Genomic DNA, 56815 nt, shown 5'->3' on the forward strand with positions numbered 1-56815 from the left:
GATGGCCGGCTGCGATCTCGTTCTGCGCGGCATGGGTCTTTTCGGCCAGCCTGTCGTCATACGGCACCCGGAAGGCGCGGGGGATGCCGCTCGGGCGGTTGTCGTCGTCCAGCGCCTCGACCCACAAATAGATCGAACCGGGATCACCTTCCAGCGAATGCGGCTCGACGATGCGGGCCTGCAGCAGCTTGAAGGCGGTGGGCATCCGGTCGGAGCTGGCCCAGCCGAGCAGCCCACGCATTTCAGTGAAGCTGACGACATAGAAGGCACTGGTCACGACAACCGCGACCGCCTTCAGCGACCAGTGCAACCGCGCATAGACCAGCACGACAAGCAGCAGCGCTCCGATCACGGCGTAGGCGACCGAGAGGCTGAGAACGACCGTTTGCAGATTACTCACGGCGCATCCTCACGCCGGTTTTGGGATCGATATCGGCGCCGTTGGCGCGCACGTTGCGGAACGTCTCCAGCAGGGATTTCGGCCGCTGGTCGACATTGATGACCTTGCCCTCGGCATCGAGCCGGAACCGCACCGCTGTCTTCTCGTCGCCGGTGTGGCTGAGAGCGAGCTTGTTGTCGAAGATCACTTGCGCAGTCGGGTTGAGTTTCTGCACCTTCACGCTCGCTGTAACGGGCTCGCCGGTCGTTGCCTGGAAATGCGAGATGTTGACGGTGTATTCGCCGGCGACGATGCCGCGCACGGTGACGATCTCCTCCCGGATGGGCGAGGCGATCTTCTTGCCGTTGACGATGATGAAATCATTGGCCCCGCCGCGGTCGTCGCGATCGAGCGTGAGGAAGCCGGCCTCGCGGTGGCGATACCAGGCGATGTTGCCCGCGGGATCCTGCACGAACAGGTCGAGATCGTCAGGATGATTGTCCGGCCAGTCCATCGTGATGATGAACTCCGCCTTGGAGTCGATCTTGCCTTCCTTCGCATCCGGCGAGACCGCGAGCAGCGCGAGGAAAAACAGGAACGCGATCACCTGGAGCGCCTTGAACAGCATCACGCCAAGGGGGTCGAACGGCTCCTCGCGCGGATAGAGACCGAAATCATCCATCATGACGGCGCACCGGAACCTTTGCGCTCCAGCACCGGCGTCACATAGGTCTCGGTCAGCACCACCGCGTCCGAGAATACCCGCTGCGTCGCGGCGTCCAGCATGTAGTACTGGATGCGGATCAGGATCGAGCCGACGAGGCCGGCCAGCGTCGTGTACATGGCGACCGCCATGCCGTCGCTCATCACCCCCATCGAGGAGCGCATCGCGACCTTGTCTGCGGCATCCAGCCCCGCGATCGGCGCCAGCATGATGATGAATCCGATGATGGTGCCGAGCAGACCGAGCTTCATCAACGTATCGGAGACGAAGGCGCCGAAGCCGTTGGAGCCGCGCAAGCGATCGGCGAGATTTCGCAACAGCAGCGTCTGGTCGACCGGCCGGTAGTCCTGCGCCGCGGCTTTCGTCACCAGGCTCTGGATATGGTCGCGCACCAGTCCGCGCGGCAGCACCGCCGCGCTGGCATCAAGCGCCTTGCTGCCGTCCGGTGCCGCCAGCACTGCGCGGCAGCGCCGCGCCGCCGCTCCCTCCCGCGCGATCGCCCGCGTCCGCAGGAAGCAGTGGCCACACGTGATGACGTAGAGCGCCGCGATCACGGCGGAAATGTAGGTGCGATCCGAGGTCAACATCAGGTGGATCAGCCCGAACCGCCACAGCAGCACGACCGCGAAGATCGAGAGCCCGGTGAAGATCATCCAGAACAGGAGCGCGCTACGCTCGGACGGGTCGGTTGTGGTCCCCGCGATCGATCCAATCGTCATCGAACTCATGCTGCACCGCTCCTGGCTTCCAAGCACTGGCCTGCGACGTGTCCTCGCCGATTAGATCAAAGCCGACGCTCCCGGTCCAAAGACCCATGCCCAATCCGGCTTGGGAAATTTGCCCGAGCTGCACTTCCCGGCATTCCTGCAATTGGCAAGGCGCGGCGGCGTTGTTAGGCTGACCTTACCAAAGGTCGGGGGTGATCGCATGCGCCTCGTGCTTCAGCTTGTCGCCCGTCTGCTGCTTATCGTCGTGCTCTGCCTCGGAGCCGCGACCGTGTGGGCGACGTTCGACGCCTATCGCAGCGTCGATCGGGCGACTGCGGCCTCGGCGCAGCGGGTCGCGCAGGCGCTGCAGGCGCTGTATTGGCGAGAGCTCTTGTTGCGCAGCAGCAGGGCGCGCGAGCATCTTCTGCCTGTTCCAGACTGGCGCACCCTCGAGACGATGAAACTGATCTCGCCCGGCGTCTGTGTCGAGTTCCAGCCAGCCGCGGCATTCGAGAAGCCGCTCTGCGGTCAGAGCGAGGGGCTTGGGAAGGCGCCACCGCACTGGTTCGTCGCCGTTGTTCCCACCTATCTTGGCAGCCACGCCGAGGTGATACGGCCCATCAGTCCCCGCGCGGCGGCTGCGGGCACGGTGGTCGCGACGCCGGATGCCACGGCCGCCGTCTCGCTCGCCTGGGAGTACATCCACAACGTGATCGACGTCGCGCTCCTGATGGCGGCGGCGATCGCGCTGCTGGCTTCGATCGCGATCGCGCACGCGCTGGCTCCAGCGCGCGCCATCGTCACCGCGCTCCAACGTATGGCGCGGGGTCAGTACCGGACGAAATTGCCGCGCTTCCGCTCCATGGAGCTTGCGATGATCGGCAGCGCCGTCGGCGAGCTCGGCGGCCGGCTGGAGGAGGCCACCGAACAGCGCGCCGCGCTGACGCGGCGCCTGATCGAAATCCGCGACGACGAGCGTCGCGCGCTCGCTCGCGAGCTGCACGACGAATTCGGGCAGAACCTTTCCGCCATTCTTGCCTTCGCCAACACGATCGAAACCGCAAGCACGAAAGACAAGAACGGCACCGCGATTGCGCAGGACGCGCGCATGATCTCGCAAGCCACCCATCACCTGATGGCCTCGCTGCGCGATGCGCTCGGGCGGCTGCGCAATCCCCTGCCCGAGGAACTCGGGCTCGAGGCAAGCCTCGTCAACCTCGTCGACAGCTGGCGCTCGCACAGCGCGGCGCGGCCGACGATCCAGCTCGACCTTCGCGGTGACCTCACCGACATCAGTGGGCCGGCCGCCACCACGGCCTATCGCGTGGCACAGGAGTGTCTGACCAACGCGCTGCGTCACGGTGCGGCGCGCGAGATCAGCTTGCGCATCGAGCGCCGCGCCGGCCAGCATGATGCGCTGCTGATCCGGGTCGAGGACGACGGCGGCGGCGACGCGACCCGTGTGGCGCAGTCGGCCGGTTTCGGCCTGACCGGCATCCGCGAGCGCGTCACGGCCGCGGGCGGATCGCTGTCGATCCTGCCGGCGCGCCGCGGCCTCAGCGTCGCCGCCACCATCCCGCTCGCCGCGTGAGGCCGGGAATGAGCGAGGTTGCTGCAACAGGCATCTCCGTGCTGCTGGTCGACGACCATCCGATCGTCCGGCAAGGCTATCGGCGCGTGCTGGAAAGCCAGGGCGATCTGCATGTCGTCGCGGAAGCCGACAACGCCGCGGACGCCTACGGCGCGTTCAAGGCGCATGATCCCGACGTCGTCGTGCTCGATATTTCGATGCCCGGCGCGAGCGGGCTGGAGGCGATCCGCAACATTCGCGCGCGCAGCCCCCGGGCGCGGATCCTCGTTTTTACCATGCACAACGAGGCCGTGCTGGTAAAGGCCGCCTTCAACGCCGGCGCCAGCGGCTTCGTCACCAAGAGCAGCGAGCCCTCCGCCGTCGTGACCGCAATCCGCAACGTCGCCCGCGGCGAGCGCGCCATGAGCGACGACATCGCGCATATCCTGGCCGAGGACAGCTTGTCGGCTGGCTCAGCGCTGGATCAACTGGGCGAACGCGAGATCGAGATCCTGCGCCAGTTCGCCGGCGGCGCCACCACCGAGCAGATCGCGGCGCATCTCAATCTCAGCATCAAGACGGTGCAGAACTATCACTACCTCATCAAGACCAAGACCGGCGCGCGCACGGACGCGCAACTGGTGCGGCTCGCGGCGGCGTGCGGGTTGACGAGAATCTGGCGGTAGAGCTGCCGCTGACCCCGGCCCTTGAATCTTCTCAATCTGCTGAATGAAGTTGGAACGGTTCCGATCCGGCTCCGGTTAATACGGCAGTGAAGGAGGCAAGGGTCATGAGTAAGGGTCACCGTAAAGCAGTCGACCATCCCCCGGTCATTACAGTAGGCGAGCTCATCGACGAGCTCTGCCGCCTGCCGGACACCGCCGTTGTCCACTTCCGCTGCCCCATGCTCGATCAGGAGCTGACATTCCATCGCCTGCGAAAGCGGTCAAAGGACGCGGTCGAAATCGCGGTCAATGCATATCCGGAAAGTCCGCCGGTCGTGCCATCCGCCGAGCCAGCTTTCCGGACACGTAGAGGCTCGACCATCTCGCCGCCGGCTCACAACGGCGGCGTTCTTCACAAGGCAAGGGGTTGATCGACACCCGTTGTGCAGGCGGGCCTACCCAGCCTTCAAACCGCGCAGCAACAACGTCAGCGTCGCATCGACGCGCGCCGAGAGATCGGCATCCTTCCACTCGTCGGCATGAGCCGGATGGTGGAAACGCACGGTCGCATCGAAGATCGCACGCGCCGTCTCCTTCACGTCGCCCACAGCGAATTCGCCCTGCTTCTCGCCGTCGATCAGGATCGCCGCGATCTGGTCGATCATGGTGTCCTTGTGGCATTTGACGGCAGCGCAAGCCTCGCGCGCCAGTGTCAGATAGGTGTCGAACATCTCGGGGTCATCGAGGACGCGCGAACGCTTGGCGGCGAACAGCGTACGCAGCCAGCGCTCGAGCCGGGCCGGGGCCGGACCCTGCTCCCCGGCGATCTCGCGCAGCGGAGCATCGATGCGATCCAGCCAGCGCTTGGCAACAGCCTCGCGCAGCGAGGCCTTGCTCGGGAAATGGCGATAGACGCTGCCGTGGCTCACATCGAGCGCACGGGCAACGTCGACCACCGTGGCCTTGGCAAGTCCGTACCGCCTGAGCACATCCTCGGTGACCTCGAGGATCCGCTCCGGCGTCAAAACAACGGCTTCATTCATGCCAGCACCATGTTCCCGTTTGGGGCTCAGAAACTCCGGCCGTCGGGCTGCTTCCGAAGCGCCCTCGCCGGTCGTTCGGAAAGCCTATGCCCTAATGAGGCAGTTTTGCAGCCTGCGCCGCGATCTGGCGCGCCACCAGCAGATTGAGCCACTGCCCAATCACGCCGGTGAGATTGAGGATTTCGGTCGTCATTGTCTTAAGTCTCCATTCGTCCACGGTCCCCGTTCTTCAATCCGCCCTCCGATCCGAATTGGCTTCGGATGTCGGGCTCCCCGGGGCTTGTCGCGGGACGCCGGTCGGAGCGTCCGGGAACGGATATACATGTCTCGCTGACAGATTTCAATATCTGTTAGTCAATGATTCGTGATTGACCGCTGATTCTGCTGCGGCCAGCCAGCCCGGCTGGCGGGCGACCCACCAGCCAGCCGCGGCCGAGGCCCTCAGCCCCTTGCTCGGGCTGATCATCCCCCGCGACGTTGCTCCCGCCGTTTGTTTCGCCCTCCCCGCTCTGTTAAGTCACGGCGTAAAAACATTCTGGCCGGCACAGCCCCCCTCGGGTCGCCCGCCTACCTTGCTGGAGCCCTCAGATGATCCCCCGCTATACCCGCCCGGAAATGGCCTCGATCTGGGAGCCGCAGACCCGGTTCAAGATCTGGTTCGAGATCGAGGCGCATGCGGCGGATGCCCTGGCCGAGCTCGGGACCATCCCGAAGGAGGCCGCCAGGACGGTCTGGGCCAAGGCCAAGGACGCCGTGTTCGACGTCGCCCGCATCGACGAGATCGAGCGCGAAACCAAGCACGATGTCATCGCCTTCCTCACCCACCTCGCCGAGATCGTCGGCCCCGAGGCGCGGTTCGTGCACCAGGGCATGACCTCCTCCGACGTGCTCGACACCTGCCTCAACGTCCAGCTCACCCGCGCCGCCGACCTGTTGCTCGCCGACCTCGACAAGGTGCTGGCCGCGCTGAAGAAGCGCGCATTCGAGCACAAGATGACGCCGACCATCGGCCGCAGCCACGGCATCCATGCCGAGCCCGTGACCTTCGGCCTCAAGCTCGCTTATGCCTATGCCGAGTTCACGCGCGCCAAGGAACGTCTGATCGCCGCGCGCAAGGAAGTTGCAACCTGCGCCATCTCGGGTGCCGTCGGCACCTTTGCGCAGATCGATCCGCGCGTCGAAGAGCATGTCGCGAAAGCGATGGGCCTCGTCCCCGAACCGATCTCGACCCAGGTCATCCCGCGCGACCGCCACGCCATGTATTTCTCGACCCTCGGCGTGATCGCCTCCTCGATCGAACGTATCGCGGTGGAGATCCGCCACATGCAGCGCACCGAAGTGCTGGAGGCCGAGGAATTCTTCTCGGAGGGGCAGAAGGGCTCGTCCGCCATGCCGCACAAGCGCAATCCGGTGCTGTCGGAGAACCTCACCGGCCTCTCCCGCATGGTGCGCGCCTATGTGACGCCGGCGCTGGAGAACGTCGTGCTCTGGCACGAGCGCGACATCTCGCACTCCTCGGCCGAGCGCATGATGGGTCCCGACGCCACAGTGACGCTCGACTTCGCGCTGGTGCGCCTGGCCGGCCTGATCGACAAGCTTCTCGTCTATCCCGCCAACATGCAGAAGAATCTCGACCGGCTCGGCGGCCTCGTGCATTCGCAGCGCGTTCTGCTGGCCCTGACGCAGAAGGGCGCGAGCCGCGAGGACGCCTACAAGCTCGTGCAGCGCAACGCCATGCCGGTCTGGCGCGGCGAAGGCGATTTCCTTCAGCTGCTGAAGAAGGACACTGAAGTAAGGAAATATCTCTCGGATGCCGAAATCGAGGAGCAGTTCGACCTCGGCTATCACCTCAAGCACGTCGATACGATCTTCAGGCGCGTGTTCGGCGAGAGCTGATGTTTTCGCAGTTCCGGGGCACGCGAAGCGTGAACCAGGGTGCGCAATTGCGCACCTGAGAATCTCGCGCCACAATCTCCAGATTTCGGGTCCGATGCTGCGCATCGCCCCGGAATGACAAGATCACCTCCAGAAGCGGATCCCTCATGCCCATCGTCAATCGCGTTGCCGCCCTCTCGGACGAAATGGCTGCCTGGCGCCATGACTTCCACGAGAACCCCGAGTTGCTCTACGAAGTCCACCGCACCGCGGGGATCGTCGCGGACAAGCTGCGCGAGTTCGGCTGCGATGAGGTGGTGACGGGGGTCGGCCGCACCGGCGTGGTCGGCGTGATCCGCGGCCGCAAGTCCGCCTCTGGCAAGACCATCGGCCTGCGCGCCGATATGGACGCGCTGCCGATCATGGAGACTTCGGGCGTGCCTTACGCGTCCAAGGTCCCCGGAAAAATGCATGCCTGCGGCCATGATGGCCACACCGCCATGCTGCTCGGCGCTGCAAAATACCTGACCGAGACGCGCAATTTCGACGGCACGGCGATCATGATTTTCCAGCCGGCCGAGGAGGGCGGCGGTGGCGGCAAGGCCATGGTCGAGGACGGGCTGATGACGCGCTGGAATATCCAGGAGGTCTACGGCATGCACAACATGCCGGGCCTGCCGGAAGGCCATTTCGCCACCACGCCCGGCGCGATGCTGGCCTCCTCCGACAACATCCAGATCACGGTCCACGGCAAGGGCGGCCATGCCGGCGCGGGTCCGCACAAATCCGTCGACAGCGTGCTGATCGGCTCGCAGATCGTGAACGCGCTGCAATCGATCGTGGCCCGCAACGTCGATCCGCTGAAGTCCGCCGTCATATCGATCACGCAATTCCACTCAGGCACGGCCTTCAACATCATTCCGGAGATCGCCGAGCTCGGCGGCACCGTGCGCACGCTCGATCCCGAGGTACGCGATCTCGTCGAGCGTCGCATAGGCGAGGTCGCCGACAGCGTCGCGCGGGCCTATGGCGGCTCGGCCGAGACGAAATACACGCGGATGTATCCGGTGACCATGAACCATGCGCGCGAGGCCGGCCTTGCCGCCGATGTCGCCCGCGACATCGTCGGCGCCGATCGCGTCAACGACAAGTTCATCCCGATGATGGGCGCCGAGGACTTCTCCTTCATGCTGGAAGCACGCCCCGGCGCCATGGTGCTGGTCGGCATGGGCGACGGCAACGAGTGCCACCACCCGGGCTACGTGTTCAACGACAACATTTTGGGCCACGGCGCCTCGTTCTGGGCGCGTCTTGTCGAAACGCGGATGCCAGCCGGCTAGTCAGGCCGCACGAATTGCCGCAAAGAACCCTTCGACCTCGGAGCGGAGCACATCCGTCTGGCCCGATAGCTCCTTGGAAGCCGCCAGGAGTTCGGAGGCCGTGATGCCGGTCTCCCTGGCAGCTTGGCTTACCCCCCCGATGTTGCTCGATACGTCATGTGTGCCCTGCGCGGCCTCCTGTACGTTGCCCGCGATCTCGGCGGTGGCTACGCCCTGTTGCTCGACCGCAGCCGCAATCGCCGTCGCAACCTCGTCGACGGCGGCGATTGTTTCGCCGATCTGGCGAATGATGCCGACAGACTCTGTCGTTGCCTCCTGAATCGAGAGGACCTGCTGGCCGATCTCGCCGGTTGCCCTCGCCGTCTGCTCGGCCAGCGCCTTGACTTCGGACGCGACCACTGCAAAGCCACGGCCGGCCTCACCCGCGCGCGCAGCCTCGATCGTCGCATTCAGTGCGAGCAGATTGGTCTGAGCCGCGATCGTGTTGATCAGCTCGACGACGTCGCCGATTCTCTGCGCTGCCCTGGCCAGGCTCTCGATCGCGGCACCGGAGCGCGCTGCCTGATCGACAGCCTCGCCGGTCATCCTGGTCGACTCCGAAACCTGGCGGCCGATCTCCTTGATCGACGACGCGAGTTCCTCGGTCGAGGCCGCCACGGCCTGCACATTGGTGGACGCCTCTTCCGAGCCGGCAGCCACCACGCTCGATTGCCGGGTCGAGCGCTCCGCGCTTGCGCTGAGCACATCGGCAACGCCCTGTAGACCGGTCGCCGAGCTTCCCAGTCTTTCCAGTACGACCTTCATCCGGCCGTCGAAATCCAGAATGGCCGCAGCAATCGCCTCCTGCTGCTTCTGCTTCTCCGCGAACATCGCCTCCTGATATGCGGAGATGGCAATGTCTATGTCCAACATCACCGCGGTGTTGAGGGCGGTGAGCACGCTGGCCAGCCGCGTCGGCATCCATCGATATTTTCTAACGGCCAGGGCCAGCAGCCGGCAGAGCACGAAATTATACCCGCCGATATACCAGCGCGGCTCCAACCCGATCTTGTTGTGCATCAGCCCGATCATGCGCACGCCACGCATGTAGTCGTGATCGAAGCGGCCGTTGAACAGCCGCGCCCAATGCGAACTCTGCGCCGTTTTCAGCCTCCGCATGTCGTCGCCGATCAAGGCGGCAAGCTGCGGCTCGCTCAATACATGCCGGTAGAATTCGTCGAGGATAGCCGGCAGCGCGGGCTCGGCCACCGACCAGAATTCGCACAGGAGTTCGCCTGTCTCGGTGCCGACGCGCATAAAGCGCATGCGGCCGTCACGATCCTGGTTCTCGTCATTTGGGGTCTGCGCGAGTGTCATGATAGCGCCCTTTGCAATTCATCGGAGGCGAAACGCTGAAAGCGAACAATCACGCGGCAACTACAATGAACTCTATTATTATCTCATTCGGTTAAGCTCGGCTGAGCGCAAAGCAACGCAGGTGAACCGAAATTGATACAGGTTAATAATGCGCGTTAACAAGAATGCCGCATCGCGCTCCGACGTCTGATCGTTGCAGGGCAAATCCGATGCGACGCACTTCATGCCGCTTCCAGATTTCTGCCATCCGAAATTTGCAACAAAAAGAGCTGTTGACTATACAAAAATGTTACGGATCATAGTGGCACCATGACCTCCGGAGAATCCGCAAAGATGCGGCAGCACAGCGGCGACTTCAGCAGAATATGAAGGACCTTTCGCCTTGTGCAACCTGCCCGAAGAGCGGCTCCTTCGGATTCTGTGCTGCGATTTCCGAAAGTGCGGCACCGTCTGAATCGATCGGCGCATCCGATTGGCAGCACCATCTCGTGGTCCCGGCCGGAAGACAGTTGCTGACGGCGAACCAGGCCTCTCCCGACATCTATGTTTTTTGCGCCGGGTGGGGATTTCGTTTTCTCCAGATGCCGAACGGACGGCGGCAAATACTCGGCTTCCTGCTGCCGGGAGATGTCCTCGCCGGCTCGCTCCTTCACGAGCGCCTGCACTTTTCGGTCAAGGCTCTGACAGCGATCCAGGTCAGCACAATGAAGCGGACGGAGGTCCATGCACGCATTGCGACGAACGTGCGCATCCTCTGGGCCGCTGCCGAATGTTGCGCAAACGAGGCCAAGGCGGCCGACGATACCATTGCCGCGCTGGGCCAGTTCTCCGCAGAGGAACGCATCGCTCATCTGTTCCTGCAGTTGATGAAGCGGATTGCGAGCCGCAACGTGATCCGCGACGAGCGCTATCGCATACCGCTCCGCCAGCAGCATGTCGCCGATGCCGTGGGACTAACGCCGGTCCATGTCAGCCGCGTGCTCACCGCCTTCAGGGAACGCCGCGTCGCAGATTTGTCGAATGGCGTGCTCGAAGTATTCAATCTGCGCGAGCTTCAGCGACTGGGGGCGCTGAACTGAGCCTGAGCCTCAATTTGCGCCAGCCGTCGCCGTTTGCAGAACACGGCCCGGACCGTCCGGGAACACGGTCGCGCACTTGAGCTGGCGATAGGGTACCGGCCGACCGAACAAATATCCCTGCGCGAAATCAATTCCCATGGAACGAACGTGATCGAGCTGCGGCTCGGTTTCTATTCCCTCGGCGGTAACGCTGATGCCCAGCCCCTTCGCCAGCACGACGGCCGACGCGATCACCGCGGCACAGTCCCGTCTGGGCAGGCCCTGTATGAAGGACTTGTCTATCTTGATCTTGTCGAACGGAAAATTCGTCAGATAGCTCGCCGACGAAAACCCTGTGCCGAAATCATCGAGCACGAGCGTTGCACCGATGGACTTCAGGCGTCGGAACGTCTGCAGTTGCTCGGACTGCTGCTCAAGCAGGACGGTTTCCGTGACCTCGATCTGCAGCCGTCGCGGGTTCAATCCCGAACGAAGCAGTGCCTGCAGCACGACATCGAACAGATTGCCGCGCTTGAACTGGGTAGCGGATACGTTGACCGCGAGCTGAACATGGGGCGGCCAGGACGCCGCATCCAGGCACGCCCGTTGAATGATCCATTCGCTGAGCGGCTGAATGAGACCGGTGCGTTCGGCGAGCGCAATGAACCGATCGGGTGCAACGAGGCCATCAACGGGATGGCGCCACCGCACCAGCGCTTCGGCCGTATGGACCGTGCGGCTTTCGACGTCCAGAATGGGCTGGTAGTGCAGCTCGAACTCCTGCGCGGAGATCGCGCGACGCAGCTCCGCCTCCAGGACTTTTTCTCCCTTGATCGCCTCGAGCATCGCCGGCTGATAGAGACGATGGCCGCGACGACCCGCGGCCTTGACGTCATAAAGCGCGAGATCCGCCTTCTTCAGGAGATCGGCGCTGTTCGAGCCATGCTCCGGACAGAGCACGATCCCGACGCTTGCACTGATGTCGATCTGATGGCCCTCGATGTCGAACGGCGCCGCCATGGCGTCAACGATGCGGCGACCGAGATCCACTGCGGCCCCAGCTGCGCCGTCGCCCACACGCCGGATCATGGCGAACTCGTCACCGCCCAGTCGCGCGACGAGATCCCGGTCGGTGGCAAGCGACCGCAGGCGCGAGGCGACCGCCTCGAGCAGACGGTCACCGACGTCGTGCCCGAACGTATCGTTGATACGTTTGAACCCATCGAGATCGATCAGATGAACGCTCAAGCGGTCCGGCTGCACGTCAGGCTCCGAGCCAATTCCTGCCTGATCGAACAGCGCACACCGGTTCAACAGGCCGGTCAGGGAATCGTGCGCGGCCGCAAACGAGAGCTTGGCTTCGGCTTCTTTCCGCGCCGTGATATCGACCCGAATGGCCATATAGGCGACTGGCTTGCCGTCGGGACCGAGTTGCGGCGTGATCACGGTATCCACCCAGTACAGCTTGCCGGATTTGGCCCGATTGCAAAGCTCGCCGCGCCAGACATGGCCACCCGCCAGAGAGCGATACATGTCGCGAAAGAGCTGCTTGGAATGGACGCCCGATTTGAGAATCCGATGATTTTGCCCAATCAGCTCCTCGCGCGAATAGCCGCTGATCGTGCAGAAATTGTCGTTAACGTAGTTGATGATGCCCTTCACGTCCGTGATCGCGACGATCACAGCCTGATCGATGGCATACTGCTTCTCGATCAGTTCCTGCATCGTTTCATTGGCCCGCATCTCGGCAAGCCGCTCGCTGGTGACATCCCGATGCACCTCGATCAGGCCGCCGCCGGTCATCGGATGCCGTGAGACCGAGATGAACCGGCCGTCGCGGAGCTCGTGAACCGACGTCGCCATCCCGTCGAACCCATCGAAAGCATCGATGACGCGCTCCGAAATGCCGCGCTTGGCCTTCCTTGCTTCGATGATCTGGCGCAGTCGCGTTCCAGGTTTGATGTCAGCGCGCGTCAAGCCATATATGCTCGCGTATCGCTGGTTACTGGCGATGACCCGCAGGTCCGGCGCGAACACACAAAGGCCGGCGGGCACGCTCTCGATGGCGCGATTCAGGACCGTTGTCGACGTGGGCCGGTCCGCCGATGCCACGAGCCAGACCAGGCCAGCGCACAGCAGCGCGACATAGGCGGCCAGGCCCCCCGTACCGATCTGCAGGACGATCGCCGCAGCAAGCAGCAACACGAGGCCCGCCAACCCGCCGATTCTCTCCGAACGACCTAATGACTGCATCAGAGCTCCCTCCGCCTCTGATGCGAACACTCACGCATCTAAGATGAACTTAAAATCGATCCGCTGCTCCCGAGTTGCGGCCGCAAGCTTTGGTTGCGGTAAATGTCTGAATCGGCCGCTTGATCGGTGTTCTTAACCTGGATCAAGATCCGCTCCGGCCCAGATCTCGTCGCCACGATCGCCAGAACCAGAAGAAAGAGCCTGCCCCGGGCCAGCGCAGGATGCGTGAACCGGGTCCAAGTCGTCGCTGCAGTCACCGGCGGCAGGATCTCTTCCCCAGGTCACGACGCGACGACATCGCTGCATCGTGCATGGCTGGAGATCGTACTCACCTATGCCTGCACTACCTCGTGCCGCATCACGAACGGCGCGAGCAGTGCGTGTACTTCGCCCGCAACTGCCTCCTGCTGGTCGGGCGGCAGGCCCGTTAGCGTCACCGTCGCGATTGATCCGTGGCTGCCGTGGGCGCCGACCTTGACCTTGCAGTCGATGCCGCGCTCGACCAGCGGCGCGAGCACCTTGGTGAACACGCGCTCCGCCGCGTCCCAGCGCAGCTGCGGCTTGAACACCTTGCCGACACCGGTCACCGGCATCGGATCGATCGGAATGACCTGCACCGGAACCGCAGCACGCTCCGGCGTGCGCTCGCGCACCCACGATTCCAGCTCGCCCGGTTCGACCTTGGCGCCCGGCTTCAATTGTACATAGCCCACCGGCAACTCGCCGGCATAGGCATCGGGCTGGCCGACCACCGCGGCGAAGCCGACGGCAGGATGGCGGAACATGATCTCCTCGATCGGCGCCGGATCGATGTTGTGCCCGCCGCGGATCACCAGATCCTTGGCGCGACCGGTGATCCAGAGGTAGCCGTCGGCATCCAAGCGGCCGAGATCGCCGGAGTTGACCCACACGCCGTCGACGAACGCGCCCTTGTTGTGCTCGTCGTTGAGATAGCCGCTGAACACACCGGGGCCGGCCATGATCACGACGCCGATCTCGTCCGGTTTGCAGTCGCGGATCAGGCGTCCCTCGGCATCGAGCTGCACGATGCGCACGCGCGCGTAAGGCATGGGAAGGCCGACCGAGCCGAGCCGGATCGGCCGCGACGGATAGGCCAGCGTGTGCACGCTCGATGTCTCGGTCATGCCGTAGACCTCGATCACGGGTAGCTTCAGTTTCTCCTGGATCGCCGAACCGACCGCGACCGGAATCGCCGAGCCACCACCTGCCGCATACTTCAGGCTGGAGATAACAGCGTCACCAGGCGGCACTGCGAGGGTCGCGGCGAGCACCGTCGGCACGCTAGACAGCGCTTCGGGCCTGTAGCGCGCGACGAGCTGCCAGATGTTCTTCACCGCATTCGGATTGCGCCAGCCGCTCGGCGACAGCACGACGAGCGAGCCGCCGCTCGACAGCGTCAGCAGTACCTGCGTCAGCGAGCCCCCGACATGGAACAGCGGCATGCCGAACAGCAGGTTTGCGCCCGGCCTCGCCTTCAGCAGCAGATTGAGCGCCCAGGCCTGATAGACTTGGTTGGCATGCGTGTGCCGCACCAGCTTTGGCGTGCCGGTGGTGCCGCCGGTATGAAAATAAGCGGCGATGTCGCTGCCGCGAATCTGGCGCCCGCTGACGAGGCGGTCCGCCGGCTGCTGCTTGATCAGGTCGCCAAAGGCAAAGATACCCTTCGCCGGATCTCCGCCGCCGAACACCTGCACGATGGCCTTGAGATGCTTCAGTTGAGGGCGGATCTGCTCGACCTTCTGCCAGATGTCGGTGCCGGGCATCGGCCCGAGCGCGACCAGGATCTTGGTATTGGCGGCCTCCAGGATCTCCGCGATCTGGTGCGGCTCGAGCAGCGGATTCACGGGGTTGGCAATGCCGGCGGCCTCCGCGCCGAACAGAGTGACGAAGGCATCCGGCACCAGCGGCAGCATGAAGCTGATGACGTCGTCTTTCTCGGCGCCGAGCGCGTGGAACATGTTGGCGGCTTGCGTGACGCGCGCGATGAAATCGCCATACGTCACGACCAGCGGCGTGTCTGCGGGATCGGCATTTTGCAGGAACTGGATCGCCGCGCCGTCCGGGTTGCGCGCAGCACCGAGCCTGATCGCATCGTAGGTGCTCTCGGCCGCGACGCGGTCGGCATAGGGGACCTGCTCGAACGCCCGGACCTCCGCGTCCGTCGAAAGGTCCGGATAGTCGTTGCCGATGAGCCGATCGAGCGCGTGGATACCCATGAAATTCCGTCCTCCCTCAGATGCATGCCCCCGCCCCTGTCTTTTGACATTTTGGTTCGGCGAGGCTCGACCGATGGTCGGCCGAGCGCAGGCAGAATGATGGATGATTGAGCGTTCGTCCATTGCCAACCGACTGTGGCGCTTGAACCTCCGCGGCTGATCCGTGGACCAAGAACTGGCACTGAATTCGCCCGCCAGCGTCCTGCCGCAAGACTTGAGGTCATCATGACGACGCCCCCGCGGAATCGCATCACACGGCTGATCGCCGCGTTCGCGGCGGTATTCGCAATCGCACTGCCCTCTGCCACTCTCGGCGCGGACGCCCAGTTCGACAAGATGCGTGCCAAGATCGCGGCCTTCGTCGCCGAGAAGATGGAGAAGCTGGGCGGGTCCCGCATCATCTACAAGGTGGACACCGACGGCTTGCGGGAGGCGATCGTTACGGATCTGCGCGACGACGTCTACAGGACCCTCCGCGAGGGCCGGATCGCCTTCCCGGGCCTTGCGATCCGCAACGGCGGCGTCGAGGTGAAGATCGCAGATCCCAGAGGTCGCGAACAGCTCACGCGCAAGCTCGCCTCGGCGGCGGAGGGACTGCCCGCCTATGCGCTCACCGTCACCGATGGCGGAGACGGCCTGGTCAGGCTCGCACCGACCCCTGCCGCATCCGCCGCGCGGCTGCGCGAGTTCGTCGAGGATTCCGTCGCCATGATCGAGCAGCGCCTCAAGGACGCCGGCGTCAAGCTGGCCAATGTCGAGCCCGACGGAACGGACCGCATCCGCATCTTCTTGCCGGGGGTGATGGAGCCCGATCGCGTCACCGCGATCTTCGCCAAGAAGGTCAAGGTCGGCTTCCGTCTGATCGACCTCTCGATGTCTGCCGAGCAGGCACAGTCGGGAACGCCGCCGGCGGGCACGGAAGTCCTGCTCGGCTTCAAGGACAAGCTTCCCTATCTCGTCGCCAAGGACAGCACGCTCGAAGGCGAGGACATCAGCTATGCCGGCCCGGGATTCACCAGCGACACGAAGGAGCCGATCGCCTCGTTCCGCTTCAACGGCCGCGGCACGCGGCGCTTCGCCCACATGACTGCAGAGAACCTCGGCAAACCCTTCGCCATCGTGCTCGACGACAAGGTGATCTCCGCTCCCGTGATCCGCGAGCCCATCACCGGCGGCTCCGGCCAGATCGCCGGCAACTTCACCCTCGACGAGGCCAACAGCATCGCCATGCTGCTGCGCGCCGGCTCGCTGCCAGGACGCCTTGGCCTTGTCGAGCAGCAGGTCGTGCAACCCGCCGCCAAGCCGTAGGTGAACGGGACCCGTCGCCCGCCGCTTCGATCGTCCGGTCCGTCCGAGACGCCCCTGGGGCTGCCCCGAATCACGGCCAGACGCGCAAACCACGGCAATTGCCGAAACGCCCGGACAGGCTAGAATTTGCCTCTTGCGGCATCATGGCCGGAAGCGTCATTCAAGCGGTCGTCATTTGATTTCGGCTATACGGATGCCGACCAGGACTGAAGGCCTTACGCGGGGACCAGATCATGCCGTCCGGCAGCGCAGACGTTTCATCGATCCTCGATCGCATCCTCGATGCGGCAACCGACAATCTCAGGATTGCCAAGATCCTGGTCCAGATGGGCCTCGACCCCAACGACGTCACTTACGACGCGATCTTCAATCGCCTGCTGGAGATCTTTGTCCAGAACATCACGCTGGCCAATCTGTTCGCCGCGGTCGGCGCCGGCTTCTTCGTCGCCACCCTCTTGATGCGGACCATGGTGCCGCTGCGCGTCGCCAACATGATCGGCTGCGCGTTCTTCACCGTGTTCGGCGCGCTCTCCGCCAACGTCGCCACGTTCCTGCTGTATCTGCTGTTGCTTCCGATCAACGCCTTGCGCCTGCGGCAGATGCTGAAGCTGGTCAAGAAGGCGCGCCATGCGACCGAGGGCGACATGTCGATCGAGTGGCTCAAGCCGTTCATGACCGAGCGCAAATATCGCCGCGGCGACATCCTCTTCAAGCTGCGCGATCCGGCGAAGGAGATGTTCCTCACCGTCACCGGCAAGTTCCTGGTCAAGGAGATCAACGTCGAGATCCTGCCGGGATCGCTGATGGGCGAGCTCGGCTTCCTCACGCCGGACAACCGGCGCACCGGAACGGTCGAATGCATCGAGGACGGCCAGGTGCTGACGATCACCTACGACCGGCTGCTCGAGATCTATTTCCAGGATCCGCAGTTCGGCTACTACTTCCTGGTGCTGACCAGCCAGCGCCTCCTGCAAAACATCGATCGCCTGCAGAAGCAGCTGGCGGCGGAGCGGGCGGCGAGCACGAACAGGATCGCGTAAAGGTTGCACGGCCACGTGGCGCCCGCCGTCCGGATCCTTGCAGGGCGCCGCAAAACCGCCCCAAAAACCGAATGGTAACCATGCCGGGCTAGGGTAACGACGTGACCAATTCTCCGACCATCCTGGTGTTCGATTCCGGCCTTGGCGGGCTCACGGTGCTCCGTGAGGTCGTAACCGCGCGCCCTGATGCGCGTTTCGTCTACGTCGCCGACGACGCTTTTTTTCCCTATGGCCACCACAGCGAGGACGAGATCATCGGCCGCGTCGTGCCGCTGATGGGGGAGTTGATCGGCACCCATGATCCCGACCTCGTCGTCATCGCCTGCAACACGGCGTCCACCTTGGTCCTCTCTCATTTGCGCGCGGCCTATTCCGTGCCTTTCGTCGGCACCGTGCCGGCGATCAAGCCGGCCTGCGCTCAGTCCAGGACGCGTCGCGTCTCGGTGCTCGGCACCAAGGGCACCGTGAAACGCGAATACACCAAGGCGCTGATCCGCGATTTCGCGCAAGGTTGCGAGGTGACGCTGGTCGGCTCGCCCGAGCTCGCCTCGCTCGCCGAGGCCGCGCTTGGCGGCAAGCCGGTCAGCGACGGCGACATCCTCGCCGAGCTCGCGCCCTGCTTCGTCGGCGACGCTGCGGACGCGAGCGCGCGCACCGACACGGTGGTGCTCGCCTGCACCCATTATCCGCTGCTGCTCGATCGGCTGAAGCGGCTGGCACCCTGGCCAGTCGACTGGATCGATCCGGCGCCGGCGATCGCCCGACGCGTCTCGGATCTGCTCGGCCCGCCCAGCGGCGGCGCAGCACAGTCGGGGGCCGAGATGATCTTCACCTCGAACCGCGTCCATGGCCTTTCGGCCACGCTGACGCCGTTCTTCGGCGGGCGCGCGGTGGCCTGACCTTGCGCCCCGGTCGCGCGCTGCTAGGCTTCGCCGCCATCATCTCTGCGCAGGTCCTCCCATGTCCGTCCCCGCAAAGCCACTCAATCGTCTCCGCCAGTTGTGGAGCGAGGGCCGCCCCGCCTTCGGCGCGATCGCGACCATCCCGAGCGTGCAGCTGGTGCAGATCATGGCGCGTTCGCTCGACTGGATCATCGTCGATCTCGAGCACGGCCCGATCGGATTGACCGAAGCCCATGCGATGATCGCCGCGACGACCGGGACGCCATGTACGCCGCTGGTGCGGATCGCCGCGAACGAGCCGTGGCTCGCGAAAGCCCCGATGGACATCGGCGCCTTCGGCATCAACTTCCCGATGATCACCACGCCCGCGGAAGCCGAGAAGGCGGTGCGTAGCGTTCGTTACCCGCCCGGCGGCGACCGGCTCTGGGGCCCCTTCCACGCCCCGTTCCGCTGGGGCCAATCCATGCCCGATTACATGGCCAGCGCCGATGACGAGATGATCTGCATGATCACCATCGAGCATGTCGATGCCGTCAACCGCATCGACGAGATCATGGCGACGCCGGGCATCGACGTCGCCGTGATCGGCCCCGGCGATCTCGCCACCTCCATCAACAAACGCGGCCGGATGGACGATCCGGAGCTGCTGGAGCTGGTCGCGCGTGCAGAGGCCGGCATCCTCAGAAGCGGAGTGCCGATCGGCGGCGTGGCGCGCAGCGCCGACCAGGCCAACGCCCTGATCGACCGCGGCTACCGCGCCATCGCGCTTGGCTTCGACTGGTCGCTGTTCCAGCGCGGCATCATGGCGGCATTCGACGGGATCAAGCGCTGAATCGCGCAACGAGGTGATCGGCCTCGCAGTTCAGGGAGGAATATGCTCAAGGCGACTTTGCGCGACGGTCGCCAAGAATCACGCAACAAGACATTGAAATCATTATAGATTTAGCTCATTAACAAGCCGGCAGCCTCGGCGGCGCCGTGATGCGGCGAACCGACCGCCCCCAGGCGGGTTGGTTCATGCTAGAGCGAGCGGGCGGGCCCCGCTCGCTGCCCATATTTTGATCTTTGATTTGGAACTGAAGACCGATGCGCGGGACGCCCAAATCCATATCGCTGCGGCGTCGCCTGATCTGCGACCTCATGCATGCCTCGATGGGCGTGCCCTTCGTTTCACTCTCTCGCTCGCTCAATATCCGCCCCCTGCTGGAGGCTCGCGCATGCGCAACGGCGCCCGCGGGCTGGGCCGCGATGTTCGTCAAGGCTTTCGCCCTGGTTGCGAGGGACGAGCCGATCCTGCGCACCGTCTACGTCAAATGGCCTTGGCCGGCCCTGTACGAGCTGCCGAAGAGCGTGGCGACGGTCGCGATCGCGCGGGTGGACGAGGGCGAGGAATGCGTGCTGCCTCAGCGAATCGCCGCTCCTGAGGCCCTTTCGCTGGCAGCAATCGACGCCGAAATCCGGCTTGGCAAGACGGCTCCGGTCGGGGACGTCCCAATGTTCCGCAAGATCATGCGGGCGACCCGCCTGCCGCTGCCGTTGCGGCGCTTGTCCTGGGCCATTGGTCTGAATTTCGGCCGCCAGCGCGGCAATTGGTTCGGCAGCTTCGGGGTCAGCTCGGTTGCCGCCTATGGCGGCGGTGAGCTTCATCCGATCACGCCCGGCCCCTTCGTCGTGAGTTATGGTCTCGTCGAACCCGACCAGACCATCCGCGTCGTGATCCGATGGGACCACAGGGTCACGGACGCCGCCCCGATTGCAAGGGTCCTGACCCGGCTGGAACAGGTCCTGAACACTGAAATCGCTGCGGAATTGGGCGCGGCCGTCCCCAAGCCCGTCCGGGCGGTGAGAGGCTGAAAGCGCCGAATTTATCCAGAGGCGGTGCGCGCCACCGAGCCCGGGATCTCGAGATTCCGGGTTCGCGCTTCTGACAGGCGTAGAGAATTGACAGCCGGGCCCAAACTCCCCTAAAAGCCGCTTGCTCGCGGGCCGATTTCGGCCCGCGAAGCGTTTCGCGACCCGTGGTCAAGTCCCTTAAGCTTTGGGGATCGGACCTGTCGGTGCCGGGCCAAGCCCGTCACACAGGAGGGCGCGTTTCCTCAAACCCTGTACCTGAAGAGGACGCGATGACTAAGCGCAGTGAGGCGAAGTACAAGATCGATCGCCGTATGGGCCAGAACATCTGGGGCCGCCCCAAGAGCCCCGTGAACCGCCGCGAATACGGCCCCGGCCAGCACGGCCAGCGCCGCAAGGGCAAGCTCTCCGACTTCGGCGTGCAGCTCCGCGCCAAGCAGAAGCTGAAGGGCTACTACGCCAACATCAGCGAGCGCCAGTTCCACGGCATCTACGTCGAGGCAAGCCGCCTCAAGGGCGACACCGGCGAGAACCTGATCGGCCTGCTGGAGCGTCGTCTCGACGCGGTCGTGTACCGCGCCAAGTTCGTCTCCACCATCTTCGCTGCGCGCCAGTTCATCAATCACGGCCACATCAAGGTGAACGGCCGCAAGGTCAACATCTCGAGCTACCAGCTCAAGGTCGGTGACGTGGTCGAGGTCAAGGAAAGCTCCAAGCAGCTCGCCCACGTGCTCGAAGCCAGCCAGCTTCCCGAGCGTGACGTGCCCGACTATCTCGAAGTCGACCACGGCAAGATGACCGCGAAGTACACGCGCGTGCCCAACCTCTCCGACGTGCCGTTCCCGGTCCAGATGGAGCCGCATCTGGTCGTCGAATTCTATTCGCGCTGATCATTCGGCGGACCGACGTTCAAAGGCCCCGGTTTCCGGGGCCTTTTCGTTGTTGGCGGCCACTCCATCCGCCAACTCGTCCGTGCTATGCACCAGCAAACGGAGTTGACCATGAAGCGCCTTCTGGAAGAGGGCTTCAGCAAGATTTCGGGCCTGCCGGAATCAGAACAAGACGACCTCGCACGAACACTGCTTGAGCTTGCCGGGATCGATCAGCCACCAATTCAACTGACGGCGGCGGAAGAAGCAGATCTTTGTGAGGCCGAAGCCGAGATCGCCCGCGGCGAACTGGCCAGCGCCGACGAAGTCCGCGCGATCTGGGCCAATCACGGGCTGTGAAGGATCGCTATACGAAGCGGGCGCTGGCCCAAATCGACCAAACTCTCACCTACATCGAGGCACGCTCGCCCCCTTGGGCGCACTACGATCGCATCATCGCTCTCATTGCATTGCTAGAGACCCACCCCTGCGCAGCTCGAACCACGACGCGTGCATACGTCCGCCGCTTGGCGGTCAACCCTCATCCTCATCTGATCGATTGTCGCGTGACCGAGGCAGAAATTGCTATTATGCGGTTTCGCCACGCCGCTCGGCGTCCACCCAGAGCTCGTTGACCACAACGAGCGCCATTCCCGTTCAGGAGCAAGTTGATGCTCTACACCCCTCCCCCCATCGACCCAAAGGCCCCGCCGGTGCGGATCAATCTGCTGTCGGATACGCAAACCAAACCGACGGCTGGGATGCGCGAGGCGATGGCGCGGGCGGAAGTCGGGGACGAACAGGTTGGCGATGATCCGACCGTGAACGCGCTATGCGAGCGCGTTGCGGATCTGCTCGGCAAGGAAGCTGCGGTCTACATGCCCTCCGGCACGATGTGCAACGTCACCGCGACGCTGGTGCATTGCCGACCCGGCGACGAGATCCTCGCGCATGAGACCGCGCACATCATTGCGCGCGAAGGCGGGGCGCATGCGGCGATCGGCGGCTTCCAGGTCACGCAGCTGAAGGGCCCTGATGGTCAATTCACCCCGGAGACTCTTCGCAAAGCTCTGCACCCGCGCACGCGTTACCAGCCGCCGCAGACCGTCGTCAGCGTCGAGCAGACCGCCAATATCGGCGGCGGCACGATCTGGAAGAAGGCGGCGCTCGATGAAATCGTCGCGATCGCAAAGCAGCACGGCCTCGTCACCCACATGGACGGCGCGCGCCTGCTCAACGCCACCGTGGCAAGCGGCATCTCTCCGCGCGATATGACCGCGGGCTGGGATTCGGCCTGGATCGACTTCTCCAAGGGCCTCGGTGCGCCGATCGGCGGCGTGCTGGCGGGCTCGCGCGCCTTCATCGATGCGGTCTGGCAGTGGAAGCAGCGCCTCGGCGGCTCGATGCGGCAGGCCGGGATCTGCGCGGCGGCCTGCATCTACGCGCTCGATCATCACGTCGAGCGCCTGGCCGACGACCATGCCAATGCGCGCGCACTCGCGCGCGGCCTGTCGCAGATCTCAGGGATCGAGGTGCAGGAGCCCGAAACCAATCTCGTGTTCTTCAAGCCCGACGGCGCCGGCATTCCCGGCGACAAGATGGTCGCCGCACTGCGCCAGCGCGGCGTCACGCTCGCGATGATGGACGGCCGCATCCGCGCCTGCACGCATCTGGATGTCAACGCGAGCCAGATCGAAGAAACGATCGGGTATGTCCGCGAGATCGTGCGCGGGGCTTGAGACCCCCGCGTCCTCATCAAGGGCGGCTGTGTCGCGCAACCGCCTCGGCATGGAGTTTCGCGCCGGGCTCGGCGAAGCAGCAGAACACCACGCGAGCGACGGATGGCGCAGCAGCCAGCGCTTCGACCGTCGTGCGCACCGCGATTTCGGCCGCCCGGTCGGCAGGGAAGCGGAAGATGCCGGTCGAGATCGCAGGGAATGCCACCGAGGTCAGCTGGTGCTTCCCGCACAGCTCCATCGATCGGCGATAGCAGGAGGCGAGCAGATCATCCTCGCCGAGCGTGCCGCCATTCCACACCGGGCCGACGGTGTGGATCACATGCGCGGCCTTGAGCCGATAACCCCTCGTGATCTTGGCGTCGCCCGTCCTGCAGCCGTGGAGCATGCGGCATTCGGCGACGAGCTCGGGCCCGGCTGCCCGATGGATCGCGCCATCGACGCCGCCCCCGCCAAGGAGCGACGTGTTGGCGGCGTTGACGATCGCGTCAATGCTGAGTGTCGTGATGTCGGAAACGATGACCTCGAGCTCGGCGCCGGCAATCCGGCGCGCCAGCCGGGTCATGCATCAAGCCGCGACGACCACGCCTTTTTCGGTGAGGAGCTGCTGCAACTCGCCAGCCTGAAACATCTCACGGACGATGTCGCAGCCGCCGATGAACTCGCCCTTGACGTAGAGCTGCGGGATCGTCGGCCAGTTCGAGTATTCCTTGATGCCGTTGCGCAGCTCGGCGGATTCGAGGACGTTGAGGCCCTTATAGCCGACGCCGATATGGTCCAGGATCTGGACGACCTGGCCGGAGAAACCGCACTGCGGAAATTGCGGCGTCCCCTTCATAAACAGAACCACGTCGTTCGACTTCACTTCGTTGGCGATGAATTCCGCGATGCTCATGTCCATGTCCTTCCGGGGCCGAGCCCCCATCGATCACGTCGGGCCGGCTCGACCGATTTAACCCGATACCTGCCTATATATGTAGCCCAAACCGTTATGCATCCGAAGTCAAATGCCGGCGACAGGCCCGCCGGGCCAATCGGCGCCCAGGAGGTCCATAGGCTGACGACATCAATATCATCGCCGGAGAGGACTTTCATACCGTAACGGAGCCCCTATCTAGGACGGACCCCGGTCGCGGAACCGGGTTGCGCGAACGACGTTCTCTTGTGCTGTCTGGAGAAAAACGTGACGAAACAAGCCTCAGCTACGGCCGCTACCCAGCTTTCGTCACCGTCCTCGCGCCCGGACGACCTCGCGAAGCGGCTGGAAGAGGCCTTTCTCGCGGTCCGCAACGAGACCGAACGCCGGGCCGGGCCGCTGTCGCCAGAGGACCAGCAGATCCAGTCCATGCCGGACGCCAGCCCGACGAAATGGCACCGCGCGCATACCACCTGGTTCTGGGAGCAATTCCTGCTCGGGAAGCACGCTGCGGGGTACCGGCCCTTCCATCCGGATTTCGCCTTCCTGTTCAACTCCTACTACGTCAGCGCCGGTCCGCGGCACGCCCGCAACCGTCGCGGCGACATCACCCGGCCGAGCGCCGAGGAGATCGGCGCCTATCGCAAATACGTCGATGCGGCCGTCGTCGAATTCTTCCGCGAGGCCGGTGAGGACAAGCTCGGCATGATCGCCCCACTCGTCGAGGTCGGGCTCAACCACGAGCAGCAGCATCAAGAGTTGATGCTTACCGACATCCTGCACGCCTTCGCGCAGAACCCGGTCTACCCGGCCTATGAGCCGGACTGGTGCTTCCCGGGCGCCCCCCGCGGCGGCGATGACTGGCTGCAGCTCAATGAAGGCATCCACACCGTTGGCCATGTCGACGACAGCTTCCATTTCGATAATGAGAAGCCCGCACATCGCGCCCTCGTCGGTCCCGTCAAGATCGCCCGCCATCTCGTGTCCAACGCCGAATGGCTCAACTTCATGCAGGACGGCGGCTACCGAACCGCAACGCTGTGGCTGATGGACGGTTTCGCCGCGGCCAGCAAGGAAGACTGGCAAGCCCCGGGCTATTGGCGCGAGGTCGACGGCCAATGGCAGGTGATGACGCTGGCCGGCCTCAAGCCGGTCGACCCAAACGCGCCTGTCTGTCACATCAGCTATTACGAGGCGGATGCCTTCGCGCGCTGGTCCGGAAAACACCTGCCGACCGAGATGGAGTGGGAAGTCGCGGCCCGCACCAAGCAACTCGACGACGCCTTCGGCCTCGTCTGGCAATGGACCCGCAGCTCTTACTCACCCTACCCCGGTTACCGCGCCGTCGAAGGCGCGCTCGGCGAGTACAATGGCAAGTTCATGGTCAACCAGCTTGTGCTGCGCGGATCCTCGCTTGCAACTCCGCAAGGCCACAGCCGTGTCAGCTATCGCAACTTCTTCTATCCGCACCATCGCTGGCAGTTCACCGGGCTGCGGCTCGCCGATTACGAATAGAGCATGATGCCGGAGAAGCGGGTTCCGAAAAGATCATGCTCAAACAACAAATCTGAATCGCTGCGTCTTCGCGGCTCAGATTCATCCGACGACAAATGCGCGCCGGACAGCGCGTTCAGGAGAGTATCATGAATGTGCACGCCAGCGCTTTGGCCGAAGCCCATCTTCCCGACGAGCAGACCACCGCATTTGCCCGCGAAGCCATCGCGGACCTCTCGCAGCAGCCGAAGAGGCTCTCTCCGAAATTCTTCTATGATGCGACCGGGTCGGAGTTGTTCGAGGCGATCACGCGCCTGCCTGAATATTATCCGACGCGCACAGAGCTTGCGATCCTGAGAGAGCGCGGAGGCGATATCGCAAAGATCATTCCGGAGCACGCGGCGCTCGTCGAGTTCGGCGCAGGTGCCACGACGAAGGTCCGCCTGCTGCTGGATCACTGCAAGTTCGCGGCCTATGTCCCGGTCGACATTTCAGGTGACTTCCTGAAGGCGCAGGCGAGCGGGCTGAAGCGGGATTTTCCGGCGCTCGGCATCTATCCGGTCGCAGCCGACTTCACGACGCCCTTCGAGCTGCCAACGCAGGTCGCATCCATGCCGAAGGTCGGCTTTTTTCCCGGCTCGACCATCGGCAATTTTGAGCCGGATGAAGCGCAGAGCTTCTTGAAGAGTGCGCGCAAGATCCTCGGCAAGGGCGCGCAGATGATCATCGGCGCCGATCTGGAAAAGGACGAACGGATCCTCTTTGACGCCTATAACGATGCCGCCGGCGTGACCGCACGCTTCAACCTCAATGTGCTGGTGCGCATCAATCGCGAGCTCGGCGGCAATTTCGATCTGTCGGCCTTCACCCATCGCGCGATCTACAATCGCGAGCGGCACCGCATCGAGATGCACCTGATCAGCAAGAAGAGCCAGACCGTACGGCTGCTCGGCACCAGCTTCTCGTTCCGACCGGGCGAGAGCATTCACACCGAGAATAGCTACAAATACAGTATCGACCGCTTCGCCGCGCTGGCGCAAGGGGCCGGCTGGCGCGTTCGCGAAAGCTGGACGGATGCGGCCAAGATGTTTTCGGTGCATGCGCTGGAGGCGGCGGACTAAAGCTTTGCGTCCTTGCGTGCCGACACGTCCTTCGAGACGCGCCCGGGCGGGCTCCTCGGTATGAGGACGGAATGCCGGCAGCAGGTTCACCGGGCGCAGTCGCTGATCAGCCTCGTCCTGAGCAGACCGCGCAGCGGTCGTCTCCGAGGACGAGGCGCCTGCCCGGGCTGCTCCGAGCGCAATTCAACTCCCTTCCGCTTCCTCCATCGCCGACCCCAGCGAGATCGATTCCCACACTGCGACCGCGATCAGGATCATGGTCGTCGCGACCGACAGCCAGAGCGGCGAGAGGTCGGCGGCGAACCAGCTCAGAGCCAGCAGCAGGATGATGCCGACGCCGTGTGAGAGCTGGAGGAAGCCGCGGATGGCCAGCTTGAACAGGATGGTGCCGACCAGAAACACCAAAGGCCCGCCGATCGTGCTCGCGATCGTGCGAATGTCGGAGTGCCCGGTCGGGTGCTTCAGCACCAGTTCGTCCGAGACCGCGGTCAGGATGATGCCGGCGACGATCGGCGTGTGCAGATAGGTGTAGGCGAGCCGCGCCAGCCGCCCGGATTCGGCGGACTTCGATATCCGCTCGGAACCGGCCTCGGCGCCCTTGTGGAAATAGATCCACCACATCGCGATGGCACCGACGAGCGCGGAGACGAAGGCGAGGATGTTGTCCGCATTCCACGTCAGCTCGGAAAAAGTGGCGCCGTTGACGACGATGGCCTCGCCGAGCGCGATGATGACGAAGAGACCGCAGCGCTCGGCCATGTGGCCGCCTTCGACAGCCCACGCCTCGACCGAGGAAAACCCGAGCTTCGGTACCCAGAAGCGGGCAGCCGGCGCGATGTATTCCCAGCTCACCGCCGCGATCCACAGCCATAGCCGCGTCTCTCCCTCCGACAGACCGCCTGCGATCCACAGGACCGCGGAGATGGAGAGCCAGGTCAGGATGCGGATCGCGTTGTGCCGTACGGCTGTTCGATGCCGCGGTGTTGCGAACAGCCAGAAAGCGGTGCGGCCGACTTGCATTGCCGCATAAGCGATCGCAAACCACAGGCCTCGCCCCTCGAAGGCGGTCGGGATCGTCGTCGACAGCACGAGGCCGCCAAGCATCATCAGGAAGAGCAGGAGGCGGACCGGCGTCAGCTCGGGATTGAGCCAGTTCGTGACCCAGGCGGTGAAGACCCACACCCACCAGACCGCAAGGAACAGCACCACCACATGCGCCGCACCGAGCGGTGTGAAATGGTGCAGCAGAGTGTGCGAGATCTGCGTGACGGCAAAGACGAAGACGAGATCGAAGAACAGCTCGACAAAGGCCACGCGGCTGTGCTGGCTCGGCACGATAACGCGGAACATTGCGCCGCGTGGATTGTCCGCAGCCATCGTCTTATCCCGGTGTGCGATCAGCTCAGGCGTCTCTTCGGATCACGTGCCCGACACTCCAGGCCCGCCAGGCACCCCGGTTTGCAGTGCCAGGGCATGCAACACCCCGCCCATCTGGCCACGCAGGGATTGGTAGACGATCTGGTGCTGTTGGACGCGCGACTTGCCGCGGAAGGATTCCGAGATCACGGTCGCGGCATAGTGGTCGCCGTCGCCGGCGAGGTCACGGATGGTCACCTCGGCATCGGGGATCGCTGCCTTGATCATCGCCTCGATATCGTGGGCGTCCATGGGCATTCGGGTCTTGCTCCTTCTGGTCTCAGCCTTCGAATCGCTGCCGGGGTCCCCTCGCCGGCAGGCTCAAACTTAGCGTGAACGGCCTTCTAGGTCACGCCTTCCGGCACTATATCCGTGATCCCATCAGGATAAAGGCACGACAAAGTGCCGCGCGCGGCAGATTGATCGAAAAGGCGTGAAATCATGAAGCTTCCAGGGCCCGACCACCCCATCACCATCACTCCAAATCCCCGGCGCGTGCGCGTGACCGCAGGCGACATCGTGATCGCGGAGACCAGCAAGGCCCTGACCTTGAGGGAGGCCAAGTACCCGGCGGTGCAATATGTGCCACGGGAGGACACCAACATGGCCCTGCTGGAGCGCACCGACCGTATCACCCACTGCCCGTACAAGGGGGACGCGAGCTATTACAGCGTCACGGCCGGCGACAAGACGCTGGACAACGCCATCTGGACCTATGAGACGCCCTTCCCCGCCATGGCCGAGATTACCGGCCATCTGGCCTTCTATCCGGACAAGGTGAAGATCGAAGAAGTGGGCTAGCGCGCTCCGTGCGCCGTCGTCATGGCCGGGCCTCGTCCCGGCCATCCACGTTCTTGGCGGCAATCGATGGATTGCCCCGGGTCAAGCCGGGGCGTGATTTGAGATCTTGGAGGCCAGCCCGCTAAGCCCTGAAAATCGTGAGTCCCAGTACCAGCAGCACCAGAAAGATCGCGACAAAGACGTAGAACAGGAAGCGGGCGATGTCGGCAGAGGCGGCTGAAATGCCGGTGAAACCGAGCACGCCGGCCACGATCGAGACGAGTAGGAAGATCAACGCCCATTTCAGGATCGTCATGGCCAGCTCCGAAATTGCTGCCGCTCTTGCGGCCCCTCAGGTTTTTCGCGGAAGCTAACTGCGCTATGAGGAACCGGTTCCTACCGCATCAGAGCCTGGGACGGCTCGAACTCTTGCTGAATCGGGTTCCCGGCGGCAAAGTCCGGCAGGGATTGAAGCACCATCGGGGCGGCCATGATCACGGTGTCACATTCTGCGACGATGACCGCGGAGGCTCACGCCGCGCCGAGCATCAAGGCGCGCAACTTGTCGCTCGACCGCGCCCGCACCTTCCTGACGCTGGTTGTGCTGCTGCATCACGCCGTCATTCCCTACACCTATTTCGGCCACACCGATCCGAAGTTCTTCTTCGGCTTCGACATGATTGTGCTCGCCACCGACAGCTTCTTCATGGCGATGTTCTTTTTCCTCTCGGGCTTGTTTGCGTGGTCAAGCATCGCCCGTAAGGGAGCGCGGAGCTATTTGGCAGATCGCCTGCTGCGGCTTGGGCTGCCGTTTGTGATCTGCGCGCTCACGATCATTCCGCTCGCCTACTACGCCATTTCGCTCCGGCACAATCCCGAGATCGGCTTCTCGCAGTACTGGTGGGATATGGTCACGAAGGGCCCGTGGCCGAGCGGGCCGATCTGGTTCCTCTGGGTCCTGCTCGGCTTCGATGCGGTTGCCTGCATCCTGCATCGCCTCTCGCCCAACCTGCTAGATCCGATCAACCGCCTTTCGCTGCACGGCCGCCGACGACCCGCCGCGTTCTTTGCGGTCATGCTCGCCGTCACCGCAGCGTTCTACGTACCCGGGCTGATGTATTTTGGGCCAAGCAACTGGTTCGAGTTGGGGCCGTTCTCGGTGCAGCACGGGCGCGTGATGCTTTACGCGAGCTACTTCTTCTTCGGTGCCGGCATCGGCGTCGCGAATATGGATCGCGGGCTGCTCGCGGCAGACGGCCGGATGGCGAAGGTGAGCTGGGACTGGATGGTCTTGGCGATAGTCCCGTATTGCCTGCTCTGGGTGCTGATCTTCATCAAGCGCGAAATACTGGGAAACCCGTGGCCGCTGCCGAACTGGTATGAGGGACTCTATGCCGTCTGCTTCGCTATCTTCAGCGTGGCCATCATGTTTCTGATCCTGGCCTTCTTCCAGAGGTTCAGGCAATCGGGCTCGGCCAAGCTACTCGATCCGATGCAGGCGGACGCTTATGGCATGTTTCTGGTACACTACCCGATCGCGCTTTGGCTGCAATACTGGCTATTCGACTATGACCTGCCGGCGATCGTGAAGGCGACGATCGGATTCGTGCTGACCGTCGCGTTCAGTTGGGGGCTCACGCGCGCCTTGCGCCAGATCCCCGGGGCAACGAAGGTGCTGTAGCTTGTGAAGGCGGCCTTACGCTGCCTTCCCGCCCATATACTCCGGCAGCCAGCGCTCGTGGGATGTCCGCAGGCTCTCGATCGACACAGGCGCTTCTCCTGCGATTGCGATCGCATCGCCTCCGGTGGTGCCGATCCGCACGCAAGGCACCTCGCAGCCGCGCATCTTGGCGAGCACGCGGCCGGCTTCGGTTTCCGGCACGGTAACGAGATAGCGCGCCTGGTCCTCTCCGAACCAATAGGCCTGCGGCACCAGTGCGCTCGGCGCGGCGAGCAGTTTCGCACCGATGCCGCTCGCCATCGCCATCTCGGCGAGCGCGATCAGGAGGCCGCCGTCCGAGAGGTCATGCACCGCGGTCGCGGTGCCCGCATGGATCATGCCGCGCACGCAATCGCCGTTGCGCTTCTCGGCGGCGAGATCCACCGGCGGGGGCGCGCCCTCCTCGCGGCCGCAGATGTCACGCAGGTAGACGGACTGGCCGAGCCAGCCATGGGTTTCACCGATCAAGAGGATCGCCTCGCCTTCGGCCTTGAAGGCGAGCGAGGCGGATTTGGTGAAATCATCGAGCAGGCCGACCCCGCCGATCGATGGCGTCGGCAGGATCGCACGGCCGTTGGTCTCGTTGTAGAGCGAGACGTTGCCCGAGACGACCGGGAAATCCAGCGTGCGGCAGGCTTCCGAGATACCCTTCAGGCAGCCGACAAACTGGCCCATGATCTCAGGTCTTTCGGGGTTGCCGAAATTTAGATTGTCGGTGATCGCAAGCGGCCTGCCGCCGACCGCGGTGATGTTGCGCCAGGCTTCCGCCACCGCCTGCTTGCCGCCTTCGAACGGATCGGCCTCGCAATAGCGTGGTGTTACGTCGACGGTCAGCGCCAGACCCTTCGGCCCGTCCTGCACGCGCACCACGGCAGCATCGCCGCCTGGGCGCTGCATCGTGTTGCCGAGAATGACGTGATCGTACTGCTCCCACACCCAGCGCTTGCTGCACATGTCCGGCGTGCCGATCAGCTTCTCCAGCGCAGGCCCGAGGCCCATCGGCGCCGGCACCTCGCGGGCATGCACCACCGGCAGCGCCGCGGAGGGGACTTGCGGGCGGTCATAGACCGGCGCCTCGTCGCCGAGCTCCTTGATCGGAAGATCGGCCATGACGTCGCCGCCATGCTTGACCACGAAGCGCTTGCTCGGCGTGGTGTAGCCGACGACGGCGAAGTCGAGGCCCCACTTCTTGAAGATCGCCTCGGCTTCCTTTTCCTTCTCGGGCTTGAGCACCATGAGCATGCGCTCCTGGCTTTCCGAGAGCATCATCTCATAGGCACTCATGCCGGTCTCGCGGGTCGGCACCGCGTCGAGATCGAGATCGACGCCGAGGTCGCCCTTGGCGCCCATCTCGACCGCCGAGCAGGTCAGGCCCGCGGCGCCCATGTCCTGGATCGCGATGACGCAGCCCTTCTCCATGATCTCGAGGCAGGCCTCAAGCAGCAGCTTCTCCGCAAAGGGATCGCCGACCTGCACGGTGGGGCGCTTCTCCTCCGAATTGTCATCGAACTCGGCCGAGGCCATCGAGGCGCCATGGATGCCGTCGCGGCCGGTCTTGGAGCCCAGATAGACGATCGGCATGTTCACGCCGGAGGCAGCCGCATAGAAGATCTTGTCGGTATCGGCGAGACCGACCGCCATCGCATTGACGAGGATGTTGCCGTCGTAGCGGGTGTGGAAGCGCACCTGCCCGCCCACGGTCGGCACGCCGAAGGAATTGCCGTAGCCGCCGACGCCCGCCACGACGCCGGAGACGAGATGCCGCGTCTTCGGGTGCTCGGGCGCGCCGAAGCTGAGCGCATTGAGGCAGGCGATGGGGCGCGCGCCCATGGTGAACACGTCGCGCAAGATACCGCCGACGCCGGTCGTCGCGCCCTGATAGGGCTCGATATAGCTCGGGTGGTTGTGGCTCTCCATCTTGAACACCACGGCCTGGCCATCGCCGATGTCGATCACGCCGGCATTCTCGCCGGGGCCCTGGATCACCCAGGACGCCTTGGTCGGCAGGCCGCGAAGATGGATGCGCGACGACTTGTACGAGCAATGCTCGTTCCACATCGCCGAGAAGATGCCGAGCTCGGTGAAGGTCGGCTCCCGCCCGATCAGCTTCAGGATGCGCTCATATTCGTCGGGCTTGAGCCCGTGGGCGGCAACCAGTTCGGGGGTGATCTTGGGTTCGTTCTTCATGGATTCGGGGCTTTCGGCGGCGGTTGGCCGTTCTTAGGAACATCGGGGGCTCGCGAAAAGCCCTTTATGGCGCATTTTCCCGCTGTCCCACGTTTTGCGCCGGGGGCTCCGCGGGAACAGGAATTGCACGGCGCGGTCGGATCGGATTTAAGGGCTGAAGACCCGCAATTGAAGGCCTGTTTCCTTGCACGAATTGACCAAATCATCTCCGCTCCGCCGCCCCGACCTCCACGTCGCCACCGAGGGCGAATTTGAGGGTTGGCGGACCTGGATTCGCGACAGTTTTGAATCCCATGTCGGCCCCTTCTGGCACCGAATCGAGGCGGACGGCAGCGTCCGCTGCGCCTTCCGGGTCGAGAAAAAGCACCTCAACGGCTCCGGCAACGTCCATGGCGGCTGCTTCATGGCTTTCGCCGATTATTGTCTTTTTGCAATTGCCACCCACGAGCTGGATGGGCCGGCCGTGACGACCAATTTCGCCTGCGATTTCCTCGACGCGGCCCGCGAGGGCGAACTGGTCGAGTGCGTCGGCGAAGTGTCCCGCGCCGGCGGCTCGCTGATCTTCCTGCGCGGCAGGCTGACCTCCGGCGGACGGCCCCTGTTCACCTTCTCCGGCACGATCAAGCGGGTGAAGCGGAAACCGGCACCGCAGCCAAACGCATAGCTCGACGGCTTCCCTTTTCGCGTCCCCTCGCCCAGACTTGATCAAGCGCTGTTGCGCCGGGGAGCAGAACAAGGTGCCGCAGAGCACATCGGAGGCGGGTCGCGCGACGGGGTCCGCATCAACGCCGTTGCCGTCCGTGCCTGGCGTGCGCAGCTGGCGCGACTACGCGCTGCTGCTGGCTCTGGCTTGCTGCTGGAGTTCCACCTATCCGCTGACCAAGCTGGCGCTGGACACGATCCCGCCCATCACATTCATCTCGGCGCGCTCGCTGATCGCGGCCGCGTTCCTGTTCGCGATCCTGTGGATGCGCGGGGTCAGGATACCGATCGACGCGAAGGCCTGGAAGCTGTTCGCGACCCAGCAATTGATCAACTCGACCTTCCCGTTCCTGATCATCACCTGGTCGCAGCAATATGTGCCGGCCTCGAACACGGTGGTGCTGGCCTCGACGACGCCGATCTTCGCCTTCCTGATCACCTCGCTGATCACGCGGCACGAGCCGGCGACGCTGCTCAAGCTCGCCGGCGCGGTCCTCGGCCTTGCCGGCACGACCCTCATCGTCGGCCTCGATGCGCTGCACGGGCTCGGCAGCGAGATCATCGCGGAGATCGCAATCCTGCTCGCCACGATCTCCTTTGCCTGCGCAACCATCTTCGGCCTCAGGTTGTCCGACTACGACCCGATGGTGGTGGCGGCAGGCTCGCTATTGTTCGGCGGCATGATCCTGCTGCCGCCCTCGCTCCTCATCGACCAGCCCTGGACGCTGCAGCCGACTCCGACGGCAATTGTTGCCACCATCGTCATGGGCATCGTCTCAAGCGCGCTGGGACTGCTGCTGTTCTACATCTGCCTCGGCCGGCTCGGCACGCTGACGACGAACGCGCAAGGCTATCTGCGCATCCCGATAGGCGTCGGCCTCTCCGTGCTGCTGCTCGGCGAGAGCGTGCCGTCGAACCTGGCGCTGGGATTGCTGCTGGTGATGGCAGGCGTTGCCGCGATGACGGTGCCGGCGGAAAGGTGGAAGCGTCGCTGAAGCGCCCTGAGCGTCGCCGGCCGACGCGACCGCAACGACGGCCGCCCCGGCACCCACGCGATCACGCAGCCTTTTCCAGATGCTGGACGAGGCCGGCGAACAGGCCGCGGCCGTCGGTGCAGCCCATGATGTCTTCGACGTGGTTTTCTGGATGCGGCATCATGCCTAGCACGTTGCCCCTGTCGTTGACGATTCCGGCGATGGAGTGCGCGGCGCCGTTGATGTTGTTGAAATCGTCGACCTCGCCGGCGGCCGAGCAATAGCGATAGAGCACCCGTCCCTCGCCCTCGAGCCGGTTGATCGTCTCCTCGTCCGCCTCGTAATTGCCCTCGCCGTGGGCGACCGGCACGCGGATCACCTGCCCGGCGTTGTAGCCGCGGGTGAACGGCGAGTCGGAACGCTCGACGCGCAGATGCACATCGCGGCAGATGAACTTCAGCCCCGCATTGCGCATGAGGACGCCCGGCAGCAGGCCGGACTCGCACAGGATCTGGAAACCGTTGCAGACGCCGAGCACGAGGCCGCCCTTGGCAGCGTAGTCGCGCACCGCGTCCATCACCGGCGCCCGCGCCGCGATGGCGCCACAGCGCAAATAATCGCCGTAGGAGAAGCCGCCCGGCACCACCACGAGATCCGTGCCCGCAGGCAGCGCCGTCTCGGCGTGCCAGACCATCGCCGGCTCGCGGCCCGAGATGAGCTTCAGTGCGCGCGCCATATCGCGCTCGCGATTGATTCCGGGGAAGACGAGGATGGCGGCTTTCATTAGAGCAGTTCGACCCGATAGTTCTCGATCACGGTGTTCGCCAGCAGCTTGTCGGCGGCTTGCTTGAGCGCAGCTTCCGCCTTGGCCTTGTCGGCGCCGGCGAGCTCGATGTCGAACACCTTGCCCTGCCGGACGCTGGCGACGCCGTCGACGCCCAGCGACTTCAGCGCACCCTCGATCGCCTTGCCTTGCGGATCGAGGATGCCCGTCTTCAAGGTAACGGTGACACGTGCCTTCACGTCGAAATCCCCTTCAGCTCTTCACCAGCACGGGGCCTGAGCCCTGCGGACGCTCGTTCTCCATCAGGATGCCGAGACGCTTTGCGACCTCGGTATAGGCCTCGAGCAGGCCGCCGAGATCCCTGCGGAAACGGTCCTTGTCGAGCTTCTCGTTCGACTTGATGTCCCACAGCCGGCAGCTGTCCGGCGAGATCTCGTCGGCGACGATGATCCGCATCATCTCGTTCTCGAACAGGCGGCCGCACTCCATCTTGAAGTCGACGAGGCGGATGCCGATGCCGAGGAAGAGGCCGGTGAGGAAATCGTTGACGCGGATGGCGAGTGCCATGATGTCGTCGATCTCCTGCGGCGTGGCCCAGCCGAAGGCGGTGATGTGCTCTTCCGACACCATGGGGTCGTTGAGCTGGTCGTTCTTGTAGTAGAATTCGATGATCGAACGGGGCAGCTGGGTGCCCTCCTCGATGCCGAGACGCTGCGAGAGCGACCCGGCGGCGACGTTCCGCACCACCACCTCGAGCGGCACGATCTCGACCTCGCGAATCAGCTGCTCGCGCATGTTGAGACGGCGGATGAAGTGGGTCGGCACCCCGATGTCGTTGAGGTGCTGAAACAGGTACTCCGAAATCCGGTTGTTGAGGACACCCTTGCCCTCGATCACCTGATGCTTCTTCGCGTTGAACGCGGTGGCGTCGTCCTTGAAGTGCTGGATCAGGGTACCAGGTTCCGGGCCCTCGTAGAGAACCTTTGCCTTGCCTTCATAAATGCGACGCCGACGGCTCATGGGGATGTACCGTGTTTTGTTGAAATCCATGAATTTGGTGTGCTCCGGTTGACTAGGATGGGACCCACAGCGGAGCTGCCGTGAACGGCGAGGAACCCATCCATAACCCAGAAAACAGAACGGGAACCAAGCCTTTAGGCAACCTATCCGATTGGCTGTCCGAGCACAATCGATCCGGCCGTCCGGCGCCAACTTATACCGTCTTGCCTGCGGCTTAACGGCCCGTTGTTTTGCCGATTCGTGCTATCTATGTAGGCATGCAGCCGGGGCGCCGCAACGGAAGGGCCCCGCGCCATTCAGCAAGGATTTGGAACAAGGCATGAGCGAGTTCGACAAGCGCCAGGAAGGTTTCGAGAAGAAGTTCGCCCTCGACGAGGAGCAGAAATTCAAGGCGGAGGCGCGCCGAAACCGGCTTCTCGGCCTGTGGGCAGCCGAAAAGCTCGGCATCACCGGTGACGCCGCCACGGCCTATGCCAAGGAGGTGGTCGCGGCCGATTTCGAGGAGGCCGGCGATGCCGACGTCCTGCGCAAGATCACGGCCGATTTCGCCGCCAAGAACGTTGCCGTCACCGAGCAGGCCATTCGCGCCAAGATGAGCGAGCTGCTTGCGGTGGCCGCGGCCGAGGTGAAGGCGGGGAAATGAATCCCGCCCTCTATTTGAGCGTGATCTGAAAAGCCATCGAGCCGTTGATATTGAAGCCCTCCGCTTGCTGCGGTCCGAGTTGCCGGTTGATGCTGGTGTTAACCGACTCCAGCCGGCAATCGCGGGCGATCACCTCGCGCAACAGATCGCATTCGCGCGCCGCCATCTCATAGACCGCGCGGCGCGCGCGCTCGCGCAGCTTTTGGGCCTACTCGCTGTCCCCGCTGGGGCCAGCGACAAAGAAGTTGATCGACGTTTGCACGCGGACCGATCCTTCCTGCCGCAATGCACCGCCGCCCTGCTCGACCATGGCACGCTGGCCAAGTGACTGTGCCATGGCGGAAGCAGTCATGACCAACATGCCAAGGGCTGCCGAAACAAGGAGCGAACGAGCTTTCATGACGTTTACCTGTGGTTGAAGCAACGCCTCTCTGCTAGCTTCCAGAGATTGCGATCAGGCAAACCCTGGAGGGCAAACATCGGGACGCCGCTTCACCACTGGTTAACCGCTCCTCACCCCTCCTTGAAGCCGTATTCCGGCACATTGCCGCTGGCGCCGTAGTACTTGTACGGCAGGAACTTGCCGCTCATCGTGATCTTGACGCGATCACCCTTCGGGTTGGCGACGCGCTCCAGTGCCATGTCGAAGTCGATCGCCGACATGATGCCGTCGCCGAACTCCTCCTCGATCAGCGCTTTCCAGGCCGGGCCGTTCACCATTACCATCTCGTAGAAGCGGTAGATCAACGGATCGGTGGGCGGCATCGGCGTCCCGGTGCCGCGCATCGGCACCTCGTTGAGCATCGCAACTTCCGCCTTCGACAGGCCGAACAGCTCGCCGGCGTTCGCGGCCTGCGGCTTGGTCAGCTTCATCTGGCCGAGGATCGCGCCGACGATCAGCACCTCCGAATAGCCGCCGATCTTCTCGCAGATGTGCTTCCAGCTCCAGCCCTTCTCGCGTTTGATGTCGAGCAGCTTCTCGGTGAGGTCTTCGCGCTTCATGTCAGGTCTCCTTGGGTTAGGCACTCAATCCGGGGCTGGTCCCGGACATCCAGGTCTGCCGCGGTTCGTCGCTGCCGGCCGCGATCGACAGTCCGGGCTTGCCGATCTGCACCACCGGTACGTTGCGCGGATCGTGGCCGGGCGTCTCGGCGACGAAGGTCTTGCTGCGCGTCACCAGGAAATCGATGATGTGGTTGCGCAGGGCGTAGTAGAGCGGATGGCGGTGCAGATCGGTGCGGCCGCGGTCCCTCGGCAGCGGGTTCTCGACCACCTCGGCCAGCACGGCGCCGGGGCCGTTGGTCATCAGGAAGATCTTGTCGGCGAGGTAGATCGCCTCGTCAACGTCATGCGTAATCATAAACGCGGTCTGTCCGGTCTCCAGGCAAATGCGGCGGACCTCGTCCTGCAGCGTGCCGCGCGTCAGCGCGTCGAGCGCCGAGAACGGCTCGTCCATCAGCATCATCTTCGGCGTGATCGACAGCGCCCGCGCGATGCCGACGCGCTGCTTCATGCCGCCCGACAGTTCGGACGGACGCTTGTGCTCGGAGCCGGAGAGACCGACGAGATCGATGAAGGTCTGCGCATGCGCCCTCACTTTGGCGCGGTCCCAGTTCCGCCATTTCGAGCTGACGGCATAGGCGACGTTGCCGAGCACGGTGCGCCAGGGCAGCAGCGCATGGCTTTGGAAGATCACGGCGCGATCGAGGCTGGTGCCCGAGATCGCCTGACCGTCGACGATGACGGCGCCCTCGCTCGGCGCATCGAGGCCGGCGAGGATGTTGAGCACCGTGGTCTTGCCGCAGCCGGAATGGCCGATCACGCAGGCAAACTCGCCGCGCGTCATCGACAGCCACAGGTTCTCGAAGATGGTGGTCGTGGCGCCGCCCGCACCAGGATAGCGCTTCGCGATGCCTTCGATGGAGATGAATTTGTCGGACACCGCTGCTACTCCGGAAACGTGACCATGCGCGTGAAGCGCGCCAGGATCTGGTCGAGCAGCATGCCGATGACCCCGATCAGCAGGATCGCGATGATGACGTTGGTGATCGACAGATTATTCCACTCGTTCCAGACGAAGTAGCCGATGCCGGTGCCACCGACGAGCATCTCGGCGGCGACGATGACGAGCCAGGCGATGCCGATCGAGATGCGCATGCCGGTCAGGATCGTCGGCGCCGCGGCGGGCAGGATCACGGTGAAGGCGCGCCTGATCGTGCCTACCTCGAGCGTGCGCGCGACATTGATCCATTCCTTGCGCACGCTGGCAACGCCGAACACGGTGTTGAGCAGCATCGGCCAGATCGAGCAGATGAAGATGACGAAGATCGCGGAGACCGAGGAATCCTTGATGGTGTAGAGCGCGAGCGGCATCCAGGCCAAAGGCGAGATCGGCTTCAGCACCTGGATGAAGGGATCGAGCGCCTTGCTCAACAGCGGCGACATGCCGATCAGGAAGCCGAGCGGGATGGCGACGAGCACTGCCAGCAGATAGCCGGTGCCGACCCGCGCGATGGAATAGGCGAGCTGGATGCCGAGCCCCTTGTCGTTTGGCCCGTTATCGTAGAACGGCCGCTTGAGGTGCTCCCAGAGCTTTGCCCCGACGTCGAGCGGCCCGGGCATCGCCGATTTGCCTTGTGTGGCCGTCAGCCCCATCAGCTTGGCGTATTCCGGGCTCATCGTCGTCGTCGCCCCCGTCGAGCGCGTTGCGATATGCCAGATGCCGAGGAACGCGGCGAGCAGCACGATGGAGACGAGACCCGCGCGGAGACGGAGGGAGGATGTCATCGCGCAAGGCCTCTCCAGATGTCGTCCCGGCGAACGCCGGGACCCATACCGCGGAATTCATCGAGCGCGGCCGATAGGCGCCCCGAACAACAAATCTTCCCCAAGCGCCTCACCGTGGTGGTGGCTGCCGGCGTTCGCCGGGACGACGCTGGGGAGAGAGCGAAGACCATCACGCCCCCTTCCTGATCTTGAAGCTCGCCACATACTCCTCCGGCTTGGCCGGATCGAACGTCTTGCCCATCACCGCAAAGGATTTGTAGGCGCTTGCAGGCGGCGACAGCCCCATCTCGGTCATCAGCTTCTTGGTATCGGTGGCGAGATACACCTGCTCGGCGATGGTCTTGTAGTCGACCTCCCCCTTGATCTGGCCCCAGCGCTTCATCTGCGTCAGCATCCAGACCGCGAAGGACTGCCAGGGGAACGGATCGAAATCGACCCGCTTGGCGTCGGTCTTCACTCCGCCGAGGCCGTCGGCATAGGTGCCGGTCAGGACCTGCTCCAGCACCGTCACCGGCGCATTGATGTAGTTGGCCGGCGCGATCGCTTCCGCGATCTGCTTGCGGTTCTCCGCCTTCGACGCGTAGGCGGTCGCATCGACGATGGCGCGCGTCAGCGCCGCAAAGCTGTTCGGCGCGGTGGTGATGAATTCGCGGCTGGCGGCGAAGCTGCAACAGGGATGGCCGTCCCAGATCTCCTTCGACAGGATGTGCATGAAGCCGACGCCGTCATAGATCGCGCGCTGGCAGATGTTGTCCGGCGCGAGGAAGCCGTCGATGTTGTCGGCGCGCAAGTTCGCGACCATCTCCGGCGGCGGCACCGAGCGCAGCTGCACGTCGGTATCAGGATCGATCCCGTGCTCGGCGAGATAATAGCGCAGCAGGTAATTGTGCATGGAATAGTCGAAGGGGATCGCGAACTTCATTCCCTTCCAGTCTTTCGGGTCGCGCTTGTCCTTGTGCTTCATGGCAAGCGTGACGCCCTGCCCGTTGATGTTTTCGATCGCGGGGACGGCAAAGGGAATGGCGTTCGAGCCGAGGCCGAGCGATATCGCGATCGGCATCGGCGCCAGCATGTGCGCAGCGTCGTATTCCTTGTTGATGGTCTTGTCGCGGACTACGGCCCAGCCGGCGGTCTTGACCACTTCGACGTTGAGGCCGTGCTTCGCATAGAAGCCGAGCGGCGCCGCCATGATGATCGGCGTGGCGCATGTGATCGGAATGAAGCCGACCTTGAGGTCCTTCTTCTCCGGCGTGCCGGTCGCGGCGAAGACCTCCGTCGCCGTCTTGAGCGGGAAGAATTGCGACAGCGCCGCAAGCGCGGTCGACGCACCGGCCGATTTCAGGAAGGCGCGGCGTGCCACGTCCTGCGGAAACATCGCGCGCATCACCGCGGACGCGACGACACCCTCGTAGCGCTTGTCCTCGCTTTCGATGGGCTCGCAGCGCAGGGCCGACGCGGCCTGCTCGTGCTCGAGGGCCGAGCGGTGCTGGCCGCAAACGCAGCCCGCCTGGAGATTGCGGTCGGAATCAAACGGATCGTCGAACGTGGACATGCTGTTGCGCCCCTTTGTCACATCGCGCGGCGAACGCCGTTGTCCGCCACCTCGGCTCAAGATTCCATCGTGGCCCGGCTAAGCCTTGCGCAGCCGGACCACGATAAACATGCAGGTTCTATGCCGCCTTGCCTGTTACCTGGGCAGCCACCGGCAATCCCTGCTCGATCGGCAGCGACGGGTCGCGCGACCATTCGTTCCAGGAGCCGAAGTACATCCGCACGTCCTTCACGCCGGCGTTCTTGAGCGCCAGGAACGTGTTCGAGGCGCGCGCGCCCTTGAAGCAATACAGGTACACCGGCGTGCTCGGCGTGATGCCGACGGTGGCGCATTCCGCCAGGATCTCGTCCTTGGATTTGAAGCGCGGGCCTTCGGCGGTCGGCTTCATCATGCGGTACCATTCCAGCCACACGGCGCCGGGAATGCGGCCCTTGCGCGGGCAGAAATCCTTTCCGTAAGGAGAAGAGCTGTCGCCGATCCACTCGTCGACATCGCGCACGTCGAGGATCGCGACCCCGGGCTTGCCGACCGCGGCGAGCATGGTCTTGGCATCGATCAGGATCTCGCCCGCTTCCGGCACGATCGGGAACGAGGCCTTCACCGGGGTCGGAACGTCCTTGGTCACCGGCAAGCCCGCGGCCGCCCAGGCGTCGAAGCCGCCATGCAGCACCTTCACCTTGGGATAGCCGAGCATGGTGAGCAGATAGTACCCGCGGCAGGACTGGCCGAAGCCGGAATTCATCGACTGCTCATACACCACCGCCGTTTCCTTGCCGGACAGACCGGCGGCGCCGAAAGCGTCGGCGAACTTGGTCTTCAGCTCGCTGATGCCTTCGGGCGTCGAGGTTGCAAGATAGGTGAAGATGTCGTGCACGTTCACGGCATTGGGCAGATGTCCCGCGGCATAGGCGTCGGGATTGCGGGTGTCGATCACGACGCACGGCTCTAGCTTCAAGAGATCGGCAAGTTCGCTGGCAGAGATCAGAACGTCCGTCATTGGCAGCCTCTCCGTTGAGGTTGGGTGGTCTTCTGGGTGGACTCGTGAAGCTCAGGATTCGGCGAGCATCTTGCGCAGCTGCTTGGTGGCAGGCGTGACGATCGCGACGAAATAGGCCTCGCGCAGGCGCCGCTGCGCGCGGTGGCTTTTCAGGTAGCCGCGCGCGCCACAATGCAGCATCGCCGCATGCGCCGCCGCGACGCTGGCGTCGCCGGCGCGAAGCCGCAGCGCGATCACCTTGCGCCAGTAAGCGTCCTCCTCGTTGTAGGGATCGCGCGCCAGCGCCATGGTCTCGGCCTCGAGCTCGGCAGCGAGATCGCGGAAGTGCACCGGCTGCTGCGGCAGATAGCGGTTGATGTGACCGAGCGGATTGTCGACCTCATCCATGATGCTGATGCAGTCCTTGATCAGGCCGAGTGCCATGCCCGCCTGGAGCAGGATGAAGCCGGCGCGGATCTTCTTGACGAAGGGACCTGCGGGATCGGCCAGGATCAGATCATCCGGCACGAACACGTCGCGGAACTGCACGCCGTAAGTGCCGGTCCCGTCCATCGCGAGGAACGGCTTGCAGGGCGTCAGCGTGATCGCGGGGTCCGAGCAGTCGGCCAGAAACATGACCAGTCCCGGCTCGTCCTCGCGCTCGAAAATGGTGCCGAAATAGTGGTCGGGACCGAGATTGGAGACCCAGGGGAGCACGCCGCGGACGATGTAGCCGCCCTCGACCTTGCGCCCCTTCAATTTGAGCTTCTCGATCCCGAAGAAGCTCTTCATCGGATTGGAGAGGCCGGTGCCGCCGAGCACGCGACCGGTCGAGAAGGCATCGCCGAAACGCTTGGCCAGCTTCGCATTGGTCGAATTGGCGGCGTACCAAACCAGCGTGTCCTGACACCACTTCATGAATGCCGTGCTGCCACAGACCTCGCCGACGGCCGCCATCGCCTGGATGGCGCAGCGCAGGTCGGCGGAACCTTCGTGCGGCACGTGGTTGCCGAAGGCGCCAACCGCACCGAATTTGCGCAGCACCTCTGCCGGATAGACCGATCCGTCGTCGATGCCGGCGGCGAGCGGCGCGAGCTGCTCGCGCGCGATCCGCGCCACCTCGTCTGGAATGGACGGTGCGGGCTGATCCAAAACGTCGGCCCGCGATAAAGCCAGTGAACCCATGATCGTCTCCCGCACCTTGTCCTGGTTGCTATCAGCTAGATGCCGACCTCGAGATTGACCGGGCGGGTGAAGGTGTTGGCGACCGGCGACCACTTCTTCACATGGGCGACCAGCGCGTTGATCTCGTCCGGCGAGATGCCCTCGCATTCCATGTCGACCTTGACGCGCACGTCGGTGAAGCCGACCGGCTTGTCCGAGGTGTCGCCGGTCCCCCAGACCGCGGTGATGTTGAGATCGCCTTCGAGCTCGAGCTCGAGCTTGTTCACGATCCAGCCGCGGTGCACAGCGTTGGCGTGCAGGCCGACCGCAAGGCAGGAGCCGAGCGCCGCGAGCGAGGCTTCCGACGGATTGGGCGCGGTATCGTCGCCCAGGAGTCCCGGCGGCTCGTCGACGATGTAGGGCGGCAGGTTGCGGATGTAGTTGGCGTGGCGGAACTTGCCCTCCGCGACCGTCTTGCACTTCAAGGTCTTGATGACCTTCGGATTCGCCTTGCCATTGGCGATCAGTTGCTCGAGGCCATTCTTGTCGATGGGCGCGAGGCAACCCGTCAGCACTGTCTTCTGAACGACGGCAGTCATCAATCTTCTCCCTGGCAGAAGTGGAAATCGGCAGGATACCGAACGGTCTGTTTCCTTGCATGGAGCGTGCCAAGACCCGCCAGGATCAAAATGCGAGGGGGTTGAGCCGTTTAGCGGCCCGCCTGACAGTTGATCGGCGGCGCGCTGCACAAACGCGGTGCAAGTGAACGGTCGCTTGCGAATAATTTCAGCGCCAACCACATGCGGCTTGCTGATGCGATGCAGCTGCGATTAAGTTGCAGCTATGGCAAAGACGTCATCGAAGAAGAATTCGAATTCGCCCCACGCTGTTGCAAGCGACGACGAATCCGCGCGCGGGCGCCTGCTCAGCGCCGCATCGCATCTGTTCTGCAAGAATGGAATCAACGCCACCGGCATCGACGCGATCATCGAGGAAGCCGGCACTGCGAAGACCACGCTCTACAAGCTGTTCGGCTCCAAGACCAATCTCGTCAACGCGGTGCTGGAAAGCGAAGGCAAGCAGTGGCGCGAATGGTTCATCGGCGCCATGGAGCAAGGCGGCGGCGATGCGCAGGCGAAACTGGCGCGCATCTTTCCTGCACTGAAAAGCTGGTTCGCGGAAGAACGCTTCTACGGCTGTCCCTTCATCAACGCCGTCGGCGAGCACGACAAGGATGCGAAACAATTTCGCAACATCGCGCTAAAGCACAAGAAGATCGTGCTCGGCCATATCGAGAAGCTCGCCGGCGAGTTCGGATCGACGGAGCCTGCGGTGCTGGCTCACCAGCTCGGTCTCATCATCGACGGTGCCATCGTCGCCGCGATGATCTCGCGCGATCCGGGCGTCGCCGATACCGCCGCGCTCACGGCAGGCCCTCTGCTCGGCCAGTCCAAGCCGAAGAAGAAGCGCGCCGAGCAGCTCGAGGCAGTGTAGGCCCGTAAGGCGCCAGCAAAATGCAACCGCTCCAGCGGGCACGCGAGGATTCGGATGAACGTGTCCGCCTCGAGTGGCGCCGAAAGCGGGAGCGGTCAACCACCTGCGGCGTTCGATTCAACCGAAAGCCATTCCGCTCTAGCTGCTCGTCACCCGACGGACCGGCGGCGGCTTCCAGGTCCCGTTGATGATCGATGGCGACTTCTCGTTGGGCCAGTACATGCGCAACATCAGCACGAACTTGCCCGCTGGAGCGGGAAGCCAGTTGCTCTCCTTGTCAGGACCGGGATTGTCCTTCTGAATGTAGAGATCGACCGAGCCGTCTGGATTGGCTTTCAGCTTCTCGCGGGCACTGATGGACTGGCGGTTGATCGGATTGGCCACGAAGAAGTAGTTCTCGTCATACATCGTCAGCGACCAGAAGCCGCCGACCGGAGGAAGCTGCCCCCTCGCGAACCGCATGACGTATTTGTTGCTGCCGACATACTCTTTGCCGTCGGCGTCCTTCTGGGATGTCGGATAGCATGCATCCTGAATCCGATTGGCGCCAAGCCCGATGGCCGTGACAAGGGCACGGTTGAGATAGTTGGTGCCGTAGACGCCGGCTTCGGCGTCGAAGGCCCAGCCGTTGATATTCCTGATCGCCTTGTTGACCTTGAACTGGAGCATGATGCGATCGAACGCCACCTGCGGGACCCGCTTGGCGAAGGCAGCGTCGAACTTGCCCGCGTCAAAATCCTTGCCGGGGACAAGGCCGATCTTCGCGAACCGGGCGACCTCGGCCGCATCCGCGGCAGCCGGCGGATTGCGCTTCATCAATTGCGCGAGAAGGTTGAAATAGGCAACTGCGTCCAGGCGGTTGACCTGCTCTCGGACCGCCGTCTTCATGTCGATCGACGCATCGACCTTGCCTGCCGGAGGCGTATAGGACTTGCCGTATGCGCTGAGCGGTACGAGCTTGAACTGATCCTGTAGCGCGTGCACGGCCGCATAATCCTCCTGCGTGCCGGTGCAGTAGATGCGGCCCAGAATCCACACCATGCTTGTAGGTGATCTGTATTCCTTCACGCCGGCGGGAAGCACTCCTTTCCAGCCCGGGCCCGTGATCGCGTATGTCTGCGCCCTGGTGCCAGTGGTGCGCTTGCCCGGCACCTGGAATACATTCGTCCAGCCGTCGAGCATCGGAAAAAGGAAGTAGCGGTCCTTCATGTCCGGCATGCTCAGGACCCAGGGCTCGTCTCCCACGTCGATCCAGGCGGTCGTGTAGAGGGTATCGGCATTGGGTGCCGTGACGTCCTTGAAGCTCGCATCGGGGTATTTGCGGAGCTTGACGAACTGCCCCATCGGTCCGCGGGTACCTTCCACCGCCGCAACGTTTGTCATGACCCGGCGGGTCATTTCCATCGTCACGAGCGGGTATCCGTAGATATAGGCGTCCTGGGCGAGCCAGAAATCTTCGCCGCCCTCCAAAGCCCTGACGACTGGGCCGTCAAACTCGGCGCGTGCTGCTCGGGAAATCGCAAGCGCCGACACGGCGGCGCCGAAGGCGGCAAGTGCTTGGCGACGGCTGATTGACATGTCGAACCCTCCCTGCTGCCTCGAGCGTAACCAGCGGGGTTCCATGCTCTTTGACATGCATCAATGATGCTGGATGGCCTTGGACCGGTGTCGCTTTGCCTGCCAATCGCTGCCGTGCCCTACGGAATGTCAGAGTGTCCCGCCATCATCTCCTGCAGCCGCACGAGCTCCGCCTCGAGATCCCGCTCCACATCCGCGGCGCGAATGTCGAGCACGCGATAATCCCGCGCTTCCAGCCAAGCGCGCCGCGACGCGCGGTCTGCGGCGATGGCTTCGCTCTCGCCCGGGTTCACAAGCTCGATCGCGATCCGGTGCGGGAAGGACACGAAATCAGGAATGTGGCGGCCGACCGGGGTCTGGCGCTTGAACTGGCCGGCAAAGCGGCGGTCGCGGGTCAGCGCCTGCCAGAGCAGGCGTTCGGCATCGGTCGGGTTGCGGCGAAGCAGGCGGGCGAGACCGCGCACGGTCGAGCCGCTGTCGGGCATGCCGCCGCCCTGCCCGTGCTCGGCCAGCAGCGCGCGCAGGCGGGTCGCCTGCTCGCCGTCGAGCACGCCGCCCTTGGCCGGCCCCTTGCGCCCTTCCGCGATCGCCATCACCACGCCGTGCAACGTGTGCATGTCCTGCTTGGTCGGCTCCATGCGGGTGAAGATGTTGCGCAGGTTGACCAGCATGGTGTCGCGCTTCTCGGCGGGCCGCAGGAATTCGACCTTGTCGAGTTCGCGCACGAGGTTGTCGAAGAAGGCCTGCATCTGGTGCTGCGAGGCGCGCTCGGAGCGCTCCGGCATGGCGTGCGGCAGCGCGCCCGAGGTGGCCCGCTTGAACCATTCATAGCCGACCAGCAGCACGGCCTGGGCGAGATTGAGCGAGGCAAAGCCCGGATTGACCGGGAAGGTGATGATCCGGTTGGAGAGCCCGACCTCCTCGTTGGTCAGCCCCCAGCGCTCCCTGCCGAACAGGATGCCGGCCTTGCCGCCGCCGGCGACGTGCCCCGCGATCTCGCTGGCTGCGGCTTCCGGCCCCACCACGGGCTTGGCCTGGTCGTGGGGGCGCGCGGTGGTGGCGAACAGGAGGTCGAGGTCGGCGACCGCCTGCTCCACCGTGTCGAACAGTTCGACCTTTTCCAGAATGTGGTCGGCGCCGGCCGCGGCGCGCTGGGCCGCGATGTTGGGCCAGCCGTCCCTGGGATTGACGATGCGCAAGGCGCCAAGCGCAAAATTGCCCATGGCGCGCGCGGCCATGCCGATGTTCTCGCCCAGCTGCGGCTCGACCAGGATGACGATGGGACCGTCGAGGGAAAGGCCCGCCTTGCTCTTGTCAGTCCCCGACATCTCGTTTCGCTTTCACACTGTCTCTCAAGGCCCTGGCAAGGCACTGCAAGGAATGGATTCAGGGCGGCCCTTCGCCATGCCCCGCCTGTCGTTTGCCTGTCCTGACGAAATTCTCAAGGGAAATAACGACTTGGATTCGACTTTTGAATCTCGCCGGGAACGCGAGCCCAGCCCGGCTGTGGGCGGCTGGCCGCTCCCCGCCTGCGGAAGCTGGATGAGCTAAAAGTGCATGATCCCTTGGCTTTCGCCCGCCGCGCGGCGATGCTAAGAGGCGGCGGATATTCCCGTGGCGCGCCACGAGCGCCGTTCCCAAGAGGCTTTCCCGATCATGGCAAAAATCAAGGTATCCAATCCCGTCGTCGAGCTCGATGGCGACGAGATGACCCGGATCATCTGGCAGTACATCAAGGACAAGCTGATCAACCCGTTCCTGGATGTCGAGCTGCTCTATTTCGACCTGGGCATGGAATACCGCGACCACACCAACGATCAGGTCACGATCGACGCTGCCGAGGCGATCAAGAAGGTCGGCGTCGGCGTGAAGTGCGCCACCATCACCCCGGATGAGGCCCGGGTGAAGGAGTTCAACCTCAAGCAGATGTGGAAGTCGCCGAACGGCACCATCCGCAACATCCTCGGCGGCGTGATCTTCCGCGAGCCGATCATCTGCAAGAACGTGCCGCGCCTGGTTCCCGGGTGGACCAAGCCGATCATCATCGGCCGCCATGCCTACGGCGACCAGTACCGCGCCACCGACATCAAGTTCCCGGGCAAGGGCACGCTCTCGCTGAAGTTCGTCGGCGAGGACGGCACCGTGATCGAGAAGGAAGTGTTCAAGGCTCCCGGCGCCGGCGTCGCCATGGAGATGTACAATCTCGACGATTCCATCATCGACTTCGCCCGCGCCTCGTTCAATTACGGCCTGCTCCGCAATTACCCGGTGTACCTGTCGACCAAGAACACGATCCTCAAGGTCTATGACGGCCGCTTCAAGGACATCTTCCAGGAGATCTTCGACAAGGAGTTCAAGAAGGATTTCGACGCCAAGGGGCTGACCTACGAGCACCGCCTGATCGACGACATGGTGGCCTCGGCGCTGAAATGGTCCGGCGGCTACGTCTGGGCCTGCAAGAACTACGACGGCGACGTGCAGTCCGACACCGTCGCGCAGGGCTACGGCTCGCTCGGCCTGATGACCTCGGTCCTCCTCACCCCCGACGGCAAGACCGTGGAAGCGGAAGCTGCCCATGGGACGGTGACCCGCCACTACCGCGAGCACCAGAAGGGCAAGGAGACCTCGACCAACTCGATCGCCTCGATCTTCGCCTGGACGCGCGGCCTCGCCCACCGCGCCAAGCTCGACAACAATGCCGAGCTGGCGAAATTCGCGAACACGCTCGAGAAGGTCTGCGTCGACACCGTCGAGTCCGGCTACATGACCAAGGACCTCGCGCTCCTGGTCGGCGCCGACCAGCGCTGGCTCTCGACCACCGGCTTCCTCGACAAGGTCGCCGAGAACCTGACCAAGGAACTGGCGGCTTAAGCCGTCCGCATTCGCCCGACCGGGCCAGAGATCATGACGGGCCGCGCCCATGCGCGGCCCGTTTGCTTCTGGTACCGCTCAGCGGCCGGTACCTTCATTCTCCGCCTGTGCGAGCTCGGCGAGCGCCAGATCGCCGGTATCGGCGAGCCTCGCCTTGGCGGTGGTGTGGACATGATCGGCGAGCGTCGGCATGCGCGCGATCAACGCGTGAAAATCCTGGGCGTCGAGCACGAGCAGCCGCGTCTTGCGCGTCGCCGTCACCGTGCCGCTGCGCTTCGTCTTGTGCAGCAGCGCGATCTCGCCGAAGAAGGTGCCGTCGGCAAGGCGCACCTGCTGGCTCGGCAGCGCGATCTCGACCTCGCCGGCGGTGATGAAATACATCGACAAGGCGACGTCTCCGCGCCGCACCAGGACCTCGCCCTGCTCGATGGTGCGCGCCCGCAACAGCCGCATGATGTCGGCGATCTCCGCCGCCGACAAGTGCGAGAACAGGGGCACCCGCGCCAGCATGCCCCAGGTCACCACGAAATCGCGCCGCTTCACTTCTTCGGCGAACGCGGTCGAGATGATCGCGACCGGCAGCGCGATCATGGCAAGACCCGCGATGATGGCGAAGGTCGAGACGAACTTGCCGAGCGGCGTCACCGGCACGACGTCGCCATAGCCTACGGTGCCGAGCGTGACGATCGCCCACCACATCGCCTGCGGGATGGTGCCGAGCTTGTCCGGCTGCACGTCGCGCTCGATGGCATAGAGCAGCGAGGCGAAGGTCAGCACCGCGCCGACCAGGATGACGATGCAGCCGATCAGCGCGCGCCGCTCGGCGTGCACGGCGGCCAGCAGCGAGCGCATCGCCGGCGAATAGCGGATCAGCTTGAAGAACGGCAGCACGCCGAGGGCTGCCAGCGTCGCATGCTCGCCGGTGGCGAGCACGATCGCGGCGGGCAGGAACGCCATGAGATCGATGATGCCGAGCGCCGACAAGGCATAGCCGACGCGGTCGGACAGCGCGGAGCCGTCGCGCTGCGTGTGGCCAGCGACGGTCCATAGCCGCGCGGCATATTCCAGCGCGAACACGACCACGGACAGGATGGTGATGCCTGCGAACAGCTTGCCGAACCGGTCATCGAGCTCCGGCACCGAGGCGAGGACCATCGCGGCCACGTTGAGCACGATGATGCCGATGATGATTTGGATGAAGCGCGCCCCGGCCGAATAGGCCAGGGGATCGTGCTCCAACAGTTCGTAGAGGCGATCCCGTAAGTTGGGATCGCGAAGCCCACGTCCTCGCGGAACGGGGCGCATGGCGCCTTACGCGCTCGCCATCGCTTTTTCGATGGCGCTCAAGGCCTCGGATGCCTTGGCGCCGTCGGGGCCGCCGGCCTGGGCCATGTCGGGCCGGCCGCCGCCGCCCTTGCCGCCGAGCGCTTCGGAGGCGATGCGCACGAGGTTCACGGCGTTGAAGCGCGCGGTGAGGTCCTGGGTGACGCCGACCACGACGCCGGCCTTGCCGTCCTCGGTGACGCCGACGATGGCGACGACGCCGGAGCCGATCTGCTTCTTGCCGTCGTCGGCGAGGCTCTTGAGATCCTTCATCTCGATGCCCTCGACCGCGCGCGCCATCAGCTTGACGTCGCCGACCTCGCGCACGCCCGATGCTGCGCCGTTGCCGGCGGAGGCGCCGCCGCCCATCGCCAGCTTCTTGCGGGCGTCGGAGAGCTCGCGCTCGAGCTTCTTGCGCTCCTCCATCAGCGCGGCGATCCGTGATGGAACGTCGTCGAGCGAGGTGCGCAGCTCGTTCGCCGCGGTCTTCGCCAGAGATATGGTGTCGTTGGCGTGCCTGCGCGCGTAATTCCCGGTCAGCGCCTCGATGCGGCGCACGCCGGAAGCGACCGCGCTCTCGCCCGTCAGCGTGATCAGGCCGATGTCGCCGGTGCGCTTCACGTGAGTGCCGCCGCAGAGCTCGACCGACCAGCCGAGCGCATTGGCGCCGCGCTCGCGCGCGGTCCTGCCCATCGAGACGACGCGAACCTCGTCGCCGTATTTCTCGCCGAACAGGGCGCGCGCGCCGGCCTCGCGGGCCTCGTCCACGCCCATGATGCGCGTGGTGACCTCGTCGTTTTCCAGCACCACGTCGTTGGCGATGTCCTCGACACGGGACAGCTCCTCGGCCGTGATCGGCTTGGGATGCACGAAGTCGAAGCGCAGCCGGTCCGGCGCGACCATCGAGCCGCGCTGGGCGATGTGGTCGCCGAGCACCTGGCGCAGCGCTTCGTGGATGATGTGGGTTGCGGAGTGATGCGCCCGGATCGTCGAGCGCCGTGCGTGATCCACCTCGAGCTGCAGCGCAGTGCCGAGCTTCACTTCGCCGCTCTCGACCGTGCCGATGTGAACGATGAGATCGCCCAGCTTCTTCTGCGTGTCGGTGACGCGGATCTTGATGCCGCCCTCGCCCGAGAGCACGCCGGTGTCGCCGACCTGGCCGCCGGACTCCGCATAGAAAGGTGTCTGGTTCAGCACGATTGCACCGGTCTCGCCGGCCTTGAGGCTCGCGACCTCAGCGCCGTCCTTGACCAGCGCGGAGACCACGCCTTCGGCGCTCTCGGTCTCGTAGCCCAGGAACTCTGTCGCACCCAGCTTCTCGCGCAGCGGGAACCAGATCGCCTCGGACGCAGCTTCCCCAGAACCCTTCCACGATTCGCGCGCCTTGGCCTTCTGCCGCTCCATCGCGTCGGTGAACGCCGCCTGATCGACACCGATGCCGCGCGATTTCAGCGCGTCCTGCGTCAGGTCCAGCGGAAAGCCGTAGGTGTCGTAGAGCGTGAAGGCGACGTCGCCGTCGAACATGTCGCCCTTCTTCAGGCCGGCGCTCTTCTCGTCGAGGATGGCGAGGCCGCGCGTCAGCGTCCTGCGGAAGCGGGTCTCCTCCAGCCGCAGCGTTTCCTCGATCAGCTTCTCCGCGCGCATCAGCTCGGGATAGGCCTGGCCCATCTCGCGCACCAGCGCCCAGACCAGCCGGTGCATCAAGGGCTCCTTGGCGCCCAGCAGCTGCGCATGGCGCATCGCGCGGCGCATGATCCGGCGCAGCACATAGCCGCGGCCTTCGTTCGATGGCAGCACGCCATCCGAGACAAGGAAGGCCGAGGAGCGCAGATGGTCGGCGATGACGCGGAACGAGGCCACGGTCTGCTCGTTCGGCCCGGTGCCGAGCGCGGACGACGTCGCATCAATCAGGTTGCGGAACAGGTCGGTCTCGAACACGCTCTCGACGCCCTGGAGGATGCAGGCCATGCGCTCCAGGCCCATGCCGGTGTCGATCGAGGGACGTGGCAAGCCCACGCGCTCCTCCTTCGTCACCTGCTCGTATTGCATGAACACGAGGTTCCAGAATTCGAGGAAGCGGTCGCCGTCCTCTTCCGGCGAGCCCGGAGGCCCGCCCCAGATGTGCTCGCCGCGGTCGATGAAGATCTCCGAGCACGGGCCGCACGGGCCGGTGTCGCCCATCGCCCAGAAATTGTCCGAGGTCGGAATCCGGATGATGCGGTCCTCGGAGAAGCCTGCGATCTTCTTCCACAGGCCCGCCGCCTCGTCGTCGGTGTGATAGACCGTGACCAGCAGCTTGTCCTTCTTCAGCCCGAACTCGGTCGTGATCAGCTTCCAGGCCAGCTCGATCGCGCGCTCCTTGAAATAATCGCCGAACGAGAAATTGCCGAGCATCTCGAAGAAGGTGAGGTGGCGCGCGGTGTAGCCGACATTGTCGAGGTCGTTGTGCTTGCCGCCGGCGCGCACGCACTTCTGCGAGGTGGTGGCGCGCTGATAGGGCCGCTTCTCGACGCCGGTGAAGACGTTCTTGAACTGCACCATGCCCGCATTGGTGAACATCAAGGTGGGGTCGTTGCGCGGCACGAGTGGCGAGGACGGCACGATCTCGTGGCCGTTCTCGGCGAAGAAGTTCAGAAAGGTCGACCTGATCTCGTTGACGCCGCTCATGTTCATCCAATCGGGTGTGCTTGGACCCGCTGTCCTGCCGTCCAAACCTGACGTTTCGGCTGATATCTGCGGGCCAAAGCGCTTTTAGACAAGGCCAGCTTCGCTGTCCAGAAACTGTGCAGAGAGATCAGAGGGTTGCTGCAGGCGCGCAATCCCGTTGAAAGACGCGCGTGTCGCGTTGACAGGCTTGGCCGGCTTGTGGTCTCTACCCATCTGTATCGTACGGCCACGTCGGGAGAGATCGGCTTTAGGCAGCCGGCGCCGAAGGAGCAACCGCCCCGGAAACTCTCAGGCAAAAGGACCGCGTGGCTTTGACAGCATCTGGAAAGAGGCGCCGACGGGCATAAGGCCCGGACTGCGTCCGCCGACGGGATAATACTCTCAGGCACAGCGACAGATGGGGCTTCGACCGGTGTCCTCAGGGAATCCTCCCGGGGGAACCGCCGAGGGCCCCTGTGATGCTAGCGCACGACCAAGACTCCCTGAAGCGTACCCCCCTCTACGATCTCCACGTGTCCCTGGGCGGCAAGATGGTGCCGTTCGCCGGCTATGACATGCCGGTGCAGTACCCCGCGGGCGTGCTGAAGGAGCACCTCCATACCCGCAGCAAAGCCGGCCTGTTCGACGTCTCCCACATGGGCCAGATCGCGCTCCGGCCGAAGTCGGGCAAGGTGGAGGATGCCGCCCGCGCCCTGGAGCGGCTGGTGCCGCAGGACATCGTGGCGATCCCGCCCGGACGCCAGCGCTACGCCCAGTTCACCAATGCGGATGGCGGCATTCTGGACGATCTCATGGTCGCCAATTTCGGCGATCACCTGTTCCTGGTCGTCAACGCCGCCTGCAAGGAGCCGGACGAGGCGCATCTGCGCGCGCATCTCTCCGGTGACTGCGTCATCGATTCGCTTGCCGACCGCGCGCTGATCGCGCTGCAGGGGCCAAAGGCGGAGTCAGCGCTGGCGAAATTGTGTGCAGCGGCTCCTGCCATGACGTTCATGGACGCAGGCCCGCACGAGGTCGCCGGCATCAAGTGTTTCGTCTCGCGGTCCGGCTACACCGGCGAAGACGGGTTCGAGATTTCGGTCCCCGCTGCGGACGCCGAGCGGCTCGCTCGAACGCTGCTCGACGATCCCGACGTGCTGCCCATCGGCCTCGGGGCTCGCGACAGCCTGCGGCTGGAGGCCGGGCTCTGCCTCTACGGCCACGACATCGACACCGCGACCACGCCGGTCGAAGCCGCGCTGGAATGGTCGGTGCAGAAGAGCCGCCGCTCCGGCGGCGCGCGGGCCGGCGGCTTTCCGGGTGCGGAAAGAATCCTCGCCCATTTCGATCAGGGCGCGTCCCGACGCCGCGTCGGCCTCCGTGCCGAAGGCCGCGCGCCGGTGCGCGAAGGCGCGCTGCTGTTTGCGAATGACGCCGGCGGCGAGCCGATCGGCAAGGTCACTTCGGGCGGCTTCGGCCCGAGCCTGAATGCGCCGGTCGCAATGGGCTACGTTCCCGTGGGCCTCGCCGCGCTTGGCACGAAACTGTTCGCCGAGGTGCGCGGCCAGCGCCTTCCCGTGCAGGTCGCGGCCATGCCCTTCGTGAAAAACACCTACAAACGCTGAGGATCAACAATGACCACGACGCTGTACACCTCCGACCACGAATGGCTCGCGATCGACGGCGATATCGCCACCGTCGGCATCACCGACTATGCGCAGCAGCAGCTCGGCGACGTCGTGTTCGTCGAATTGCCCAAGGTCGGCCGCGCGCTGAAGAAGGCCGAAGCCGCCGCCGTCGTGGAGTCGGTCAAGGCCGCGTCCGACGTCTACGCGCCCGTAACGGGTGAGGTGCTGGAGGCCAACGAGGCGCTCGCCGCCGAGCCGGCGCTGGTGAACTCGGACGCGCAGGGCAAGGCCTGGTTCTTCAAGATCAGGATCGCCGACAAGGGCGAGCTCGGCGGCCTCATGGACGAAGCCGCCTACAAGGCGCACACGGCGTAAGGACGATGGAGCAAGCGATGACCGCGCACCGCAAGACCAACGGCGACACCGCCGCCAGTTTCGTTCGCCGCCACATCGGCCCATCGGCGCGCGATGTCACCGCCATGCTTGAGACAGTCAGTGCCAAGAGCGTCGATGCGCTGATGGCGGAAACGCTGCCGGCCTCGATCCGGCAGGCCGCCCCGCTCGATCTCGGCAAGCCGCTCAGCGAGACCGAGGCGATCGCGCACATGACCGAGCTTGCGCGCCGGAACCAGGTCTTCACCTCGCTGATCGGCCAGGGCTATTCCGGCACCATCCTGCCCGCGGTGATCCAGCGCAACATCCTGGAGAACCCGGCCTGGTACACCGCCTACACGCCCTACCAGCCCGAGATCAGCCAGGGCCGGCTGGAAGCGCTGCTCAACTTCCAGACCATGATCTGCGACCTTACCGGGCTCGACGTCGCCAACGCCTCGCTGCTCGACGAAGCCACTGCAGCGGCCGAAGCCATGGCGCTGGCGGAGCGGCACTCGCCCGTGAAGGCGAAGGCGTTCTTCGTCGACAAGGACGTGCATCCGCAGACGCTGGCCGTGATGCGCACCCGCGCCGAGCCGCTGGGCTGGCAGTTGATCGTCGGCGATCCCCTCACTGACCTCGACAAGGCCGACGTGCTCGGCGCACTGCTGCAATATCCGGGCTCTTCCGGCGCATTGCGCGATCTCAGGCCGGCGATCGCCACGCTGAAGGCCAAGGGCGCGCTGGCGATCGTTGCCGCCGACCTGCTGGCGCTGACGCTGCTGGCTTCGCCCGGCGAGCTCGGTGCCGACATCGCGATCGGCTCGGCGCAGCGTTTTGGCGTGCCGATGGGCTATGGCGGACCGCACGCGGCCTATATGGCCGTGCGCGATGCACTGAAGCGGTCGCTGCCCGGCCGCATCGTCGGCCTCTCCGTCGATTCCCGCGGCGCGCCGGCGTACCGGCTGGCGCTGCAGACCCGCGAGCAGCACATCCGCCGCGAGAAGGCGACCTCCAACATCTGCACCGCGCAGGTGCTGCTCGCCGTGATCGCTTCGATGTATGCGGTCTATCACGGCCCGGAGGGCCTCATCCAGATCGCACGCACCGTGCACCGCCGCACCGCCGTGCTCGCGAGCGGCCTGCGCAAGCTCGGCTTTGCGCCGCAGTCCGACAACTTCTTCGACACGCTCAGCGTCGACGCCGGCGCCAAGCGCGCCGAGATCGTCGCGCGCGCGGCGAGCGAAAGGATCAATCTCGGCGTCAGTGACAGCGCCCTGCGGATCGCGCTCGACGAGACCACCACGCCGGCGACGGTGGAAGCGGTCTGGCGCGCCTTCGGCGGCACCCTCGCCTATGCCGAGATCGACGCCGAGACGCGCGAGGCGCTGCCGGACGATTTGAAGCGCACCACCGCTTTCCTCACCCATCCCGTGTTCCACGCGCATCGCTCGGAGACCGAGATGCTGCGCTACATGCGCAAGCTCAGCGACCGCGACCTCGCGCTCGACCGCGCCATGATCCCGCTGGGATCCTGCACGATGAAGCTGAACGCGACCACCGAGATGATGCCGCTGACCTGGCCCGAATTCGCCTCGCTGCACCCGTTCGTGCCGCGCGAACAGGCCGCCGGCTATCACGCGCTGTTCGCCCGGCTGGAGAAATGGCTGTGCGACATCACCGGCTACGACGCGATCTCGCTGCAGCCGAACTCGGGCGCGCAAGGCGAATATGCCGGGCTTTTGGCGATCCGT

At 64.4% G+C, this 56815-nt stretch carries 55 protein-coding genes and 1 riboswitch (2 of these 56 cut by a window edge); of the genes, 26 read left to right on the plus strand and 29 right to left on the minus strand.

Annotated features, from left to right (window positions below):
- The 3 genes in view from ASG57_RS34290 to ASG57_RS34300 are tightly spaced (each overlapping or abutting the next) and all read right to left on the minus strand, a layout consistent with a single transcriptional unit that may run on beyond the window.
- Positions 1–400 carry the 5' portion of a hypothetical protein gene (locus ASG57_RS34290; protein WP_024340852.1) on the minus strand. The gene continues 206 nt to the left of window position 1, outside the view, so 400 of the gene's 606 nt are visible here — the first part of the coding sequence; the start codon lies at positions 398–400; its stop codon lies beyond the left edge, outside the window.
- Positions 393–1064 (minus strand): DUF2135 domain-containing protein, encoded by a 672-nt coding sequence (locus tag ASG57_RS34295; RefSeq protein WP_024340853.1) that lies wholly within the window; start codon positions 1062–1064, stop codon positions 393–395. Before ASG57_RS34295 ends, ASG57_RS34290 begins: the two co-directional genes overlap by 8 nt.
- Positions 1061–1831, minus strand: a complete 771-nt coding sequence (locus ASG57_RS34300) for a MotA/TolQ/ExbB proton channel family protein (protein WP_024340854.1) — start codon at positions 1829–1831, stop codon at positions 1061–1063. The genes ASG57_RS34295 and ASG57_RS34300 overlap by 4 nt, the downstream gene beginning before the upstream one ends.
- A 199-nt stretch (positions 1832–2030) precedes the next feature.
- Between ASG57_RS34300 and ASG57_RS34305 the strand changes: the two genes are divergently transcribed.
- Entirely contained in the window at positions 2031–3401 is a 1371-nt protein-coding gene (locus tag ASG57_RS34305; RefSeq protein ID WP_024340855.1) for a sensor histidine kinase, read from the plus strand.
- 8 nt (positions 3402–3409) lie between these two features.
- A complete protein-coding gene (locus tag ASG57_RS34310; protein WP_024340856.1) occupies positions 3410–4066 on the plus strand; it encodes a response regulator in 657 nt (218 codons plus the stop codon).
- A 434-nt stretch (positions 4067–4500) separates the two neighbouring features.
- On the opposite strand, the gene ASG57_RS34320 is transcribed toward ASG57_RS34310, so the two are convergent.
- Entirely contained in the window at positions 4501–5088 is a 588-nt protein-coding gene (locus ASG57_RS34320) for a TetR/AcrR family transcriptional regulator (RefSeq protein ID WP_024340858.1), read from the minus strand.
- A gap of 588 nt (positions 5089–5676) precedes the next feature.
- Here ASG57_RS34320 and purB point away from each other — a divergent pair.
- Both purB and ASG57_RS34330 read left to right on the plus strand, forming a co-directional pair.
- Positions 5677–6984 (plus strand): adenylosuccinate lyase, encoded by a 1308-nt coding sequence (purB, locus tag ASG57_RS34325; RefSeq protein WP_057199056.1) that lies wholly within the window; start codon positions 5677–5679, stop codon positions 6982–6984.
- 146 nt (positions 6985–7130) lie between these two features.
- The gene (locus ASG57_RS34330) at positions 7131–8303 is read left to right on the plus strand and encodes a M20 aminoacylase family protein (protein WP_057199057.1); all 1173 of its coding nucleotides are present in this window, start codon (positions 7131–7133) and stop codon (positions 8301–8303) included.
- Here ASG57_RS34330 and ASG57_RS34335 read toward each other — a convergent pair whose 3' ends face one another.
- A complete protein-coding gene (locus tag ASG57_RS34335; protein WP_057199058.1) occupies positions 8304–9659 on the minus strand; it encodes a globin-coupled sensor protein in 1356 nt (451 codons plus the stop codon).
- Between the two features lie 488 nt (positions 9660–10147).
- Between ASG57_RS34335 and ASG57_RS34340 the strand changes: the two genes are divergently transcribed.
- Complete coding sequence (locus ASG57_RS34340; RefSeq protein ID WP_057199095.1) at positions 10148–10738, plus strand: Crp/Fnr family transcriptional regulator; 591 nt, start codon at positions 10148–10150, stop codon at positions 10736–10738.
- A 9-nt stretch (positions 10739–10747) separates the two neighbouring features.
- Here the strand turns inward: ASG57_RS34340 and ASG57_RS34345 are convergent, their stop codons facing one another.
- Positions 10748–12970 carry a putative bifunctional diguanylate cyclase/phosphodiesterase gene (locus tag ASG57_RS34345; RefSeq protein WP_082529096.1) on the minus strand — a complete coding sequence of 741 codons (2223 nt, stop codon included), beginning with the start codon at positions 12968–12970 and terminating at the stop codon, positions 10748–10750.
- 332 nt (positions 12971–13302) lie between these two features.
- Complete coding sequence (locus ASG57_RS34350) at positions 13303–15207, minus strand: acyl-CoA synthetase (RefSeq protein ID WP_057199060.1); 1905 nt, start codon at positions 15205–15207, stop codon at positions 13303–13305.
- A gap of 225 nt (positions 15208–15432) precedes the next feature.
- On the opposite strand from ASG57_RS34350, the gene ASG57_RS34355 reads away from it, so the two are divergent.
- The 9 genes from ASG57_RS34355 (at position 15433) to ASG57_RS34390 (ending at position 22916) form a co-directional block, all read left to right on the plus strand.
- On the plus strand, positions 15433–16515 hold the full coding sequence (locus ASG57_RS34355; protein ID WP_057199061.1) for a SecDF P1 head subdomain-containing protein: 1083 nt from the start codon (positions 15433–15435) through the stop codon (positions 16513–16515).
- A gap of 233 nt (positions 16516–16748) precedes the next feature.
- Entirely contained in the window at positions 16749–17555 is an 807-nt protein-coding gene (locus tag ASG57_RS34360; RefSeq protein ID WP_024340866.1) for a Crp/Fnr family transcriptional regulator, read from the plus strand.
- A gap of 101 nt (positions 17556–17656) precedes the next feature.
- Entirely contained in the window at positions 17657–18454 is a 798-nt protein-coding gene (gene murI, locus ASG57_RS34365; RefSeq protein ID WP_024340867.1) for a glutamate racemase, read from the plus strand.
- Positions 18455–18515: 61 nt separating this feature from the next.
- Entirely contained in the window at positions 18516–19289 is a 774-nt protein-coding gene (locus ASG57_RS34370; RefSeq protein WP_024340868.1) for an HpcH/HpaI aldolase family protein, read from the plus strand.
- A 254-nt stretch (positions 19290–19543) separates the two neighbouring features.
- Positions 19544–20311 (plus strand): acyltransferase, encoded by a 768-nt coding sequence (locus ASG57_RS34375; protein WP_024340869.1) that lies wholly within the window; start codon positions 19544–19546, stop codon positions 20309–20311.
- Positions 20312–20580: 269 nt separating this feature from the next.
- On the plus strand, positions 20581–21198 hold the full coding sequence (gene rpsD, locus ASG57_RS34380; protein WP_024340870.1) for a 30S ribosomal protein S4: 618 nt from the start codon (positions 20581–20583) through the stop codon (positions 21196–21198).
- Positions 21199–21309: 111 nt separating this feature from the next.
- Positions 21310–21537 (plus strand): hypothetical protein, encoded by a 228-nt coding sequence (locus ASG57_RS34385; RefSeq protein ID WP_057199096.1) that lies wholly within the window; start codon positions 21310–21312, stop codon positions 21535–21537.
- Complete coding sequence (locus tag ASG57_RS37380) at positions 21534–21812, plus strand: type II toxin-antitoxin system RelE/ParE family toxin (protein ID WP_230646555.1); 279 nt, start codon at positions 21534–21536, stop codon at positions 21810–21812. The genes ASG57_RS34385 and ASG57_RS37380 overlap by 4 nt, the downstream gene beginning before the upstream one ends.
- Positions 21813–21848: 36 nt before the next feature.
- Positions 21849–22916 carry a threonine aldolase family protein gene (locus tag ASG57_RS34390; RefSeq protein WP_024340872.1) on the plus strand — a complete coding sequence of 356 codons (1068 nt, stop codon included), beginning with the start codon at positions 21849–21851 and terminating at the stop codon, positions 22914–22916.
- A gap of 16 nt (positions 22917–22932) precedes the next feature.
- Here ASG57_RS34390 and ASG57_RS34395 read toward each other — a convergent pair whose 3' ends face one another.
- A complete protein-coding gene (locus ASG57_RS34395) occupies positions 22933–23478 on the minus strand; it encodes an O-acetyl-ADP-ribose deacetylase (protein ID WP_024340873.1) in 546 nt (181 codons plus the stop codon).
- Positions 23479–23481: 3 nt separating this feature from the next.
- Positions 23482–23808, minus strand: coding sequence for a Grx4 family monothiol glutaredoxin (gene grxD, locus ASG57_RS34400; protein WP_024340874.1), 327 nt, complete (start codon positions 23806–23808; stop codon positions 23482–23484).
- 288 nt (positions 23809–24096) lie between these two features.
- Between grxD and egtB the strand changes: the two genes are divergently transcribed.
- Together egtB and egtD are read left to right on the plus strand one after the other, a co-directional pair.
- A complete protein-coding gene (egtB, locus tag ASG57_RS34405; RefSeq protein ID WP_057199062.1) occupies positions 24097–25344 on the plus strand; it encodes an ergothioneine biosynthesis protein EgtB in 1248 nt (415 codons plus the stop codon).
- 128 nt (positions 25345–25472) lie between these two features.
- Complete coding sequence (gene egtD, locus ASG57_RS34410; RefSeq protein WP_057199097.1) at positions 25473–26444, plus strand: L-histidine N(alpha)-methyltransferase; 972 nt, start codon at positions 25473–25475, stop codon at positions 26442–26444.
- A 183-nt stretch (positions 26445–26627) separates the two neighbouring features.
- Here the strand turns inward: egtD and ASG57_RS34415 are convergent, their stop codons facing one another.
- Positions 26628–27821 carry a low temperature requirement protein A gene (locus tag ASG57_RS34415; RefSeq protein ID WP_057199063.1) on the minus strand — a complete coding sequence of 398 codons (1194 nt, stop codon included), beginning with the start codon at positions 27819–27821 and terminating at the stop codon, positions 26628–26630.
- A 42-nt stretch (positions 27822–27863) separates the two neighbouring features.
- Positions 27864–28118, minus strand: coding sequence for a BolA/IbaG family iron-sulfur metabolism protein (locus ASG57_RS34420; RefSeq protein WP_024340878.1), 255 nt, complete (start codon positions 28116–28118; stop codon positions 27864–27866).
- 183 nt (positions 28119–28301) lie between these two features.
- On the opposite strand from ASG57_RS34420, the gene ASG57_RS34425 reads away from it, so the two are divergent.
- Complete coding sequence (locus ASG57_RS34425) at positions 28302–28661, plus strand: DUF427 domain-containing protein (RefSeq protein ID WP_024340879.1); 360 nt, start codon at positions 28302–28304, stop codon at positions 28659–28661.
- Positions 28662–28782: 121 nt separating this feature from the next.
- On the opposite strand, the gene ASG57_RS36375 is transcribed toward ASG57_RS34425, so the two are convergent.
- Positions 28783–28956: a DUF1328 domain-containing protein gene (locus ASG57_RS36375; protein WP_024340880.1), complete on the minus strand. Its 174-nt coding sequence runs from the start codon at positions 28954–28956 to the stop codon at positions 28783–28785.
- 174 nt (positions 28957–29130) lie between these two features.
- On the opposite strand from ASG57_RS36375, the gene ASG57_RS34430 reads away from it, so the two are divergent.
- Entirely contained in the window at positions 29131–30321 is a 1191-nt protein-coding gene (locus ASG57_RS34430; RefSeq protein ID WP_024340881.1) for an acyltransferase family protein, read from the plus strand.
- Between the two features lie 15 nt (positions 30322–30336).
- Here ASG57_RS34430 and purL read toward each other — a convergent pair whose 3' ends face one another.
- Positions 30337–32547 (minus strand): phosphoribosylformylglycinamidine synthase subunit PurL, encoded by a 2211-nt coding sequence (gene purL / locus ASG57_RS34435; RefSeq protein ID WP_057199064.1) that lies wholly within the window; start codon positions 32545–32547, stop codon positions 30337–30339.
- A 184-nt stretch (positions 32548–32731) separates the two neighbouring features.
- Here purL and ASG57_RS34440 point away from each other — a divergent pair, with 184 nt between their 5' ends.
- On the plus strand, positions 32732–33211 hold the full coding sequence (locus ASG57_RS34440) for a PaaI family thioesterase (protein ID WP_024340883.1): 480 nt from the start codon (positions 32732–32734) through the stop codon (positions 33209–33211).
- Positions 33212–33284: 73 nt separating this feature from the next.
- Positions 33285–34244, plus strand: coding sequence for a DMT family transporter (locus tag ASG57_RS34445; protein WP_057199098.1), 960 nt, complete (start codon positions 33285–33287; stop codon positions 34242–34244).
- Between the two features lie 61 nt (positions 34245–34305).
- Here ASG57_RS34445 and purQ read toward each other — a convergent pair whose 3' ends face one another.
- Genes purQ through purC form a run of 3 tightly spaced genes read right to left on the minus strand, consistent with a single transcriptional unit; the run spans position 34306 to position 36027 of the window.
- Positions 34306–35007 (minus strand): phosphoribosylformylglycinamidine synthase subunit PurQ, encoded by a 702-nt coding sequence (gene purQ / locus ASG57_RS34450; protein WP_024340885.1) that lies wholly within the window; start codon positions 35005–35007, stop codon positions 34306–34308.
- Positions 35007–35246: a phosphoribosylformylglycinamidine synthase subunit PurS gene (gene purS, locus ASG57_RS34455; RefSeq protein ID WP_024340886.1), complete on the minus strand. Its 240-nt coding sequence runs from the start codon at positions 35244–35246 to the stop codon at positions 35007–35009. The genes purQ and purS overlap by 1 nt, the downstream gene beginning before the upstream one ends.
- A 13-nt stretch (positions 35247–35259) precedes the next feature.
- Entirely contained in the window at positions 35260–36027 is a 768-nt protein-coding gene (gene purC, locus ASG57_RS34460; RefSeq protein WP_173015815.1) for a phosphoribosylaminoimidazolesuccinocarboxamide synthase, read from the minus strand.
- Positions 36028–36346: 319 nt separating this feature from the next.
- On the opposite strand from purC, the gene ASG57_RS34465 reads away from it, so the two are divergent.
- Positions 36347–36670: a DUF1476 domain-containing protein gene (locus ASG57_RS34465; RefSeq protein ID WP_024340887.1), complete on the plus strand. Its 324-nt coding sequence runs from the start codon at positions 36347–36349 to the stop codon at positions 36668–36670.
- Between the two features lie 10 nt (positions 36671–36680).
- Here ASG57_RS34465 and ASG57_RS38895 read toward each other — a convergent pair whose 3' ends face one another.
- From ASG57_RS38895 to ASG57_RS34505, 9 genes are all read right to left on the minus strand, one after another.
- Positions 36681–36836, minus strand: coding sequence for a hypothetical protein (locus ASG57_RS38895; RefSeq protein ID WP_244490952.1), 156 nt, complete (start codon positions 36834–36836; stop codon positions 36681–36683).
- Between the two features lie 42 nt (positions 36837–36878).
- Positions 36879–37022: a hypothetical protein gene (locus ASG57_RS39560; RefSeq protein WP_230646553.1), complete on the minus strand. Its 144-nt coding sequence runs from the start codon at positions 37020–37022 to the stop codon at positions 36879–36881.
- Between the two features lie 161 nt (positions 37023–37183).
- Complete coding sequence (gene cynS, locus ASG57_RS34475; protein ID WP_024340889.1) at positions 37184–37672, minus strand: cyanase; 489 nt, start codon at positions 37670–37672, stop codon at positions 37184–37186.
- A 16-nt stretch (positions 37673–37688) separates the two neighbouring features.
- A complete protein-coding gene (locus ASG57_RS34480; RefSeq protein ID WP_057199065.1) occupies positions 37689–38612 on the minus strand; it encodes an ABC transporter ATP-binding protein in 924 nt (307 codons plus the stop codon).
- 5 nt (positions 38613–38617) lie between these two features.
- Positions 38618–39457 carry a nitrate ABC transporter permease gene (ntrB, locus tag ASG57_RS34485; RefSeq protein WP_024340891.1) on the minus strand — a complete coding sequence of 280 codons (840 nt, stop codon included), beginning with the start codon at positions 39455–39457 and terminating at the stop codon, positions 38618–38620.
- A gap of 169 nt (positions 39458–39626) precedes the next feature.
- Positions 39627–41009 carry a CmpA/NrtA family ABC transporter substrate-binding protein gene (locus tag ASG57_RS34490; RefSeq protein WP_057199066.1) on the minus strand — a complete coding sequence of 461 codons (1383 nt, stop codon included), beginning with the start codon at positions 41007–41009 and terminating at the stop codon, positions 39627–39629.
- A 118-nt stretch (positions 41010–41127) separates the two neighbouring features.
- Positions 41128–42006: a sulfurtransferase gene (locus ASG57_RS34495; protein ID WP_024340893.1), complete on the minus strand. Its 879-nt coding sequence runs from the start codon at positions 42004–42006 to the stop codon at positions 41128–41130.
- A gap of 51 nt (positions 42007–42057) precedes the next feature.
- Positions 42058–43170: an acyl-CoA dehydrogenase family protein gene (locus ASG57_RS34500; RefSeq protein WP_057199067.1), complete on the minus strand. Its 1113-nt coding sequence runs from the start codon at positions 43168–43170 to the stop codon at positions 42058–42060.
- A gap of 35 nt (positions 43171–43205) precedes the next feature.
- Positions 43206–43748 (minus strand): OsmC family protein, encoded by a 543-nt coding sequence (locus tag ASG57_RS34505; RefSeq protein ID WP_027576569.1) that lies wholly within the window; start codon positions 43746–43748, stop codon positions 43206–43208.
- Between the two features lie 244 nt (positions 43749–43992).
- On the opposite strand from ASG57_RS34505, the gene ASG57_RS34510 reads away from it, so the two are divergent.
- A complete protein-coding gene (locus ASG57_RS34510) occupies positions 43993–44643 on the plus strand; it encodes a TetR/AcrR family transcriptional regulator (RefSeq protein WP_024340896.1) in 651 nt (216 codons plus the stop codon).
- 138 nt (positions 44644–44781) lie between these two features.
- On the opposite strand, the gene ASG57_RS34515 is transcribed toward ASG57_RS34510, so the two are convergent.
- Both ASG57_RS34515 and ASG57_RS34520 read right to left on the minus strand, forming a co-directional pair.
- A complete protein-coding gene (locus ASG57_RS34515) occupies positions 44782–46221 on the minus strand; it encodes a DUF1254 domain-containing protein (RefSeq protein ID WP_057199068.1) in 1440 nt (479 codons plus the stop codon).
- Positions 46222–46340: 119 nt separating this feature from the next.
- Positions 46341–47549 carry a TrmJ/YjtD family RNA methyltransferase gene (locus tag ASG57_RS34520; protein ID WP_024340898.1) on the minus strand — a complete coding sequence of 403 codons (1209 nt, stop codon included), beginning with the start codon at positions 47547–47549 and terminating at the stop codon, positions 46341–46343.
- 328 nt (positions 47550–47877) lie between these two features.
- Here ASG57_RS34520 and ASG57_RS34525 point away from each other — a divergent pair, with 328 nt between their 5' ends.
- Complete coding sequence (locus tag ASG57_RS34525; protein WP_024340899.1) at positions 47878–49092, plus strand: NADP-dependent isocitrate dehydrogenase; 1215 nt, start codon at positions 47878–47880, stop codon at positions 49090–49092.
- A 78-nt stretch (positions 49093–49170) separates the two neighbouring features.
- Here ASG57_RS34525 and ASG57_RS34530 read toward each other — a convergent pair whose 3' ends face one another.
- Together ASG57_RS34530 and alaS are read right to left on the minus strand one after the other, a co-directional pair.
- A complete protein-coding gene (locus ASG57_RS34530; protein WP_057199069.1) occupies positions 49171–50397 on the minus strand; it encodes a cyclic nucleotide-gated ion channel in 1227 nt (408 codons plus the stop codon).
- A gap of 6 nt (positions 50398–50403) precedes the next feature.
- Positions 50404–53082, minus strand: a complete 2679-nt coding sequence (gene alaS / locus ASG57_RS34535) for an alanine--tRNA ligase (protein WP_057199099.1) — start codon at positions 53080–53082, stop codon at positions 50404–50406.
- A 222-nt stretch (positions 53083–53304) separates the two neighbouring features.
- Positions 53305–53395, plus strand: a riboswitch (glycine riboswitch).
- Between the two features lie 145 nt (positions 53396–53540).
- Here alaS and gcvT point away from each other — a divergent pair.
- The 3 genes in view from gcvT to gcvP are tightly spaced (at most 17 nt apart) and all read left to right on the plus strand, a layout consistent with a single transcriptional unit that may run on beyond the window.
- Positions 53541–54686, plus strand: a complete 1146-nt coding sequence (gcvT, locus tag ASG57_RS34540) for a glycine cleavage system aminomethyltransferase GcvT (RefSeq protein WP_057199070.1) — start codon at positions 53541–53543, stop codon at positions 54684–54686.
- 9 nt (positions 54687–54695) lie between these two features.
- Positions 54696–55064 carry a glycine cleavage system protein GcvH gene (gene gcvH / locus ASG57_RS34545; RefSeq protein ID WP_024340903.1) on the plus strand — a complete coding sequence of 123 codons (369 nt, stop codon included), beginning with the start codon at positions 54696–54698 and terminating at the stop codon, positions 55062–55064.
- 17 nt (positions 55065–55081) lie between these two features.
- A protein-coding gene (gcvP, locus tag ASG57_RS34550) for an aminomethyl-transferring glycine dehydrogenase (protein ID WP_057199100.1) crosses the window boundary here: on the plus strand, positions 55082–56815 show its 5' portion. It continues 1134 nt past the right edge of the window; 1734 of the gene's 2868 nt are visible here — the first part of the coding sequence; it begins with the start codon at positions 55082–55084; its stop codon lies beyond the right edge, outside the window.

This window comes from Bradyrhizobium sp. Leaf396, assembly GCF_001424605.1.
In the GTDB taxonomy this organism is placed as follows: domain Bacteria; phylum Pseudomonadota; class Alphaproteobacteria; order Rhizobiales; family Xanthobacteraceae; genus Bradyrhizobium; species Bradyrhizobium japonicum_C.

Bases quoted from the DNA above. Each gene is read 5' to 3' on its own strand.
- ASG57_RS34295 (WP_024340853.1), bottom strand. From the start codon at position 1,064: ATGATGGATGATTTCGGTCTCTATCCGCGCGAGGAGCCGTTCGACCCC.
- ASG57_RS34300 (WP_024340854.1), bottom strand. From the start codon at position 1,831: ATGAGTTCGATGACGATTGGATCGATCGCGGGGACCACAACCGACCCG.
- ASG57_RS34305 (WP_024340855.1), top strand. From the start codon at position 2,031: ATGCGCCTCGTGCTTCAGCTTGTCGCCCGTCTGCTGCTTATCGTCGTG.
- ASG57_RS34310 (WP_024340856.1), top strand. From the start codon at position 3,410: ATGAGCGAGGTTGCTGCAACAGGCATCTCCGTGCTGCTGGTCGACGAC.
- ASG57_RS34320 (WP_024340858.1), bottom strand. From the start codon at position 5,088: ATGAATGAAGCCGTTGTTTTGACGCCGGAGCGGATCCTCGAGGTCACC.
- purB (WP_057199056.1), top strand. From the start codon at position 5,677: ATGATCCCCCGCTATACCCGCCCGGAAATGGCCTCGATCTGGGAGCCG.
- ASG57_RS34330 (WP_057199057.1), top strand. From the start codon at position 7,131: ATGCCCATCGTCAATCGCGTTGCCGCCCTCTCGGACGAAATGGCTGCC.
- ASG57_RS34335 (WP_057199058.1), bottom strand. From the start codon at position 9,659: ATGACACTCGCGCAGACCCCAAATGACGAGAACCAGGATCGTGACGGC.
- ASG57_RS34345 (WP_082529096.1), bottom strand. From the start codon at position 12,970: ATGCAGTCATTAGGTCGTTCGGAGAGAATCGGCGGGTTGGCGGGCCTC.
- ASG57_RS34350 (WP_057199060.1), bottom strand. From the start codon at position 15,207: ATGGGTATCCACGCGCTCGATCGGCTCATCGGCAACGACTATCCGGAC.
- ASG57_RS34355 (WP_057199061.1), top strand. From the start codon at position 15,433: ATGACGACGCCCCCGCGGAATCGCATCACACGGCTGATCGCCGCGTTC.
- ASG57_RS34360 (WP_024340866.1), top strand. From the start codon at position 16,749: ATGCCGTCCGGCAGCGCAGACGTTTCATCGATCCTCGATCGCATCCTC.
- ASG57_RS34370 (WP_024340868.1), top strand. From the start codon at position 18,516: ATGTCCGTCCCCGCAAAGCCACTCAATCGTCTCCGCCAGTTGTGGAGC.
- ASG57_RS34375 (WP_024340869.1), top strand. From the start codon at position 19,544: ATGCGCGGGACGCCCAAATCCATATCGCTGCGGCGTCGCCTGATCTGC.
- rpsD (WP_024340870.1), top strand. From the start codon at position 20,581: ATGACTAAGCGCAGTGAGGCGAAGTACAAGATCGATCGCCGTATGGGC.
- ASG57_RS34385 (WP_057199096.1), top strand. From the start codon at position 21,310: ATGAAGCGCCTTCTGGAAGAGGGCTTCAGCAAGATTTCGGGCCTGCCG.
- ASG57_RS34390 (WP_024340872.1), top strand. From the start codon at position 21,849: ATGCTCTACACCCCTCCCCCCATCGACCCAAAGGCCCCGCCGGTGCGG.
- ASG57_RS34395 (WP_024340873.1), bottom strand. From the start codon at position 23,478: ATGACCCGGCTGGCGCGCCGGATTGCCGGCGCCGAGCTCGAGGTCATC.
- grxD (WP_024340874.1), bottom strand. From the start codon at position 23,808: ATGAGCATCGCGGAATTCATCGCCAACGAAGTGAAGTCGAACGACGTG.
- egtD (WP_057199097.1), top strand. From the start codon at position 25,473: ATGAATGTGCACGCCAGCGCTTTGGCCGAAGCCCATCTTCCCGACGAG.
- ASG57_RS34415 (WP_057199063.1), bottom strand. From the start codon at position 27,821: ATGGCTGCGGACAATCCACGCGGCGCAATGTTCCGCGTTATCGTGCCG.
- ASG57_RS34420 (WP_024340878.1), bottom strand. From the start codon at position 28,118: ATGCCCATGGACGCCCACGATATCGAGGCGATGATCAAGGCAGCGATC.
- ASG57_RS34425 (WP_024340879.1), top strand. From the start codon at position 28,302: ATGAAGCTTCCAGGGCCCGACCACCCCATCACCATCACTCCAAATCCC.
- ASG57_RS36375 (WP_024340880.1), bottom strand. From the start codon at position 28,956: ATGACGATCCTGAAATGGGCGTTGATCTTCCTACTCGTCTCGATCGTG.
- ASG57_RS34430 (WP_024340881.1), top strand. From the start codon at position 29,131: ATGATCACGGTGTCACATTCTGCGACGATGACCGCGGAGGCTCACGCC.
- purL (WP_057199064.1), bottom strand. From the start codon at position 32,547: ATGAAGAACGAACCCAAGATCACCCCCGAACTGGTTGCCGCCCACGGG.
- purQ (WP_024340885.1), bottom strand. From the start codon at position 35,007: ATGAAAGCCGCCATCCTCGTCTTCCCCGGAATCAATCGCGAGCGCGAT.
- purC (WP_173015815.1), bottom strand. From the start codon at position 36,027: ATGAGCCGTCGGCGTCGCATTTATGAAGGCAAGGCAAAGGTTCTCTAC.
- ASG57_RS34465 (WP_024340887.1), top strand. From the start codon at position 36,347: ATGAGCGAGTTCGACAAGCGCCAGGAAGGTTTCGAGAAGAAGTTCGCC.
- ASG57_RS38895 (WP_244490952.1), bottom strand. From the start codon at position 36,836: ATGGCGGCGCGCGAATGCGATCTGTTGCGCGAGGTGATCGCCCGCGAT.
- ASG57_RS39560 (WP_230646553.1), bottom strand. From the start codon at position 37,022: ATGACTGCTTCCGCCATGGCACAGTCACTTGGCCAGCGTGCCATGGTC.
- cynS (WP_024340889.1), bottom strand. From the start codon at position 37,672: ATGAAGCGCGAAGACCTCACCGAGAAGCTGCTCGACATCAAACGCGAG.
- ntrB (WP_024340891.1), bottom strand. From the start codon at position 39,457: ATGACATCCTCCCTCCGTCTCCGCGCGGGTCTCGTCTCCATCGTGCTG.
- ASG57_RS34490 (WP_057199066.1), bottom strand. From the start codon at position 41,009: ATGTCCACGTTCGACGATCCGTTTGATTCCGACCGCAATCTCCAGGCG.
- ASG57_RS34495 (WP_024340893.1), bottom strand. From the start codon at position 42,006: ATGACGGACGTTCTGATCTCTGCCAGCGAACTTGCCGATCTCTTGAAG.
- ASG57_RS34500 (WP_057199067.1), bottom strand. From the start codon at position 43,170: ATGGGTTCACTGGCTTTATCGCGGGCCGACGTTTTGGATCAGCCCGCA.
- ASG57_RS34505 (WP_027576569.1), bottom strand. From the start codon at position 43,748: ATGACTGCCGTCGTTCAGAAGACAGTGCTGACGGGTTGCCTCGCGCCC.
- ASG57_RS34510 (WP_024340896.1), top strand. From the start codon at position 43,993: ATGGCAAAGACGTCATCGAAGAAGAATTCGAATTCGCCCCACGCTGTT.
- ASG57_RS34515 (WP_057199068.1), bottom strand. From the start codon at position 46,221: ATGTCAATCAGCCGTCGCCAAGCACTTGCCGCCTTCGGCGCCGCCGTG.
- ASG57_RS34520 (WP_024340898.1), bottom strand. From the start codon at position 47,549: ATGTCGGGGACTGACAAGAGCAAGGCGGGCCTTTCCCTCGACGGTCCC.
- ASG57_RS34525 (WP_024340899.1), top strand. From the start codon at position 47,878: ATGGCAAAAATCAAGGTATCCAATCCCGTCGTCGAGCTCGATGGCGAC.
- ASG57_RS34530 (WP_057199069.1), bottom strand. From the start codon at position 50,397: ATGCGCCCCGTTCCGCGAGGACGTGGGCTTCGCGATCCCAACTTACGG.
- alaS (WP_057199099.1), bottom strand. From the start codon at position 53,082: ATGAGCGGCGTCAACGAGATCAGGTCGACCTTTCTGAACTTCTTCGCC.
- gcvT (WP_057199070.1), top strand. From the start codon at position 53,541: ATGCTAGCGCACGACCAAGACTCCCTGAAGCGTACCCCCCTCTACGAT.
- gcvH (WP_024340903.1), top strand. From the start codon at position 54,696: ATGACCACGACGCTGTACACCTCCGACCACGAATGGCTCGCGATCGAC.